Annotated in this window: 38 protein-coding genes; 11 read left to right on the top strand and 27 right to left on the bottom strand. The window is 67.7% G+C overall.

The features are described from left to right. A partial coding sequence (locus AB839_RS05200; RefSeq protein ID WP_275045198.1) for a TrmH family RNA methyltransferase occupies positions 1-226 on the top strand: 226 nt, incomplete at its 5' end. An 82-nt stretch (positions 227-308) separates the two neighbouring features. Here the strand turns inward: AB839_RS05200 and AB839_RS05195 are convergent. Genes AB839_RS05195 through AB839_RS05185 form a run of 3 tightly spaced genes read right to left on the bottom strand, consistent with a single transcriptional unit; the run spans position 309 to position 4941 of the window. After that, positions 309-1748, bottom strand: coding sequence for a TolC family protein (locus AB839_RS05195; protein ID WP_061478545.1), 1440 nt, complete (start codon positions 1746-1748; stop codon positions 309-311). Next, complete coding sequence (locus AB839_RS05190) at positions 1745-3703, bottom strand: MacB family efflux pump subunit (protein ID WP_061478544.1); 1959 nt, start codon at positions 3701-3703, stop codon at positions 1745-1747. Before AB839_RS05190 ends, AB839_RS05195 begins: the two co-directional genes overlap by 4 nt. Further along, positions 3700-4941, bottom strand: a complete 1242-nt coding sequence (locus AB839_RS05185; protein ID WP_061478543.1) for an efflux RND transporter periplasmic adaptor subunit — start codon at positions 4939-4941, stop codon at positions 3700-3702. Before AB839_RS05185 ends, AB839_RS05190 begins: the two co-directional genes overlap by 4 nt. Positions 4942-5145: 204 nt before the next feature. On the opposite strand from AB839_RS05185, the gene AB839_RS05180 reads away from it, so the two are divergent. From AB839_RS05180 to AB839_RS05170, 3 genes are all read left to right on the top strand, one after another. Beyond that, positions 5146-5874 (top strand): response regulator, encoded by a 729-nt coding sequence (locus tag AB839_RS05180; protein ID WP_005415886.1) that lies wholly within the window; start codon positions 5146-5148, stop codon positions 5872-5874. Between the two features lie 6 nt (positions 5875-5880). After that, positions 5881-7290 (top strand): ATP-binding protein, encoded by a 1410-nt coding sequence (locus AB839_RS05175; protein ID WP_053499929.1) that lies wholly within the window; start codon positions 5881-5883, stop codon positions 7288-7290. A 176-nt stretch (positions 7291-7466) separates the two neighbouring features. Further along, positions 7467-10493 (top strand): ligand-binding sensor domain-containing diguanylate cyclase, encoded by a 3027-nt coding sequence (locus AB839_RS05170; protein WP_061478542.1) that lies wholly within the window; start codon positions 7467-7469, stop codon positions 10491-10493. Positions 10494-10723: 230 nt separating this feature from the next. Here AB839_RS05170 and rnt read toward each other — a convergent pair whose 3' ends face one another. The 15 genes from rnt to AB839_RS05095 all read right to left on the bottom strand — a co-directional run bounded on the left by rnt (position 10724) and on the right by AB839_RS05095 (position 23815). Continuing rightward, a complete protein-coding gene (rnt, locus tag AB839_RS05165; protein WP_005408782.1) occupies positions 10724-11308 on the bottom strand; it encodes a ribonuclease T in 585 nt (194 codons plus the stop codon). 230 nt (positions 11309-11538) lie between these two features. Next, on the bottom strand, positions 11539-12060 hold the full coding sequence (locus AB839_RS05160; protein WP_061478541.1) for a DoxX family protein: 522 nt from the start codon (positions 12058-12060) through the stop codon (positions 11539-11541). Positions 12061-12085: 25 nt separating this feature from the next. Then, positions 12086-12841 (bottom strand): putative DNA-binding domain-containing protein, encoded by a 756-nt coding sequence (locus tag AB839_RS05155; RefSeq protein WP_061478540.1) that lies wholly within the window; start codon positions 12839-12841, stop codon positions 12086-12088. Continuing rightward, the gene (locus AB839_RS05150; protein WP_061478539.1) at positions 12834-13709 is read right to left on the bottom strand and encodes a DUF692 domain-containing protein; all 876 of its coding nucleotides are present in this window, start codon (positions 13707-13709) and stop codon (positions 12834-12836) included. The genes AB839_RS05155 and AB839_RS05150 overlap by 8 nt, the downstream gene beginning before the upstream one ends. Beyond that, on the bottom strand, positions 13696-14055 hold the full coding sequence (locus tag AB839_RS05145) for a hypothetical protein (protein WP_057498351.1): 360 nt from the start codon (positions 14053-14055) through the stop codon (positions 13696-13698). Before AB839_RS05145 ends, AB839_RS05150 begins: the two co-directional genes overlap by 14 nt. A gap of 237 nt (positions 14056-14292) precedes the next feature. Continuing rightward, positions 14293-15000 (bottom strand): phosphate signaling complex protein PhoU, encoded by a 708-nt coding sequence (gene phoU / locus AB839_RS05140; RefSeq protein WP_005415893.1) that lies wholly within the window; start codon positions 14998-15000, stop codon positions 14293-14295. 76 nt (positions 15001-15076) lie between these two features. Then, entirely contained in the window at positions 15077-15907 is an 831-nt protein-coding gene (gene pstB, locus AB839_RS05135; protein WP_049411272.1) for a phosphate ABC transporter ATP-binding protein PstB, read from the bottom strand. Between the two features lie 19 nt (positions 15908-15926). Then, on the bottom strand, positions 15927-16790 hold the full coding sequence (gene pstA, locus AB839_RS05130) for a phosphate ABC transporter permease PstA (RefSeq protein WP_005415894.1): 864 nt from the start codon (positions 16788-16790) through the stop codon (positions 15927-15929). Further along, positions 16790-17758, bottom strand: coding sequence for a phosphate ABC transporter permease subunit PstC (gene pstC / locus AB839_RS05125; RefSeq protein ID WP_061478538.1), 969 nt, complete (start codon positions 17756-17758; stop codon positions 16790-16792). Before pstC ends, pstA begins: the two co-directional genes overlap by 1 nt. Before the next feature lie 82 nt (positions 17759-17840). Then, a complete protein-coding gene (gene pstS / locus AB839_RS05120; protein ID WP_061478537.1) occupies positions 17841-18929 on the bottom strand; it encodes a phosphate ABC transporter substrate-binding protein PstS in 1089 nt (362 codons plus the stop codon). A gap of 408 nt (positions 18930-19337) precedes the next feature. After that, a complete protein-coding gene (gene pstS / locus AB839_RS05115) occupies positions 19338-20354 on the bottom strand; it encodes a phosphate ABC transporter substrate-binding protein PstS (RefSeq protein WP_005415897.1) in 1017 nt (338 codons plus the stop codon). A 223-nt stretch (positions 20355-20577) separates the two neighbouring features. Then, on the bottom strand, positions 20578-21789 hold the full coding sequence (locus tag AB839_RS05110; protein ID WP_061478536.1) for an OprO/OprP family phosphate-selective porin: 1212 nt from the start codon (positions 21787-21789) through the stop codon (positions 20578-20580). A gap of 196 nt (positions 21790-21985) precedes the next feature. Further along, positions 21986-22675 (bottom strand): endonuclease III, encoded by a 690-nt coding sequence (gene nth, locus AB839_RS05105; RefSeq protein WP_053501078.1) that lies wholly within the window; start codon positions 22673-22675, stop codon positions 21986-21988. Continuing rightward, the gene (locus AB839_RS05100) at positions 22675-23028 is read right to left on the bottom strand and encodes a hypothetical protein (RefSeq protein ID WP_061478535.1); all 354 of its coding nucleotides are present in this window, start codon (positions 23026-23028) and stop codon (positions 22675-22677) included. Before AB839_RS05100 ends, nth begins: the two co-directional genes overlap by 1 nt. A 4-nt stretch (positions 23029-23032) precedes the next feature. Then, positions 23033-23815, bottom strand: coding sequence for an enoyl-CoA hydratase-related protein (locus AB839_RS05095; protein WP_061478534.1), 783 nt, complete (start codon positions 23813-23815; stop codon positions 23033-23035). 167 nt (positions 23816-23982) lie between these two features. On the opposite strand from AB839_RS05095, the gene AB839_RS05090 reads away from it, so the two are divergent. The 3 genes from AB839_RS05090 to AB839_RS05080 all read left to right on the top strand — a co-directional run bounded on the left by AB839_RS05090 (position 23983) and on the right by AB839_RS05080 (position 26531). Then, positions 23983-24684 (top strand): FKBP-type peptidyl-prolyl cis-trans isomerase N-terminal domain-containing protein, encoded by a 702-nt coding sequence (locus AB839_RS05090; RefSeq protein ID WP_005408797.1) that lies wholly within the window; start codon positions 23983-23985, stop codon positions 24682-24684. A 144-nt stretch (positions 24685-24828) separates the two neighbouring features. Then, positions 24829-25632, top strand: coding sequence for a CoA pyrophosphatase (locus AB839_RS05085; protein WP_061478533.1), 804 nt, complete (start codon positions 24829-24831; stop codon positions 25630-25632). Then, a complete protein-coding gene (locus tag AB839_RS05080) occupies positions 25629-26531 on the top strand; it encodes a sulfurtransferase (protein ID WP_061478532.1) in 903 nt (300 codons plus the stop codon). Before AB839_RS05085 ends, AB839_RS05080 begins: the two co-directional genes overlap by 4 nt. Before the next feature lie 232 nt (positions 26532-26763). On the opposite strand, the gene AB839_RS05075 is transcribed toward AB839_RS05080, so the two are convergent. Continuing rightward, the gene (locus tag AB839_RS05075; protein ID WP_061478531.1) at positions 26764-27330 is read right to left on the bottom strand and encodes an N-acetylmuramoyl-L-alanine amidase; all 567 of its coding nucleotides are present in this window, start codon (positions 27328-27330) and stop codon (positions 26764-26766) included. A 72-nt stretch (positions 27331-27402) separates the two neighbouring features. Between AB839_RS05075 and AB839_RS05070 the strand changes: the two genes are divergently transcribed. Then, on the top strand, positions 27403-27930 hold the full coding sequence (locus AB839_RS05070; RefSeq protein WP_024958728.1) for an alpha/beta hydrolase: 528 nt from the start codon (positions 27403-27405) through the stop codon (positions 27928-27930). A 145-nt stretch (positions 27931-28075) separates the two neighbouring features. Next, a complete protein-coding gene (rlmKL, locus tag AB839_RS05065) occupies positions 28076-30214 on the top strand; it encodes a bifunctional 23S rRNA (guanine(2069)-N(7))-methyltransferase RlmK/23S rRNA (guanine(2445)-N(2))-methyltransferase RlmL (protein ID WP_061478530.1) in 2139 nt (712 codons plus the stop codon). Between the two features lie 71 nt (positions 30215-30285). Here rlmKL and AB839_RS05060 read toward each other — a convergent pair whose 3' ends face one another. From AB839_RS05060 to AB839_RS05030, 7 genes are all read right to left on the bottom strand, one after another. Then, on the bottom strand, positions 30286-30759 hold the full coding sequence (locus AB839_RS05060; protein WP_061478529.1) for a hypothetical protein: 474 nt from the start codon (positions 30757-30759) through the stop codon (positions 30286-30288). Between the two features lie 29 nt (positions 30760-30788). Continuing rightward, positions 30789-31118 (bottom strand): DUF3325 domain-containing protein, encoded by a 330-nt coding sequence (locus AB839_RS05055; protein WP_005415908.1) that lies wholly within the window; start codon positions 31116-31118, stop codon positions 30789-30791. Further along, complete coding sequence (locus tag AB839_RS05050) at positions 31115-32752, bottom strand: PepSY-associated TM helix domain-containing protein (protein ID WP_061478528.1); 1638 nt, start codon at positions 32750-32752, stop codon at positions 31115-31117. Before AB839_RS05050 ends, AB839_RS05055 begins: the two co-directional genes overlap by 4 nt. Then, positions 32749-33063 carry a DUF3649 domain-containing protein gene (locus tag AB839_RS05045; RefSeq protein ID WP_061478527.1) on the bottom strand — a complete coding sequence of 105 codons (315 nt, stop codon included), beginning with the start codon at positions 33061-33063 and terminating at the stop codon, positions 32749-32751. Before AB839_RS05045 ends, AB839_RS05050 begins: the two co-directional genes overlap by 4 nt. 243 nt (positions 33064-33306) lie before the next feature. After that, positions 33307-34593 carry a DUF445 family protein gene (locus tag AB839_RS05040; RefSeq protein ID WP_061478526.1) on the bottom strand — a complete coding sequence of 429 codons (1287 nt, stop codon included), beginning with the start codon at positions 34591-34593 and terminating at the stop codon, positions 33307-33309. 124 nt (positions 34594-34717) lie between these two features. Continuing rightward, positions 34718-35596 carry a hypothetical protein gene (locus tag AB839_RS05035; protein WP_061478525.1) on the bottom strand — a complete coding sequence of 293 codons (879 nt, stop codon included), beginning with the start codon at positions 35594-35596 and terminating at the stop codon, positions 34718-34720. Positions 35597-35659: 63 nt separating this feature from the next. Then, positions 35660-37012 carry an aspartate aminotransferase family protein gene (locus tag AB839_RS05030; RefSeq protein WP_061478524.1) on the bottom strand — a complete coding sequence of 451 codons (1353 nt, stop codon included), beginning with the start codon at positions 37010-37012 and terminating at the stop codon, positions 35660-35662. 104 nt (positions 37013-37116) lie between these two features. Between AB839_RS05030 and AB839_RS05025 the strand changes: the two genes are divergently transcribed. Together AB839_RS05025 and AB839_RS05020 are read left to right on the top strand one after the other, a co-directional pair. After that, positions 37117-38613 (top strand): aldehyde dehydrogenase, encoded by a 1497-nt coding sequence (locus tag AB839_RS05025; protein WP_061478523.1) that lies wholly within the window; start codon positions 37117-37119, stop codon positions 38611-38613. A gap of 236 nt (positions 38614-38849) precedes the next feature. Beyond that, positions 38850-40151 carry an MFS transporter gene (locus AB839_RS05020; RefSeq protein ID WP_061478550.1) on the top strand — a complete coding sequence of 434 codons (1302 nt, stop codon included), beginning with the start codon at positions 38850-38852 and terminating at the stop codon, positions 40149-40151. Here the strand turns inward: AB839_RS05020 and AB839_RS05015 are convergent. Beyond that, complete coding sequence (locus tag AB839_RS05015; protein WP_049416324.1) at positions 40132-40593, bottom strand: bacteriohemerythrin; 462 nt, start codon at positions 40591-40593, stop codon at positions 40132-40134. The genes AB839_RS05020 and AB839_RS05015 overlap by 20 nt on opposite strands. Positions 40594-40624: the final 31 nt, after the last annotated feature.

Below are 40624 nucleotides of genomic sequence, written 5' to 3'. Positions count from 1 at the left end.
GTGGATTTATGGCTTGGCCGGCGAAGCCACCGCGTCGCTGTACCAGCTGGACCTGAAGGGCAACATCGCGCTGGTGCTGGGCGGCGAAGCCGACGGCCTGCGCCGCCTGACCCGCGAGAACTGCGATGGCCTGGTCAAGATCCCGATGCCGGGCGAGATCGAGAGCCTGAATGTCTCCGTCGCCGCCGGCGTCAGCCTGTTCGAGGCCGTGCGCCAGCGCGGTTGATCTGTAGAGCCGAGCCCACGCTCGGCTATCGCATACCCGATCAGGAAAGCAGCCGAGCATGGGCTCGGCTCTACAGAAGCCGCTACCCCGCGCTGCCACCCAGTGCCTTGAACAGGGTCACGTCGTTGTTCAGCTGGCCCTGGCGCACGCGCGCCAGCGACAGCTCGGCATCGCGCCGGGTCTGCTGCGCTTCCAGCCAGGTGCGCAGATCGGTAGCACCCACGCGATAACGCACTTCCTGCGCGCGCTCCACTTCCACCGCTTCCTCGTACGAAGCCTGCGAGGCAGCGACCTGGCGCGCCAGCTGCTCGCGCGCGGACAGGGCGTTGTCCACTTCCGAGAGCGCGGTGTACAGCGTCTTGCGGAAATTGGTCGCGGCGATCTGATAGCTGGTGCCGGCGATATCGGTATCCAGCTGCGCGCGCTGCAGGTTGAGGAATGGCAGCGAAAGGCCGGCACCCAGCGTGGCCACCGGATTGCGCAGTACATCGCCCAGCGAGGCCGCACTGGAACCGAGGCTGCCGGTCAGGCTCAGCGCCGGGTAGTACTGGGTGGCGGTGACCCTGATGGTCTTCAGGCTGTTGCGCAGGCGGAGTTCTGCCGCACGCAGGTCGGGGCGGCGGCCGAGCAGGTCGGCCGGCAGCCCCTCGACAATGCGCGGGCTGTGTGCGCCCAGCAGGTCCTGCGGTTCGTCCTGTTGTGGCCAGGGCGTGCCGTCCAGCAGCACGGCCAGTGCGTTGCGCACCTCCACCCGCTGCTGTTCCAGCGCGCTCTGCGAGGCGCGCTGCGATTGCAGGTTCTGCAGCGCCTGGCGCACTTCCAGGCGCGATACCGCACCGGCGTCGAAGCGGGCCTGCACCAGTTCGCGGGTGCGCTCCAGCCGCTCCAGGTTGGCCTGGCCGGTGGCGATCGACTGGTTCAGGTAGGCCAGGTTCCAGTACTGGGTGATGGTGTCGCTGATCACCAGCAGGGCGGTATTCTGCCGGTCTTCCTCGCTGGCTTCGGCTTCCCAGCGGGCGATGTCGCGCTGGGTGCGCAGGCGTCCCCACAGATCCACCTCCCAGCCCAGCGATACGCCGGTGGAGTAGCTGCGGCGCCATTCGTCGGCCTGGTCGGTGGCGCGGCTGGCATTGCCGCTGACGCCCGATGACGAAGGCTGCGGCCACAGCGCGTTGCTGGCCAGGCCGGCCTGCAGGCGCGAACGCTGCACGGCCAGGCCGGCGGCGGCCAGGTCGCTGTTGGCGGCCAGCGCCTGCGCCACCAGGCGGTCCAGGCGCTCGTCGCCGAAGCCGGTCCACCAGGTGTCCTGGCGGATGTCGTGGCCCGGTGTGTCCAGGCTGCTGCGCGGGTCGCCGGCCGGTGCGTTGAGGGTGGCATCGCCACGCCCATACTGGGCCGCCACGTCGGGATCGGCCACCGGATAGCGGCCGACAGAGGCGCAGCCAGACAGGGCGAGCAGAACGGCACCCGCCAGCAGCCGGCGCGAGGGGGCAGGGAAGGGCAGTCGGGTCATCATCTTCATTCGCGTGCCAGGGCCTCTACCGGGTCAAGCTGCGCGGCATTGCGCGCGGGCAGGAAGCCGAACGCCACGCCGATCAGGGTCGAGCAGGCGAAGGCGGCAACAATCGAGGCGGTGGAGAACAGCACCTGGAAGTCGCTGGCGAAGCGGCCGATCATCGAGCCCAGCAGCAGGGCCAGGCCGATGCCGAGCACGCCACCGAGCAGGCACACCAGCACCGCTTCGATCAGGAACTGCTGGCGGATATCACTTTGTCGTGCACCGACGGCCATGCGCACCCCGATCTCTCGGGTGCGCTCGGTCACCGACACCAGCATGATGTTCATCACGCCGATGCCGCCGACCAGCAGCGCGATGGCGGCGATGGCACCGATCAGCAGGGTCATCGTGCGCGTGGTCTGCTCGATGGTGTCGCGGATCTCGGCGCTGTTGCTGAGGAAGAAATCCTCGGTGCCGTGGCGCATCGTCAGCAGGCGGGTGATCGCTTCCTGAGCGGCATCCATCGGTGTGTTGTCGTCCACGCGCACGGTGATGCTGGAGACATGGCTCTGGCCGAGCATGCGCGACATCACCGTGGTGTAGGGCACCCACACGCTGAGGCTGGTGCTGCCACCGAAGCCGAAACTCTGGCGCTTGGCCACGCCGACCACGCGTGCCGGCACGTTGCCGAGCAGGATCACCTGGCCGACCGGGTCGACATCGGGGAAGAACTGGGTCTGGGTGTTTTCGTCGATCACCGCCACCTGGCCCAGGCCCTTGACCGCATCGGCATCGAAGAAGCTGCCACCGAGCAGAGTCACGCCCTTGACCCGGAAGAACTGCTCGCCGACGCCGCTGACCTGCGCAGTGGAAGACTGGTTGCGGTAGCGCGCGGTGACCGAGGTCGACACGCTGGGGGTGGCGCTGTCCACGTAACTCTGCTTCGCCAGTGCGTCGGCATCGCTGGCCTTGAGCGTCTGCACCCGCGCCGAGCGCATGTCGCCGAAACCGCGGCCGGGGTAGACGTCGATGGTATTGGTGCCGAGCGCGCTGATGTTCTGCAGGATCTGCTGCTGCGAGCCGTTGCCCAGGGCCACCACCGAGACCACCGAGGCGATGCCGATGATGATGCCGAGCATGGTCAGGAAGGTGCGCAGGCGATGGGCGTTCATCGCCAGCAGCGCCATGCGGAACGCTTCGGTGAAGCGGTCGCGGGCCGCCCGCCAGCTGTTGCCGTGGGCGACGCCGGTACTGGCTTCGCGCTGGGCGCGGTAACTCGGCGCATCCGGATTGGCGCGGTCGGCGATGATCTCGCCATCGCGGATCTCGATGATGCGCTGTGCGTGCCGGGCCACGCTCATGTCGTGGGTGACGATGATGATGGTGTGGCCTTCGGCATGCAGTTCGCCGAGGATCGCCATCACTTCCTCACCGGATTTCGTATCGAGCGCGCCTGTCGGTTCGTCGGCCAGGATCACCTCGCCGCCGTTCATCAGGGCGCGTGCGATCGACACGCGCTGCTGCTGGCCACCGGAGAGCTGGCCTGGCTTGTGATGCATGCGGTCGCCCAGCCCCAGTCGCCGCAGCAGTTGCTCGGCACGCGCGTTGCGCACCGGCCCGGGACTGCCGGCGTAAACGGCCGGCACTTCCACATTGCCGCGCGCGTCGAGGTCGCCGAGCAGATGGTAGCGCTGGAAGATGAAACCAAAATGCTCGCGGCGCAGTTCGGCCAGTTCGTCCGGCTCCATCTTTCCGGTTTCGCGGCCGGCCACCTGGTAGCTGCCGCGAGTGGGACGGTCAAGGCAGCCGAGGATGTTCATCAGCGTCGACTTGCCCGAGCCGGACTGGCCGACGATGGCGACCATCTCGCCGGCGTGGATGTCGAGGTTCACGTCGCGCAGTACGGCGATCACATCGTCGCCGGCCGGGAATTCACGTCGCAGGTCGCGCAGGCGCAGCAGCGGCGCCGTCGTGCTCATCGGCGCCCCATGCCCGGGCCGCCGACCCGCATCTGCATGCCGCCGCGGTTGCCGCCGCCGGCGCTGGCACCGGCGGCACCGGCTTCGCCGACCACCACGCGCTCGCCTTCCTTCAAGCCGGACAGGATCTCGGCCGAGGCGCCGTTGTTGATGCCCACGGTGACCTTGCGCGGCTGCGGCTGGCCCTTGTCGTCCAGCACCCGCACCATCCGCTCATCGCCACGGCGCTTCGGTCCCAGTGCCACCGCCGGCACCATCAGCACGCCCTTGGCCTGCTTGAGCAGCACCGAGACCTGCGCGGTCATGTCGATGCGCAGCGTGCCGTCCGGGTTTTCCACATCAAACAGCGCGTTGTAGTAGACCGCACTGCTGGAACTGGAACTGGACGAACTGCTGGAGCTGGAGGAGCTTTCGTTGGCGATCGAGGCCGGCGCCGGATTGATCTGGCGCAGCGTGGCGTGATACTTGCGGTCCGGGTCGCCCAGGGTGGTGAAGTACACCGGCATGCCGGGCTTGATCTTGACCACGTCGGCCTCGGAGATCTCGGCATTGACGGTGACCACGTCCAGCCGCGCCAGCATGACGATGGTCGGTGCGGTCTGGTTGGCGTTCACGGTACGGCCTTCCTCGGCCACCACCGCGACCACGGTGCCGTCCATCGGCGCGGTGATGCGGGTGTAGGCCAGGTTGGCGCGGGCGGTGCCCAGCTCGGTTTCGCGGCCCTTGATCTGCGCCTCGTAGGACTGCAGCTGGGCGCGGGCGGTCTTCAGCTGTGCTTCGGCGGCATCGTATTCCTGGCGCGAGGTGGCCTCGGCGGCCAGCATCTGCTGCTGGCGCGCGAACTCCAGTTCGGCCTGGCGCAGGGTGGCCTGCTGCACTGCGCGCTGGGCGGTGACCTGGTCCAGCGAGGCCTGCGCGTTGAGCACCTGGTTCTGCTGGGTGGTGGCATCGATCTCGGCGATCAGGTCGCCTTCCTTCACGGTGTCGCCCAGCTGTACCTTCAGCGATTTGATCTGGCCCGAGGCCTGCGCGCCGACGCTGACCAGCTTGTAGGCGTCGATCACGCCAGTGGCATCCACCGTTTGTTCGATGTCACCGCGGCTGACCGGCGAGGTTGCCACCGCCGGGGCGGCGGGCTTGCGCAGCAGCCACCAGCCGGTCGCGGCGACGATCAGGGCGAGCAGGGCGATCAGCATCAGGCGACTCCGGCGGGTCGCTGGCAGCAGGCGGAACGTCACGTCGTGGCTTCACTCTCGAGGCCGCGAAGGCGGCGTTGGTGGGCATTGTGAAGACCGGGCGATGGACGGCTCAATCCTCGGGGTATGTCTGTATGTAACACTGTCGGTGAACAGGCGTAACCACAGGTATCCCGCCCGCGGGTGGATACACTGGTACGCATTGCCCCGGATGCGGTTCAGCTGCCGACACGGGATGATCGCGACATGGAGACTGAAAACCCGATGCATCGACTGCTGATCGTCGACGACGACAACGACATCCGCACGCTGCTGGCCGAGCAGCTCGGCCGCGCCGGCTACCAGGTGAGTACTGCGGCCGATGGCACCGCCATGCGCCAGCTGCTGGACCGCGAGCACGTGGACCTGATCGTGCTGGACCTCAACCTGCCGCGCGAGGATGGTCTGACCCTGTGCCGTGACCTGCGTGCGCGTTCGAACACGCCGGTGATCATGCTGACCGCGCGCGCCGAGCCGATCGACCGCGTGCTGGGCCTGGAAATGGGCGCCGACGACTACCTGGCCAAGCCGTTCGAGCCGCGCGAACTGCTGGCGCGCATCCGCAACGTGCTGCGCCGGACCGAGGCGCTGCCGGCCAACCTGGAACCGCTGGCGGTACGCCGCGCGCGTTTCTCGCGCTGGGTATTCGACCTGGAGCATCGCCACCTGGTCGATCCGGATGGCCGCGTGGTGGTGCTGTCCGGCGCCGAGTTCCGCCTGCTGCGGGTGTTCATCGCCCACGCCAACAAGGTGCTGTCGCGCGAGCAGCTGGTCGCGCTCAGCAGTGGCCGCAACTACGAAGCTCAGGACCGCGCGATCGACCTGCAGGTCAGCCGCCTGCGCAACAAGCTGGGCGACGATGGTGGCCCGGATGGACTGATCAAGACCGTGCGCAACGAAGGCTACGTGCTGGCCTCGTCGGTCAACCTGGAATAAACCGCGATGAAGCGCCTGCGCCATTTCCTGTCCTCGATGGTCGGGCGGTTGTTCGTGATCCTGCTGCTGGGCATGGCGGTGGCTGCGATCGGCGCGACCATGCTGGCCACCTCCAAGCGCCAGCAGGAGTTCGAGCGGCAGAACCTGAACCGCATCGCCGACCGCCTGCAGGGCTACGTCAACCTGCTGGACGGCAATCCGGAGCTGCGCGAGCGCCTGCTGGCGATCGGCGGGCCGAGCGTGCGCGCGCTGCAGCCGGGCGCACGCCTGGGGCGTGCCGACACGGCGCTGATGGAAGTGCTGGAAGACCGCCCCGGGCCGGTGTCGCGCGCGCACGTGCACTTCGCTTCGTTCCGCTCCTGCATTCCCAAACTGCAGGAGCTGCTGCCGCCGCCGCCGCCGGGCCACCGGCGGCCGCCGCGCGAGCGCGACCCCGCGTTCATCCCGCCGAAATGCCGTGCAGTGGACGTGACCCTCAACGACGGCACGCTGCTGAAGCTGGCGCTGGACTCGCCGGCGGTGGCGCACAACGGCATCCTCGCCGTGGACCCATGGTTCCTGACCCTGCTGGTGCTGGCGATTGCCGTGCTGGCCTATATCGTCGCGCGCATGGCCAGCGCGCCGCTGCAGGAACTGGCCGCAGCCGCAGAAGACCTTGGCGATGACCTGCAGCGCGACCCGTTGCCACTGCGCGGGCCGCGCGAAGTGCAGCGTGCCGCCGAAGCCTTCAACGCCATGCAGCACCGCCTGCAGCGGCACCTGGCCGAACGCACGCAGATGCTGGCGGCGATCACCCACGACCTGCAGACGCCGCTGACGCGGCTGCGCCTGCGCCTGGAGAATGTCAGCGACGAGGCCCTGCGTGAGCGCCTGATCGGCGACCTGGCGGCGATGCAGGCGCTGGTGCGCGAGGGCCTGGAACTGGCGCGCAGCGCCGAGAGTGCCGAGCAGCGCGCCGCACTGGACCTGGATTCGCTGCTGGAGAGCATTGTCGAGGACGCCGCCGAAGGCGGCGGTGATGTGGTCTTCGAAGGGGGCAGTGGTTCGGTGCTGATGTTGCGTCCGTTGGCCATGCACCGGCTGTTCTCCAACCTGGTGGACAACGCGGTGATGTACGCGCAGCGGGCACGGGTGCGGGTTGAACGCAGCGGCGGTGCAATTACCGTGGTGGTGGCCGATGACGGCCCGGGCCTGGCCGAAGAGCAGCTGGAGGCGGTGTTCGATCCGTTCGTGCGGGTGGAGACCTCGCGTTCGCGCGAAACCGGCGGGGCCGGCCTGGGCCTGACCATCGCGCGCGCCCTGGCCGAGAAGGACGGCGCCCGGTTGTGGCTGCGCAACCGGGCCGAAGGTGGCCTGGAGGCGGTGGTGCAGTGGCCTGCCAGTGCCCAGGTGGTGGCACCCGGCCGCGCCGGCTGAGTCGGCGCGCTGCGAACGGTGACGCCGGGGCCGGGGTTTGGCCTATCATCTGCGCATCTCCCCAGTCTCCCCCCGATGAGCCAGCCCGTTCCTGCCGGCATGCCATTGCACGCTGCCCGGCTGTTCCCGCACGCTGCCGCGTCCTGCAGCCGCACCTGGCCGCCGCCGCTGCGGTGATGGACGGGCAGGGGGACAAGAGGCGCTGGGTGGAGCGCCGCGCATCAGGATTCAGGCGGGCACTGCGGCAGGGCCTGTTGTGGCTGCTGCTGGCCCTTGCGCTGCCGTTGGCTGCGCAGGAAGGCGCGCCCCCGCTGCACGACTACGCCATCGATGTATGGACCTCGCGCAACGGCCTGCCGCACAACTCGCTGCGCGACATCGCGCAGACGCCGGAAGGCCATCTCTGGTTCGCCACCTGGGAAGGGCTGGTGCGCTACAACGGCCTGGATTTCACCGTGTTCGACCGCAGCACGCGCCCGGGCCTGCGCGACAACGGCATCGGCGCCCTGTTCGTCGACCGCCAGGGCGGACTGTGGATCAGTGATTCGCGCGGCAACGTCAGCCACCGTGGCGGTGATGGCCAATGGCGGGTGTGGGAGCACCAGGCCGATACGCCGCAGGTGCTGATCCAGTCCATGCAGATGGACAGCCAGGGCCGGCTGTGGCTGCTGTACGAAGGCAAGGGCATCGGCTACCTGACGCCGGACAGCGGCATTGTCTACCAGGCGCCGGCGGCGGACCTGCCGATGGCGATGAGCTTCACCAGGCTGGTGGTCGACGCGCAGGACCGGGTCTGGGTCGGTACGCTGGACGGGCTGGTGCTGCGCGACAACGATGGCGTGCTCAAGCGCGCCCCCGCCGCATGGGGGCTGGGTGCCGGCAGTGGCCTGTCGTGGCCCTACCGTGCGCCGGATGGCGCGTTGTGGATCGTCGCCGGTGAGCGCCTGTACCGGGTGGAGGATGACCAGCTGGTGCTGGTGCACCGCCTGCCGGGCCAGCTGCACATGACCTCGATGCTGCAGGACCGGCACGGTGACCTGTGGCTGGGCACCGAGAACCAGGGCCTGCTGCGCATCTCCGCACATGGCCTGGAGCGACTGCCGGCCGGCCTGAACCTGCCGGGCGGACGCGTGGTCAGCCTGCGCGAGGATGCCGAAGGCAGCATATGGGTGGGCGCCAACGGCGGGCTCTATCGCCTGCGCGAAACACTGTTCAGCAGCTACACCGAGCGCGATGGGCTCAGTGGCGACTACGTGCGCACGGTATTCGAGGATCGAGATCGCCAGCTGTGGGTCGGCAGCGCCAGTGGCTTGGACCTGCAGACGCCGGATGGCCGGTTCCGTGCCGTGCCGCTGCACAACCGCGGTGGCAAGGCACCGTCCGTCCTGAGCCTGGCGCAGGGGCCGGACGGTGACCTGTGGGTGGGCACCTTCGGCGACGGGGTCTACCGGCTCGGCCGCGACGGCCACCTGCGCCACAACTACGCGGCAGCCGACGGCATGCCGGGTGGCAACATCCGTGCGATCAGCGTTGATTCGCAGGGCGTGGTCTGGGCCGGCACGCAGAAGGGCGTGGTGCGCATCGACGGCGACCAAGTGCAGGTCTCGAACGTGCCGGGCATGCCCGGCGGCCTGATCACCGCGCTTGAGCATGACCATCAGGGCAACCTGTGGATCGGCACCATCGAAGGCATCCGCGTGCTGCGCGGCGACCACGTGCAGTCGATCGACCTGGCGCCGCTGGGCGGTGGCCGCAGCGTGTTCGGCTTCCACCAGCTGGGCGACGCGATGTGGATCAGCAGTGATCGCGGGCTGTATCGCTGGCGCAACGGCAGGCTGGCGCGGGTGGGGCTCGAGCAGGGCATGCCGGTGGATGCGGTGTTCCAGCTGGTGCCGGATCGCCTTGGCAATGTGTGGATCAGCAGCAATCGCGGCGTGCTGCGCACCGATATGGCCACCCTCAACGCCGTGGCCGATGGCCGCACGCCGCGGGTGGGGGTGGAGCGTTACAACGAGATCGACGGCATGGCCAATGCACAGGCCAACGGCAGCTCCAGCCCATCGGCGATCCTGCGCCAGGACGGCACGTTCTGGGTGGTCACCGCAGGCGGCCTGAGCACGGTCGACCCGCAGCGCCTGCAGCGTTTCCGCGAGCGGCCATCGCCGCCGGCCGCGATCGAGAGCGTGCAGGTGGATGGCGCGCCGGTGCATTGGGAAGGGCCGGATCGCAACCATATTCCAGGGGGGCGCCGGTTGGCGGTGAGTTATGTCGGCCTGAGCTACCTGATGTCCGACCGGATCCGCTACCGCACGCGGCTGGACGGGCTGGATGCCGGCTGGGTCGAGCGCGGCCCGCAGCGCAGCGTTGAGTTCGTCGGCCTGCCGCCGGGCGACTACACCCTGCATGTGGCGGCCGCCCATCCCGGCGGCAGCTGGGGCCAGCAGGAGGCGGTGTGGAGCTTCACCGTGGAGCCGTTCTGGTGGCAGCGCCGCAGCGTGCAGGTGCTGGCGGGCATGCTGCTGCTGGCTGGACTGGTGGCGCTGTACCGGCTGCTGCTGCAGCAGCTGAAGGCCAGCAACCTGCGCCTGGCACGGCGGGTGGACGAAGCGACCTTCGATCTGCAGGCCAAGACGGTGCACCTGCAGGCGCTGAACCAGGAAAAGACCGAACTGGCCGAGCGCCTGGCGCGCCAGGCCGAAGCCTTCGAGCGACAGGCCCGCGAGGATGCACTGACCGGCCTGGCCAATCGCCGCGCCTTCGACGAAACGCTGGCGCGTGACTTCGCCCGGTCACAGCGCAGTGGTCATCCGCTGTGCCTGGTGGTGCTCGACATCGATCACTTCAAGGAGGTCAACGACCGCCACAGCCACAGCATCGGCGATGCCGTGCTGGTGCAGGTGGCGTCATTGATCGCAGCGGCCTGCCGCGACTCCGACCTGCCGGCGCGCACCGGCGGCGAAGAGTTCGCGCTGCTGCTCAACGACACCCGCCTGGAGGAAGCCGCACAGCTGTGCGCGCGCCTGCGCGGCCTGTTCCATGATCATCCCGATTGGGGCGGCGTGGCGGGCCTGCGTGTCACCTTCAGCGCGGGCCTGGTAGAGCTGGATGCCGACGACCGCACCCCGGCGCTGCTGTACCAGCGCGCCGACCGCGCGCTGTACCGCGCCAAGAGCGACGGCCGCGATCGCACGAGCATCGGTTGATCGCATCCACGCATGGCGTGGATCTACTGGAGTACCGCACCAACCGGCGGTGCCGACCAATGGTCGGCACCCACCAAAGGAGTACCCACCACAGAGGTCGTCGGCAGCCCCAACGAGCGCAGCGATCCGCTGTTGCTCCTGCTTTTCTGATCTTTCCGTGGCACCCAGCAACGTGTCCGGCCCAACTGATGATTCGCTTCACGCCACGAGGGGCTCCGCCGTTGGCCGCTTCAGCGCGGCCAGGCGTTGGCGATGGTGCAGAACAGCCGCGCGGTCTGCTCGGTGTCATACACCGCGCTGTGTGCCTCGTTGGCATCCCAACCCAGCCCGGCGGCGGTGGCCGCACGCGCCAGCACGGTCTGGCCGTAGGCGATACCGGCCAGGGTGACCGTGTCGAACACGCTGAACGGATGGAACGGGTTGCGCTTGTGGCCGGTGCGGGCCACGGCCGCGTTGACGAAGCCGAGGTCGAAATGCGCGTTGTGGCCCACCAGGATCGCGCGCTGGCAGCCGTACTTCTTCATCGCCGCACGCACCGGAGTGAAGATGTGGTCCAACGCCGCTTTTTCTTCCTTGGCCAGCCGGAACGGGTGGTCGAGGATGATGCCGGTCACTTCCAGCGACTTCGGATCGATTTCCAGGCCCTCGGCTGGGACCACGTGGGCACTGGCGGTCTGGCCGGGGTAGAGCAGGCCGTTCTCGTCCATCTCGATCGGCACCGCGGCGATCTCCAGCAGCGCATTGCGCTGGCTGTCGAAGCCACCGGTTTCCACATCCACCACCACCGGCAGGAAGCCGCGGAAGCGTTGTGACATCGCGCGCTGCGCCTGGGGTACTGCGGAATCGGGAGCGGCGGCAGGTGCGGAGGGGGAGTCAGTCATGCGTGAATTCTAGCAGAGCGACCCTGAGCGCCCGGCCAGCCTTCTGCGCATGGGTTCCCTGCGTGGGCGTGTGTCGACCAAGGTCGACACCTACCGGACACCGCACGCTCAGGATTCCGGTGCCAACCTTGGTTGGCACACGGCGCACCGACCATGGCCGGCATCTAGCGCACCGCAGGCCGTGCCGTCGTGACCGATGGCTGCCACCGGGCCAACCAGGCGTCCACGCTCAGCTTGCCGGCGCCAGTGAAGATCAGCGGCAGCAGCATGGCCATGAACAGCACCGGCAGCTTGAAGTTGCCGTAGCCCTGGTCGCTGATGGCATACCCCATCGCGAGGTCACCCAGCGAATTCCATTGCATCGGCCAATGCACCGCATAGGTCGCCACCACGGTCAGCACCAGCAGGCTGGCGGCGGCGAAGCGGGTACCGAAACCAAACAGCAGGCAGGCCGCGCCAACCAGTTCGAACCAGGTGGCCAGCTGCCAGTTCAGGGCAGCAGGCAGTTGGTTGAACGGGAACGGGAAGGCGTCCTGCAGGTCGGCGAACCAGTTCTGGCCGTGCAGCTTCTCACGGCCGGATTCGAAGTATTCCCAGGCCAGCAGCAGGCGCAGGCCCAGCGGCGCCACCCAGGGGGCGAGACGGTCCAGCCGGCCGCGCGCGGCGGCCAGGAGCGGCAGGTTCATCGTTGGATCTCCAGTGGAAGAGGCGTCAGGGCGGGGGGGCGAGCGGGCCGATCACGCCGGCCTGCAGGAACTGCAGCAGCAGTGCAGCACCGGGCTCGGCCAGTGCGTCTTCGGCCAGGCCGTGCGAGGTGGCCAGCTGCTGCAGGTACGTCTGTCCTTCCAGGCCGGGCCGTTCGCCGATGCTGGCCAGCAGGTGTACCGCCAGCGGGCTGAGCGCGGCGAATCGCACTTCACCGTCGGCTTCGCGGCGGACCAGCAGGCCGGTGGGTTCTGGAAGGGGCTGGGTCGGCGCATCCTCTGCACCGAGACGGTGCACCGGCCATTGGTACAGCAGCGGCCATGCCAGCGGCGAACGCCGCAGCGGCACCCGAAGCGGATCAGTATCGCCAGGCGCAGGAAGCGGTTCGGCTTGCAGCTGGTACAGTGCGGTTTCCACCCACTCGTAGTGCGCCAGTTCGGCCAATGCCGGGTGGGGCAGCTGTGGCTGCGCCTGCAGCCACTGCACAAATTCAGCGGCCAATTCGGTGAACAGCGGTGTCTGGCAGCGATGCGTGGCGAAGTAGTGGTGCACCAGGGCGCTCCAGGCCGGTTCGCCAAGCAGGCGCACGCAGACCGGGAAACCGTTGCTCAACAGGCCGAGCAGGTTGTTGAACAGCAGGTGCCGGTATACCGCGACCCGGCGTGGATCCAGGCCGGCCGGCGCAGGTACCGCCTGCGGGTCGCGCAGGTGTGCGGTGAACGCGTGCTGCTGCGCGCGCAGGGTGTTGGCGGAATCAATCATGTGCCATCCCGGCGTGCGTGGCCTGCAGGCGGCGGATGGTCTGCAGTTCGCCCTGCAGTTCCGCATACGGCGGGAAATTGAAATCGCGTTCGAGCAGGGTGGGGCGCGGGCCGATCCGTGCATAGGTACGCGCCAGCAGCGCCCAGACCGGATCGATCACCGCGCTGCCGTGGGTATCGATTTTCAGGTCCGGGGCTTCATCCAGATGACCGGCCACATGCAGGCAGACGATGCGCCGTGCAGGCAGGCCGGCGATGAAGGCATCGGCATCGTAGCCGTGGTTGCAGGCGTTGACGTAGACGTTGTTGACGTCCAGCAGCAGGTCGCAGTCGGCTTCGGCAAGCACCGCATTGGTGAATGCCAGCTCGTCCATCGCCGGTTCCGGTGCCAGGTAGTAGGACACGTTCTCCACCGCGATACGGCGGCCCAGCAGGTCCTGCACGCGGCTGATGCGCTGCGCGGTATGGCGCACGGCTTCGTCGGTGAAGGGAATCGGCAGCAGGTCGTACAGGTGGCCGTCGTCGCTGCAGTAGCTCAGGTGCTCGCTGTACAGCGGCACGCGGTGCTTCTCCAGGAACCGGCCGACCTGTTCCAGCAGCTGGGTATCCAGCGGTGCACTGCCGCCCAGCGACAGCGACAGGCCGTGGCAGCTCAGCGGATGGCGCTGCGCCAGTTCGGCCAGGGCATCACCGGCCGGGCCGCCGACATGGATCCAGTTCTCCGGTGCGCATTCGAGGAAGTCGAAGTCGCCTTCCGGGGCGTCACGCAGGTCCTGCAGCAGCGCCCGGCGCAGGCCCAACCCGGCGGCCGCCGCACGAAGCGGCGACCGCGGGTGGACGAGGCTGGCGCGGGCGTCAGTGCTTGCCACCGCACTTGCCTTCGCCGCACTTGCCTTCAGCCGACTTCTTGTCGCCGGTCTTGGCAGCCGCTGCACCAGCGGCCTTGCCCTTGTCGGCGCCACACTTGCCTTCGCCGCACTTGCCTTCGGCAGCCTTGCCCTTGTCACCGCCGCACTTGCCTTCAGCGGTCTTGCCGTCGGCGCCGCACTTGCCTTCGGCGTGCTTGGCATCGGCAGCCTTTGCCGCCTGGCCCGCCACCAGGTAACCCTGGGCGAGGTCGCTCATGCTCAGGGCCGAGGCGCTGGCGGTCATGCCCAGGCCGGCGGCCAGGGCGGTAGCGGTCAGCAGGGACAGGGTCTTGTTGGAACTGCTCATCGGTCTTACTCCTGGGTGGTGGGCAGGTGCCCGGGGTGAAACGATGGTGCAGCGATCCTACTCAACGAATCCTCGCCAAGAACTCAAATTTTCGTGAGATTTGTTACAGAGGCATCCGGAAGGTCTGCGCCGGGCAAGCACGGCGCCCACAACGCGGGCGGAACACCGCAAAAAAGGAAGGCCGCTGTCACAGGACAGCGGCCACCTTGGAGTCGACTCCGGTGTTGCAGTGCAGCGTCAGGGCTGGCCGGTGCTGGAGGTCTCGTCACGCTTCTCACGCGGTGGCAGCGGCTGCTCGCCGTGCACCAGGAACCACACGTTCTCGGCGATGTTGGTGGCGTGGTCGCCCACGCGCTCCAGGTTCTTGGCCATGAACAGCAGGTGGGTGCACGGGGTGATGTTGCGCGGGTCTTCCATCATGTAGGTGAGCAGCTCGCGGAACAGCGCCGTGTACTGGGCGTCCAGGCGGGCGTCGTCCTCGCGCAGTGCCAGTGCGGCCTCGGCATCGTTGTCGCGGTAGGCGGCGATGGCACGGCGCACCTGCTGCGCGGCCAGGCGGCCCAGCGCGCGCAGGCCCTGGATCTGCGGCAGCGGCGGCACCTTGCCCAGCGCGATCGAGCGCTTGGCCACGTTCGCTGCATAGTCGCCGATGCGCTCGATGTCGGCCGGGATGCGCAGGCCAGCGAGGATCTCGCGCAGGTCGCGCGCCATCGGCCCACGCAGCGCCAGGCGCATCACGTCGTGGCTGATCTGCTGCTCAAGTGCGTCGATCGCTTCGTCGTTGGCGATGATGCGATGGGCGGCGTTCTCGTCGCGTTTCTCGATCACGTCCATCGCCGCTTCGAGCTGGGCGACGGCCATCTCGCCCATGCGCACGATTTCGGCCACCAGGCGCTGCTGCTCCTCGTCGTAGCTCTTGACGATGTGGTCGTTGGGAAGGTTCATGGTTGTTCCGCTCTGTAGAGTCGAGCCATGCTCGACAGACGTTGTCTGGAGAGTCGAGCCACGCTCGACTGAGGTTTCAGCCGAAGCGACCGGTGATGTAGTCCTCGGTCTGCCGCTGCGACGGCTGCGAGAAGATCACTTCGGTGCGGTCGTGCTCGATCAGGTCGCCCAGGTACATGAAGGCGGTGTAGTCGGACACGCGCGCAGCCTGCTGCATGTTGTGGGTGACGATCACGATCGTGTACTCGTGCTTGAGTTCTTCCACCAGCTGCTCGATGCGGCTGGTCGAGATCGGGTCCAGCGCCGAGGTCGGCTCGTCCAGCAGCAGCACCGACGGGCGCAGGGCCACGGCACGGGCGATGCACAGGCGCTGCTGCTGGCCACCGGACAGGCCCAGTGCGCTCTGCCCCAGCTTGTCCTTCACTTCGTCCCACAGCGCGCCCTGGCGCAGCGCCTGCTCGACGCGGTCGGCCATGTCGGCCTTGCTCAGCTTCTCGTGGTGGCGGATGCCGTAGGCCACGTTCTCGAAGATGGTCATCGGGAACGGCACCGGCTTCTGGAACACCATGCCGACCTTGCTGCGCAGGCGATTCATCGGGTACTTCGGCGACAGGATGTTCTCGCCGTCCAGCAGCACCTCACCGCGCGCTTCCAGCTTCGGGTACAGCGCGTAGATGCGGTTGAAGATGCGCAGCAGGGTCGACTTGCCGCAGCCGGAAGGACCGATCAGCGCGGTCACGCGCTTCTCCGGGATTTCCAGGTTGATGCCCTTCAGGGCGTGGAACTTGTCGTAGTAGAAGTCCAGTCCGCGCGCGGCAAGCTTGACCGGAGCCGGGGTGTGCAGGCTCTCGTGCGAGGACGGCACGGCGATGCGCTGCATCGGCACGGCGTTGGAAAGGTCGTTCATGGCGTTATCCACGGAAAGGTCAGTCATGGGAGATACGGTTGCGCAGCAGGATGCCGCGGGCGGCAAGGCTGACCAGCAGCACGAAGACAGTCAGCACCAGGGCACCGGCCCAGGCCAGTACCTGCCAGGATTCATACGGGCTGCCGGCGAACTGGTTCATCACCACCGGCACCGAAGCCATCGGCTGGAAAATGTTGTTGTTCCAGTACTGGTTGCCGAAGGCGGTGAACAGCAGCGGAGCGGTCTCGCCGGAGATGCGGGCCAGCGCCAGCAGGATGCCGGTGATGATGCCGGCCGAGGCACTGCGGTACAGCACCTGCACGATCACCTTCCACTGCGGGATGCCTAGCGACAGGGCCGCTTCGCGCATCTGCGAGGGCACCAGGCGCAGCATCTCGTCGGTGGTGCGTACCACCACCGGCAGCACGATGAAGGCCAGCGACAGGGCGCCGGCGAACGCCGAGAAGTTGCCCCCGGTCTGCATCACGTACAGCGTGTAGACGAACAGGCCCAGCACGATGGACGGGGCCGACAGCAGGATGTCGTTGACGAAGCGGACCACGGTGCCGGCCTTGCGGGCGTTGCCATACTCGGCCAGCCAGGTACCGGCCAGCACGCCCAGCGGGGTGCCGATGCCGATCGCCAGCGCACACATCACCGCGCTGCCGAAGAAGGCGTTGGCGAGGCCGCCGTCCTGCATCGGCGGCGGGGTCATCTTGGTGAACAGATCCCAGTTGATGCCGGCCAGGCCCTTGGCAGCCAGGGTGAACAGGATCCAGCCCAGGAAGAACAGGCCGAACAGGGCGGTGGCGCAGGACGCAGTGATCGCAACGACGTTGCCGATGCGGCGGCGCAGGTACAGCGAATCAGCGGTGGTGGACATCAGTTGCCCTCCTTGCGGGACAGGCGCATCAGCATCAGGCGGGCGATGGCCAGCACCACGAAGGTGACGATGAAGAGGACGAAGCCGAGCAGCAGCAGGGCCGAACGGTAGGTTTCAGTGGCTTCGCCGAAATCATTGGCGATCAGCGCGGCGATGGTGGTGCCCGGTTCCAGCAGCGACGGCGACAGGCGCACGCTGTTGCCGATCACGAAGGCCACCGCCATCGTTTCGCCCAGCGCGCGGCCCAGGCCGAGGAAGATGCCGCCGATGACCGCCGAGCGGGTGTAGGGCAGGACGATGTCCCAGCTCACTTCCCACTTGGTGGAGCCCAACGCATAGGCCGATTCCTTCAGGCGGGTGGGCACGGTCAGGAACACCTCGCGCATCACCGAGGAAATGAACGGAATGACCATGATGGCCAGCACGAAACCGGCGGTGAGCATGCCGATGCCCAGCGGCGGGCCCTGGAACATCGGGCCGATGACCGGCCATTCGCCCAGGGTCTCGTTGAGGAACGGGGTGACGTACTCGGTCATCACCGGCACCAGCACGAACAGGCCCCACATGCCGTAGATGATCGAGGGGATGCCGGCCAGCAGTTCGATGGCGGTACCGACCGGACCACGCAGCCAGCGCGGCGCGACTTCGGTGAGGAAGAAGGCGATGCCGAAGCTGACCGGCACGGCGATGACCATCGCGATGACGGCGGTGACCAGGGTGCCATATATCGGAGCCAGGGCGCCGAACTTGTTTTCGACCGGATTCCAGTCGGCGGAGAAGAAGAAGCTCAGCCCCTGCATCTGCAGGGCATGGCGACCGCCCCACAGCATCGACAGCGCGGCGCAGGCCAGGGCGATCAGTACGAAGATGACGGTGCCGACCAGCACCCATCGGAACAGTTTGTCGTTGCGGGCATCACGCGTATCACGCGTGGACGGGGCGGCTACAGGCTGGGCGATGGCATTCATGGGGACGGCTGGGCCAGGAAGGGGCGGGGCGGCACGGCGTGGAACAAGCGGTGCCCGCGCGGGGCGGGCACCGTCGAGTCCATCACTTCAGGTCGGTCGCCCAGTAGGCCTCGATCTGCTTGACCAGTTCGGCCGGCAGCGGCACGTAGTGAAGCTCGTTGGCCTGGGCCTGGCCGTTCTCGAAGGCCCACTTAAAGAAGGCCAGGGTGTCCTGGTTGCGCTTGGCGTCCTTCGGCTGCTTCTGCATCAGCATGAAGTTGGTGGCGGTGATCGGCCACGCCTGCTCGCCCGGGGCGTTGGTGATGACCAGGTTGAAGTCCTTGGCGCTGGCCCAGTCGGCGCTGGCGGCCGCAGCGGCGAAGGTTTCCGCGCTCGGCTCGACCCAGTTGCCGGCGGCGTTCTGCATGGCGGTGTACGGCATGCCGTTCTGCAGGGCATAGGCCAGTTCGACGTAGCCGATCGAGCCCTTGATCTGCTTCACGTAGGAGGCAACGCCTTCATTGCCCTTGCCACCGACGCCGTCCGGCCACTGCACCGAGGTGCCTTCGCCGACTTTGCTCTTCCACTCCGGGCTGACCTTGGACAGGTAGTTGGAGAAGTTGAAGGTGGTGCCCGAACCGTCCGAACGGTGGACCAGGGTGATCTTGCCGTCCGGCAGCTTCACGCCCGGGTTGGCGGCGACGATCGCCGGGTCGTTCCAGGTCTTGACCTTGCCCAGGAAGATGTCGGCCAGCAGGGCGCCGCTCAGGCGCAGCTTGCCGGCTTCCAGGCCTTCGATGTTGACCACCGGCACCACGCCGCCGATGGCCGACGGGAACTGCGCCAGGCCGGCCTGGGCCAGCTCTTCGCTGCTCAGCGGCTTGTCGGACGAACCGAAGTCGACGGTCCCGGCCTTGATCTGGGCGATGCCGCCGCCGGAGCCGATCGACTGGTAGTTGATCTTGGCGCCGGTGCTGGCGTTGTAGTCAGCCGACCACTTGGAGACCAGCGGGAAGATGAAGGACGCGCCCGCGCCGGACACTTCGGCGGTCACCTTGGCACCGGCGGCGGCCGGAGCGGCGGTACCGTCGGTAGCCGGCTGCTGCGCGGCCTGCTTGTCGCCACCGCAGGCCGACAGGCCCAGGGCGATGGCCAGGGAAAGGGCGGCAAGGCCGGCCGAGTGCAGTTTCATGGTCACTCCATAGCGGGGAAGAGCCGACGCGGTCGGCGGATGCGGCTATGAAATGATGTTTTTGTTACAGCCGTATTACGACCATGACAGAGGTGTACTGGATCACGTTCTGACAAGGGTTTCACAGGGCTGGCGCCGATCCGGCCGGGGCCCGGAAACCCCGGATCTGCGCACCGATATGACGGCGGGTTGGTCCTTGCAGTGTCAATGCGCGACAGCTCCCTGCCCACGGTAGGTGCGGACCGTTGGTCCGCACGCTCCAGAGCGCAGCCGAGCGTCGGCTCGGCTCTACAGAGGCAGGTGTATCCCCGAAAACAAGAAGAGCGCGAGATCTCGAGGATCTCGCGCCCGGGTGGGAGCGGCGGGGGAGAGAGGACCCGCCGCCCCCGTTCCTGCGGGGGAACGCGCTTACTTCAGGTTCTGCGACCAGTAGGTCTCGATCTGGCGGACCAGGCTATCCGGCAGCGGCACGTAGTCCAGCTGGCGGGCCTGGGCGTCGCCGTTCTTGTAGACCCAGCGGAAGAACTCCTGGGTCGCCTTGCCATTGGCAGCATTCTTCGGCGTCTTCTGCACCAGGATGAAGTTGGTGGCGGTGATCGGCCAGGACTCGGCGCCCGGCGCATTGGTCATCACCAGGTAGAAGTCGCGGGCGTTGGCCCAGTCGGCGCTGGCAGCGGCGGCAGCGAACGAGGTGTCGCTCGGCTGCACGAACTTGCCGGCGGCATTCTTCATCGCCGTGTAGGAGAGCTTGTTCTGCAGCGCGTAGGACAGTTCGACGTAGCCGATGCCGCCCTTGATCTGCTTCACATAGGCGGCAACACCTTCGTTGCCCTTGCCGCCGATGCCGGCCGGCCACTGCACCGAGGTGCCTTCACCGACCGAGCTCTTCCACTCCGGGCTGACCTTGGACAGGTAGTTGACGAAGTTGAAGGTGGTGCCCGAGCCGTCCGAACGATGCACGACGGTGACCTTGGCGTTGGGCAGGGTCACGCCCGGGTTCAGTGCGGCGATGGCCGGGTCGTTCCAGGTCTTGATCTTGCCCAGGAAGATGTTGGCCAGCACGGCGCCGTCCAGCTTCAGGGCGCCCGGAGCGATGCCGGCCACGTTGACTACCGGCACCACGCCACCGATCACCGACGGGAACTGCGCCAGGCCTGCAGCAGCCAGGTCTTCCGGCTTCAGCGGCGCGTCGGAAGAGCCGAAATCAACGGTCTTGGCCTTGATCTGGGCAATACCGCCGCCGGAACCGATGGACTGGTAGTTGACCTTGTTGCCGGTTGCGGCGCTGTAGTCGGCCGACCACTTGGACATGACCGGGTAGATGAACGATGCACCCGCGCCGGTGATGTCGGCGGCGTTGGCGGCGAACACGGACGATGCAGCCAGGATGGCGACAGCGGCGCGCGATTTGAAGGCGTGGATCACGGGGAGACTCCTGGGGTGGTGGTCGAAGGGCGGTTGCCCGACGTTTTCGGTGCACATTCCATAACGGTTGCGTGACACGTCCGCGTCTGTCATATGACGCGGGCGTGACACGCGTCATGAGGGATGTCACGTCCGCTGTGCCGGCAGGGCGGCACGCGTACCGCTGCAACGACGAAGGCACGGCCGGGGCCGTGCCTTTGCGGTTCAATGCAGGTGGCTGGACTTACCAGAAGAACTGCGCGCGGGCTTCCAGGATGTTGGGATCGTCGTTGACGAAACCGCGCGCCGTGGAGCTGTACTTCTTGCTGTCGACCATCACGTAGTTGAGCATCAGCTTGAAGTTGGAACGCAGGTACCAGTTGGCGCCCACGGTCCAGATGTCCATCTTGCCACCCAGCACGCCATCGACGATCGGCGGGCGACCGGCGACCGGATTGGCGGCGAGGTTGCCGTCATTGAGGTCCATGTGGTCGTAGCGCACGCCCAGCTGCCACTGGCCGCCGGCCGGGTTGTTCGGCAGGCCGGTGCCCGGAGTGCCGCCCTTGTAGCTCCAGGTCTCGCCGGTGACGTTCCACACGCCGCTGATGTAGTAGCCGTCGCTGGTGTAGTTGTCGTGGTCGTAGCGCTTGGCCTTGCTGGTGTAGTACTCGGCCTGGGCCTTGAACGGGCCCTGGAAGTACATCGCTTCGGCACCGATGGTGCTGACGCGGTCGGTGTCGGTCAGGTTGCCGCTGTCGACCAAGCGGGCAGTGGCGAGGTCGGCATTCGGACGCGCGCGCACGCGCAGGGTGTCGGCGTCGGCGTCGTAGTTGACGTAGCTCAGACCGAAGTGCAGGACCTGGCCCTTTTCATTGATCGGGGCCCAGGTGCCACGCGCGCCGTAGCCGCTGCCGTGGGCCAGGTTGCGGGTCAGCTCGCGGCCGAAGGCGCTGGCGGTCACCGACCAGCTGTCCTGGCCGTAGCTGTACGCGCCGCCCAGGCGGCGGGCGATGGCGTAGGTATTGGTGACCGCTGCCTTGGAAATGAAATCGTTGTTCTTGGTGCTGGACAGTTCTTCCAGGCTGTTGGGCTGCTTGAACTGGCCCAGCTGCAGGAAGTGGTTGGCGTTGCCCAGCAGCTTGTACTTCACGTTGGTGTCGAGGAACTTGTCGGCCTTGGCGTCATAGCCGACCACCCACTCCACGTTGCCCGGGCCCTTGCCCTTCAGCACCAGCTCGGCGCGACGCAGTTCGAATTCGCTGTTCTTGCCGTTGCCGGCGTCGCCACCGTTGAGGTCGACCACATCGTTGTGGAACCAGTTGCCGTCGGCCTGGACCAGGCCTTCGAAGGTGATTTCCGAACCGCCGATCACGTCGATGGCGACTTCGGCGTGTGCAGCCGGCACATACAGCGCAGCAGCCACGGCCACCGTCAGGAGTTGGTGATGCAGTTTCATGGAGAGGAGCCTTGCAGGCAGGTGGGAAGATGCGCGCAGGCTAGAAGGTAAAGATTGCGTAAATGTGACAGTTCACGCGCGGCAGACATCCGCCGCAGGCCCCGTCACGGCAGGGCCTGCCATTGAAACCGCTTGCGTATGACGCCCGGATTGCGACCCGGTTGCAGTAGATCCACGCCCTGCGTGGATGCTGCCGTCACTCGGCCGTGGTCTTTTCCTTGAACCGGCACAGGTCGGCGATCACGCAGCCCGGGCAATCCGGCTTGCGCGCCTTGCACACATAACGTCCGTGCAGGATCAGCCAGTGATGCGCGTCGAGCAGGAACTCGGCCGGAATCACCTTCACCAGCTTGTCTTCCACTTCGCGCACGTTCCGGCCCGGCGCCAGTCCTGTGCGGTTGGCGACGCGGAAGATATGCGTGTCCACCGCCATCACCGGCTCGCCGAACGCGGTGTTGAGCACCACGTTGGCGGTCTTGCGCCCGACACCCGGCAGCGCTTCCAGCGCTTCGCGATCGCGCGGCACTTCACCGCCATGCTTCTCCAGCAGGATCGCGCAGGTGGCGATCACGTTCTTTGCCTTGGCGTTGAACAGCCCGATGGTGGCGATGTACTGCTTCAAGCCATCCTCGCCGAGCGCAAGGATCTTCGCCGGCGTGTTGGCGACCGGGAACAGGCGGCGCGTGGCCTTGTTGACGCCGACGTCGGTGGCCTGCGCCGACAAGGCCACCGCTACCAGCAGCTCGAACGGCGAGCTGTACTCCAGTTCGGTCTTCGGGTGCGGGTTGAGTTCGCGCAGGCGGGTGAACATCTCCACCACGTCGGCGCGTGGCATCGTGCCGCCACGCCGCGCCGGGGCGCGTGCGGTCTTCTTCGTGGTGGCCATTACTGTTCCTTGCCGCGGGCGCGGGCCTTGGCCCGGGCCAGAATCGCGGCTGCCGCAGCGGGCAGGGCGGGCTTCACGTCCGGGGCGGGTGCCGGGGTGCGGCGTGCATCGCGCTCGGCCTCGCGGCGGGCCAGGCGCACCGCACGGGCGCGGTGGCGTTCGCGTGCAGCCCAGGCCGCGCGCAGTTGCTGCTGGGCCTGGCACAGGCGTTGCGGAAGGTCGGGGTGGTCGGGCAGCAACCGGTCGTCGCCGGCACGGACGACGTAGTCCATCAGCCCGGCCTGCAGGGCGCCATCGAGATCGTCTGCCTGGACCCGGGCGAACAACTGCGCGGGGTTGGGTCGGGATGCCATGGCGTCAGCGGTTCTGGAAGGCCGGCGCGCGGCGTTGCAGGAAGGCGCTGGTGCCTTCGCGCATGTCCTCGGTGGCGAACAGCAGGCCGAACTGCGCACTTTCGTACTCCAGCCCGGCTTCCAGGCTGCATTCGCCGCCCACGTGCACCGCGTCGAGCAGGCCACGCAGGGCCAGCGGCGCCGAGCGCGCCAGCTGGCGGGCGACGTCCTGCACGCGGTCGTCCAGCGCGTCGGCCGGCACGACTTCGTTGACGATGCCCAGTTCCAGCGCACGCGCGGCGTTGATCGGCGCTCCCAGCAGGCACAGCTCCAGGGTAGCGGCGCGGCCGCACAGGCGCAGCAGGCGCTGGCTGCCGCCGAAGCCGGGGATCAGGCCGAGGTTGATTTCCGGTTGGCCGACCTTGGCGGTATCTGCGGCGATGCGCAGGTGGCAGGCCATCGCCAGTTCCAGGCCACCGCCCAGTGCGAAACCATTCACGCGTGCGATGACCGGCTTGGGCATGCGCTCGATCTGGCGCATCAGCGCCTGGCCCAGCAGCGAGAAATCACGTCCCTGAACGGCGCTGAGAGTGTTCATTTCCGCGATGTCGGCACCGGCCACGAACGCCTTGGGGCCCGCCCCGGTCAATACCACGACGCGCACTTCGGGATCGGCGGCGGCGTCCCTGAAGGCATCGGCCAGGGCCTGCAGGGTCGCGGCGTTGAGGGCATTGAGCTTGTCCGGGCGCTGGACGGTCACGGTGCGGATGGCGCCGTCGTCAGCGACAGCGATCAGGGCGTCGGCCACGGGGAAACTCCTGGAACGTTAAAAAAAAGTGATATTGAACTCTGCAAACGCAGACGGGTCATAGCCTGCATCGTGAGTAGCGGTTACACGTTGCGCCCGTTATCCTAACCCGTCGCCTCAGGGCGGCGCAGAACGTCCCTGAGTTACCACCCCTGGAGAACTGTTTGATGAAGTTGCGTTCTATCGCGGTCGCCGTCGCGGCCCTGGCCCTGACGGGCAATGCCTTCGCCCAGGACGTCTCGTCCGAAAAGGGCAAGCTGAGCTACTACTTCGGTTACGACTACGGCAACAACCTGGCGGAGCTGACCGGTCGTGGTGAGCAGCTGGACATCAACTCGGTGGTCAAGGGCCTGCAGGATGCCTACGCCAAGAAGCAGCCGGCGATCACCGCCGAGCAGCTGAAGCCGGCCGTTGAAGCGTTCCAGAAGCGCGAGCAGGGCCGTGCCCAGGCCGCCAAGGCCGAGTACGAAAAGGCGGCTGCCGAAAACAAGACCAAGAGCGACCAGTTCATCGCGGCGAACAAGGCCAAGGCCGGCGTGCAGTCCCTGCCGAGCGGCGTCCAGTACCGCGTGATCGAGGCCGGCAAGGGCGCCAAGCCGACCCAGGCCAGCACCGTGCAGCTGGAAGTGGCCGGTCCGTTCCCGTACGGCCAGCGCCCGACCGAAGCCCGCCCGGCCCAGCAGATCCCGTCGATCAAGGTCAGCGAAGTCGAAATGAAGGCCATGCGCGAGACCCTGCTGCAGATGCCGGCAGGCTCGAAGTGGGAAGTCACCCTGCCGCCGGACCAGGCCTACGGTGCCGATCCGCGCACCCCGTTCCCGCCGAACGTGGCTGTGCAGTTCGAGATCAAGCTGGTCAGCGTCAAGTAAATCGAAGCAGCAAACCAAACGCGCCGGTGACCCCACCGGCGCGTTTTTGTTTGCGCAGTGCGCGACCTGTAGCGCTGCGCCATGGGCGTCGTATCGTCCCGCGCAAATTCAGCCCGATCGCGCTACTGTTGGCGGGTGCAAACAATGGAAGAAACGGCGCGTGTTGTCGCAAGTCCCTGCATCGGAGTGTGCACGCTGGATCCGCACCGGCAATGCACCGGCTGCGGGCGGCATATCGATGAGATCGCGCGGTGGTCGTCGATGAGCAACGAGGAACGCAGCCGCATCCTGCATCGCGTGCAGCCCCTGCGCGAACAACTGCAGCAATCGCTGCGTGGCTCGCTGGCCGACCACGAGCGACTGATGCGCGCGCTGCACCCCTTGGCCCAACCACCTGAGGGCGACGGCTGGAACCGCAGTGAGCTGGTCGACCTGCTGCCGCCCGGGCCTCCGGTGGAGGCTGCGGTGCTGGCCGGCATCGTGCCGCGCGCCAACGGCGCACAGGTGATCCTCACCCGTCGCACCGAAACACTGCGCACCCATGGTGGCCAGGTCGGATTCCCCGGTGGCCGCACCGAACCCGATGACCGCGACGCGCTGGCGGCCGCGCTGCGCGAGAGCCAGGAAGAAATCGCATTGGCGCCCGGCCAGGTGCAGGCGCTGGGCTATCTCGATCCCTTCGTGACGATCACCGGCTACCGGGTCACGCCGGTGGTGGCGGTGGTCGATCCGGAGTTCGTGCCGGTGCCGCAGCCCAGTGAAGTGGCCGAGGTATTCGAGGTGCCACTGGATTACCTGATGGCGCCCGACAGCCTGCGCCAGGTCGAAATCAATCATCGCGGCCGGGTTCGCCACGTCCTTGAGTATGGCTGGCCGGGCCAGCGCATCTGGGGGGCGACCGCCGCCATTCTCTACAACCTGCGTCGCCGCCTGGAGCAAGTGCAATGAAGCCGATCGATCCGCCGTGGACCACCCTGGTCGATGTCGCCACCCTGGCCGCCGCGTTGGGCGAGGGCGTCCGCGTGGTCGACGCGCGCGCCACCGCCAGCACCGCGGTGCGCGTGGTCGATGCGCGTGCTTCGCTGGCCGACCCGCAGGCTGCGGGCGGCCAGTACCTGGCAGGGCATATCCCGACTGCGGTGCATGCCGATCTCAACCGTGATCTTTCCGATCTCAGCCGCGTCGGCCATGGTCGCCATCCATTGCCGGACAGCGATGCCTTTGCTGCGAAGCTGGGGCAGTGGGGCATCGGCCCCGACACCCAGGTCGTGGTCTACGATGGCAGCGACGGAAGCATGGCCGCCTCGCGCCTGTGGTGGCTGCTGCGCCTGATCGGTCACACCCGGGTGGCCGTGCTCGACGGCGGCATCGCCGCGTGGCAGGCCGCCGGCCACGCGTTGGAAAGCGGCCAGGCTGGGGTGAACGCGCTGCCTGATTACCCCGGCCGTTTCGACACCACCCAGATCGCCAACGCCGATGAAATCACCGCGCGGCTGAAGCATGCACCGGGCTGGCTGGTCGACGCGCGCGCGGGTGAACGCTTCCGTGGTGAAGTGGAGCCGCTGGACCCGGTGGCCGGGCATGTGCCGGGCGCGGTCAACCGCCCGTTCGCATTGAACGTACTCGACGGCCGCCTGCGCGACGCACAGGAGCTGCGCGCCGAACTGCAGGGCGTGATCGGCAACCGCGATCCGCAGCAGGTGGTGCTGATGTGCGGTTCCGGCGTGACCGCCTGCCACCTGCTGCTGGCGATGGAAACGGCCGGCCTGAGCGGCGCACGCATCTATGCCGATTCCTGGAGTGGTTGGGTGAGCGACAGCAGCCGCCCGGTGGCGACCGGCGCCTGAGCCGGTTGCGCAGCAACGGGATCCGACCCCGTGTCGATTCGAAGGATCGCGGAGATCTGTCGAAGGCGGGGTGGGTCCGGTTGCGGGGGTGTCCGCGGCATGGATGCCGCGGCCAAGCCGCCATGGATGGCTTTACGGCGTCCCCCGCAATCGGATCCACCCCGCCATCCCTCGGAATGCCAGCTCTTGACGTTGACGTTGCCTCTGCAGGTGCAGGGCGCAGCCCTGCTGCTTACTCCAACCCCTGCAGCGGCACCTTCGCCAGCACCCGCGCCCACGGGAACAAGGGCCCCGGATCGCGCTTGCGTGCCACCCTCAGCGTCGGATCATCGCTGGCCGGCATTTGCTCCAGATCCAGCTGGTCGTGCCCGGCAATCCGCCGCAGCGACGGATAGCGCGCCACCAGCGCCAGCAGCAGCCGCTCCAGCGCTTCCAGCTGTGGCTCGGTGTAGGCCTCGTCCATCGCCTGGTGGCGGCTGTCGAACCAGTCCGGATAGCGCCCGCGGTTGACCAGCTCGATGCCCAGCGTATGCGCGTTCATGCCGCGCACGTGATGGGCCACGCGTTCCGGCGCCACGTACTGCACCACGCTGCCATCGCGGTCGATGTAGAAGTGCCCGCTGTTGCCGGCGCCGCTGTCGTACAGCACGCGCTCGCCGTACTCGCGGGCCATCGCCAGATCGGGCAGCTCGGTGCAGTGGATCACCACCATTTCCAGCGAGGCGGGATCCCGCAGCGGCAGTCGGTCGTGATAGGGCAGGGGCTGCAGCTGCAGGCCGGGCAGGAGCGGGTTGGGCATCCGGCGATGCTAGCATTGCGGCATGAACCTGCCTTCCCTTTCCTCGCCGGCCCGCGCCCACGGAGCACGCGCATGAGCCGCGGCCACTGCATCCTCTCCCATGGCTTCGAAAGCGGCCCGGAGGCGACCAAGGTCACCGCGCTGGCCGAGGTGGCGCAACGCCTGGGCTGGACCCACGAGCGCCCCGACTACACCGACCTGGACGCGATGAGCGAGGTCAGCCGGGTGGGCGACGTGCCGACCCGCCTGCGCCGTCTGGTTGAACGCGCCGCCATCGCGGCCCGTCAGGGGCCGGTGGTGCTGGCCGGCTCCAGCCTGGGCGCGTACATCTCCGCCATCGCCTCGCTGCAGGTGCCGGTAGCCGGCCTGTTCCTGATGGTGCCACCGACCACCATGGGCCCGATGCCGGCGCTGGACGCCGCTGCGGTGCCGACCACGGTGGTGCAGGCCTGGCATGACGATGTGGTACCGGCTGCCGGCGTGATTGCCTGGGCGCAGGCGCGTTCGGCGCAGTTGCTGCTGGTTGACGACGGTCACCGCCTGGAGCGCCACGTGGAGGCCTCCGCGCAGGCCTTCGAGCGCCTGCTGCGGCAACTGTGAAGCCAGGGCGCACGGCGCGCCCGCCCGCATTGACTACAATGGCAGCCCCGCCGCCCCCGGCGCGGGCCTGCCGGCCGTGCCTACGGCCCTCCTTTCCGACCGGCCCGGCCCCTGTGCCGCGCCCGACCACCTGCGAACCGATCCCGTGAAATTCTTCGTCTCCTGCGCCAAGGGCCTGGAATACCTGCTTGCCGATGAACTGTCGGCCCTGGGCCTTGGCAAGGCCACCGCCACCATTGCCGGCGTCAACGCCGACGGCGAACTGGCGCAGGCGCTGCGGATCGTGATGTGGTCGCGCCTGGCCAGCCGGGTGCTGTGGCCGATCGACGAGTTCGACTGCCCGGACGAGCAGGCCCTGTATGACGGCGTGCGTGCACTGCCGTGGCACGAGCACATCTCGCCGGAGATGACCCTGGCGGTGGATGCGCACGTGTCCGGCGACAAGATCACCCATGCACGCTTCGCCGCGCAGCGGATCAAGGATGCGATCGTCGACCGCATGCGCGACGAAGGCCTGGAGCGGCCCTCGGTCAATACCGATCTGCCCGACGTGCGCGTCAACCTCTCGCTGCGCAAGGGCCGCGCCTCGCTGTCGATCGACCTCGGCGGTGGCCCGCTGCATCGCCGCGGCTGGCGCGGTGCCGCCCACGAGGCGCCGCTGAAGGAAAACCTGGCCGCCGCGCTGCTGCTGCGCGCGCAATGGCCGCGCCTGCATGCCGCCGGCGGTGGGCTGCTGGACCCGATGTGTGGCAGCGGCACGCTGCTGATCGAAGGCGCGCTGATGGCCGCCGACGTTGCTCCAGGCCTGATGCGGCATGGCAGCCTGCCGCCGAGCCGTTGGCTGGGCTTCGACAAGGCGGCCTGGAAGTCCATCCAGAGCGAAGCACGTGAGCGCGAAGCGGCCGGCCTGGCCGCGCTGAAGCCGGTCATCCACGGCAGCGACATCGACCCGGCTGCGATCCAGGCGGCCCGCGAGAATGCCGAGGTCGCCGGCGTCGCCCACGCGATCCGTTTCACCCGCGCCGATGTCGCCGACCTGGCCGCGCCGGAACAGGAGATCGGTGCGGTGGTCTGCAACCCGCCGTACGACGAGCGCCTGGCCGCCGATCCGGCGTTGTATCGTGCACTGGGCAATGCCTTGCAGAAGGCGGTGCCGCAGTGGCGCGCCAGCCTGCTGTGTGGCAATGACGAACTGGCCTTTGCCACCGGCCTGCGCGCCAGCAAGAAGTACCAGATGTTCAACGGTGCGCTGGAATGCGCGCTGATCGTCTGCGATCCGATCGCTGTGCCAGGCCGTGATCCGGCACAGCCCCGCGAGCTGAGCGAAGGCGCGCAGATGGTGGCCAACCGCCTGCGCAAGAACCTGAAGAAGTTCAAGAGCTGGCGTGCCCGCGAGGACATCACCTGCTTCCGCGCCTACGACGCCGACCTGCCGGAGTACGCGGCGGCCATCGACGTCTACGAGGAAGAGGGTGGCAGGCGGCGTACCTTCCTGCATGTGCAGGAATATGCGGCACCGGCGGCGATTCCCGAGAACGACGTGCGCCGCCGCCGCAATGAGCTGCTGGCCGCCGCGCGCGAAGTATTCGGCGTGCCGCCGGAGCAGGTGTCGATGAAATCGCGCGAGCGCGGCAAGGGCGGCAGCAAGTACGGCCGCTTCGAGCAGCGCGACGAGTTCATCGTGGTGCGAGAGAACAACGCGCTGCTGCAGGTGAACCTGTTCGACTACCTCGATACCGGCCTGTTCCTTGACCACCGCCCGCTGCGCCGGATGATGGCCGAGCAGGTGCGTGGCAAGCGTTTCCTGAACCTGTTCTGCTACACCGGCGTGGCCAGCGTGCAGGCCGCCGTGGCGGGTGCCGCCAGCACGACCAGCGTCGACCTGTCGGCTACCTACCTGCAATGGTGCTACGACAACCTGGCGTTGAACGGACAGGGGGGCAACCAGCACCTGCTGGTCCAGGCCGACGCGATGGCCTGGCTGGAAGGCGACCGTGGCCAGTACGACGTGATCTTCTGTGACCCGCCGACTTTCTCCAACTCCGCACGCGCCGACGACTTCGACGTGCAGCGCGAACAACTGAAGCTGCTGCGTGCGGCGGTGGCGCGGCTGGCACCGGGTGGCGTGCTGTACTTCTCCAACAACTTCCGCCGCTTCAAGCTGGAAGAGAACGCCATCGCCGAGTTCGCCCAGTGCCGCGAGATCACCGCACGCACGATTGGTCCGGATTTCGAGCGCAACGCGCGCATCCACCGCGCGTGGGAACTGAAGCGGTTGGGGTAAGCCCGGTAGTGCCGGCCGCTGGCCGGCATTACCGCATCTGGTCCGTAGATCCACGCCATGCGTGGATCGGCCTAAAGCACCAACAATCGCCCCGGCGCATGGGCCAGGGGCCAATGGCCCTGTTCGTACAGCGCAAGCACAGGCTCCCAGTGTGCCGGCAGGCCGAGATGCATCTCCAGCAGGCGTTGCCGGAAGGCGAACATCGCCCCATCGCGCGCCACCAGCTGCAGGTCATGTGCACCACAGCGCAGTGCCGGCAGATCCAGTGCCGAAAGCGCGCGCATCAACGTGCGGTTGAGTTCGCGTCGGGCGTCGGCGAGTTCGGCGGGATGGGGCAGGGCGCCGTGAAACGGATCCGAATCGCCCAGTGTCGTGGGCATCCATTCGAAACCATCGGTATCGATGGTCCGCAGTGCTTCGGCCAGCGACCGAACGGCGACGACGCCGGCCGTTATGGGCAGTGTTTCACCCAACCGGGAAAAAAAGCCGATTCCAGACATCCGCTGCAGCATGCTATCCATACGGGCATTGTAGATCCACGCCATGCGAGGATGCCGCTGTCCCCGTCCTGCGGCTACAGCAATTCCAGCACCAACCCCAGCACCGGCAGCGCGATCGCCAGCGGCGCAATCCACGTTGGACGATACGGATACAACCCGAACGACAGCGTCACGCCGGCCAGGGTCATTGCCCCCAGCCACAGCACCGGGCCCATCGCCCAGCCGTGGTCGGCCACGCACAGTGCGAACGCCGCCGCCAGCAGCGCCCAGCCCAGCACCCGCCACTGCATCCGCCGTGCGGGTGCGGCCGCGGCCTTGCCATGCAGGTCGTGCTGGTGCTTTTCCATCGACAGCGACAGCGCGGTGAACGCAGAGAACGACAGCGCCAGTGCCAGCAGCATCATGCGCTGGCCTCCGCTTCGGCCGCTTCTGCAGTGTTCACCGATGCCTTCGGCGCAGCCGCAGCGGCCGCACGTTTCTTCTTCTCGGCCGCACTCAGCGGTGGCGTCCAGCGCTGCATGCGCCAGCCGCACAGCGCCAGCATCGCGCCGAACGCGATCATCGAAAGATCGACGCCGGCCAGTACCCAGTCGCCGCTGCGCAGTGTGATGCCCAGATGCGCGTGCGTGGTCAGCGCATTGACCACCGGCACCAGTGCGAACGCGGCCGCACCCAGGTACAGCTGCCACGCCCACATCATCCGCTTCGGCCAGATGAAGGCGGCCAGCAGCGCGCCGCCCCAGGCGTAGAAGAACACGTTGGCCTCGGCATTGGAGCGCTCGGCGATCTGCAGCGGCAGCAGGCGGTTGCCCCAGAAGTACGCCGCGAAGGCGATCGGCAGGCCGGCCACGGTGCCGATGTTCAGCGCATCGACCAGGCGCAGGCCGAATCCGGTACGCCCGTTCCTGGCATGCCTGGGACGCTCCTTCACCGCCCACAGCACCACGCCGCTGGCGACCATCAGGCAGCCGACCAGGCCGGACAGGAAGAACAGTGCGCGCAGGCCCCAGTCGGCGAAGCGCGCCAGGTGCAGGCCATACAGCACGCCACGGGTGGCGGTGGCGCCGCCGGACGGCGGCGTCTCTTCCAGCAGCGCACCGTTGACCATGTTGTAGCGCAGCGCCGGGGTGTCGGTGGACAAACGCCTGCCGTCGCGTTGGCGGATGTCGATCACCGCATTGGCAGCGCCCGGGTTGGACACGGTGAAGCCGGCCACTTCCACGCCGTGCCAGTGTGCACGCGCGCTGTCCAGCAGCTGTGCGATCGGCAGCGGCGTGGCGCGGCCTTGTGCCGGCGCGGTCACCTCTGGCATGCCGCCGAAGGCTTCGCTGAAGAACTTGTCCTCGTCCTGCGGGTAGGCAACTTTCACCCCCCACGGCAGGTACATGATCATCAGAGTGACGATGCCGGTGTAGGTGATCATCGCGTGGTACGGCAGGGCCATCACCGCGCTGACGTTGTGGAAATCCAGCCAGGACCGCAGGCCCTTGTCCTTGCGGAAGGTGAAGAAGTCCTTGAAGATTTTCTTGTGGGTGATGACGCCGGTGATGATCGCCACCAGCATGAACATCGCGCAGAACCCGACCAGGTAGCGCGCCCAGTACACCGGGATGTAGTGCAGGTCGAAGTGCAGGCGGTAGAAGAAGTCGCCGCCACGGGTCTCGCGCGCCTTCAATGCCTGGCCGGTGTTCGGATCGAGCGTGGCGTCGCCGAAGCCACCGCGACGGCCACGACTGGGGTCAGCCAGTTCCGGTGGCAGCCGCCAGAACAGCTGCATGGCCGGGTTGCGCGGCTGCGGCAGGGTGACGAACCAGTTCTCGGCGTGGCTCGCATTGGCCTGCAGGTAGTCCACCGCGCGCTGCGCGGCCACGTCGATGCTGACGTTGCTGGACGGCAGCTCCGGGCGCATCCAGCGACTGATTTCCTCGCGGTAGTAGCTGGCCGTGCCGGCCATGAAGATCAGCAGCAGCAACCAGCCGACCAGCAGGCCCGTCCAGGTATGCAGCCAGGCCATCGACTGGCGGAATCCGTTCTTCATGCCCAGGCTCCCAACAGGCGTGCGACCGCCGCCATCAGCAGGGCGGGGGCGAGGATGCCGACCCAGGCCCGCAGCGCGCTGCGGGTGGCGAAGGCCCACAGCGCCGCGCAGGCAGCCACCAGAATGGCCAGCAGCATGCCGGTCAGCACGGTCTGGCCGCGCGCGCCGGGCAACGCCACCGCGCAGAACACGCTGGTCATCGAGGCCAGCGCATAGCCGCCGAAAATCGCGGCCAAAGCGCGTGACAGCACGCCCCAGCGCGGGTTGGAGAACAAGGTGCGGGGGCTGGCGGGGGTGGGCGAGCGGTCCACGGCGTTCCTGAGGTAGGAGAAGGGATGGAACGCGTCCGCGGCCCCCTTGCGCCCTGCGCATGTCGCCCAGCGTGTCCCATCGACGAAGCACTGCCCGCGCAGACGGGCAGCCCAGAAGTCGGGGCAGTACACGGGCGATGGGCACGTCTTCGTGCCCGTTTGGCTAAGCGTACAACCGATCAGTAAATGATATGTATTCGCATTTTATGAATCAAGCGTGCTGATCGTAGGCGTTGGCCGGGGCTAGAACCTGAACACCACGGTTGCCGCATGCAGCAGCAGGCCGATCAACCCGCCCACCAGGGTGCCATTGAAGCGGATGAACTGCAGGTCGCGACCCACGCTCAGTTCCAGTTGCTCGACCAGGTGCCGCTCGTCCCAGCCCTTCACGGTCTGCGCGATATGCGTGGTCACGCCCTCGCGCAGGCGCCCGGTCAGGCGCTGCGCACCTTCCAGCAGGTGCTGGTTGAGGGCCTCGCGCAGGGCCGGGTCGGCCTGCAGGCTGCTGCCCAGCGACGCCAGGCTGCGCTGCAGGTGGCCGACCAGTGCCGAGTCCTCGCGTTGCAGGTCGGCGCGCAGGCTGGCATGGATGCGCGCCCACAGCCCCTGCACGTAGTCCTGCAGGGCGGGGTGGTCGATCATGTCCTGCTTGAGCTGTTCGATGCGCTCGGCCAGCGCCGGGTCTTCGCGCAGGCGCTGCACGTAGTTCTGCAGCCAGGTCTCATAGTCCTGGCGCAGCGGATGCTGCGGCTCGGCCAGCACCTGTTGCAGTTCTTCCAGTACCGCCCGCGCCAGGCGCTCGGCCAGGCTGTCGCCGATCTCGTCGATCGGCTTGACCCAGTTCACGGTGCTCGACAGCGTCGGCCATTCGCGCTGGATGTAGCGCACGATCAGCTGCGAGGCGCGTTCCTTCACCTCCGGCTGCTCCAGCCAGCGCCCCAGCCGCTGCAGGCCCTCGTCCAGCACGCGCTGGTGGCGTCCATCGGCGGTCAGCAGGGCCAGCAGTTCACCGGCGGTGGCAGCGGCATTCCACTGCCGCAGCTGCTGCACCACGAAGGCGTGCAGTTGCCGGCGTACCGCGGCTTCGTCGAAGAAATCCAGTGCCTGCAGCGCCCAGCTGCGGGCCATGTCGGCCAGCATCCGCGAGCGTGCCGGGTCGGACAGCCAGCTGCCGAGACGGCTGGCCGGATCGAACACCTGCAGCTTGGCCAGCAGCACACCTGGCTCCAGGAACTGGTCGCGCACGAACAGCGCCAGGCTGTCGCCGATGCGCTCCTTGCTGCGCGGGATGATCGCGGTGTGCGGAATCGGCAGGCCCATTGGCCGCCGGAACAGCGCAACGACTGCGAACCAGTCGGCCAGCGCGCCGACCGCAGCGGCCTCGCAGAAGGCCGAAACCCAGGCCCAGATGCCGCGTTCGCCGTGCCAATGGCTGACCGCGAATCCGGCCAGCATCAACAGCAGCAGGCCCAGTGCGAGGGCTTTCAGGCGCCGCAGCTGGGCGCGGCGCGGATCGTGGGCAGGCGTCATTGCACGAGTCTAACCGCAGCCCGGTGATGCCTGCCTGTAGAGCCGAGCCCATGCTCGGCTGCCTTGCGTGCGGCAAACCGCAGCCGGGCATGGGCCCGGCTCTACATGAGAGGTTCGCGTCTTTTTAAAGCGCTTCCAGTTGCTTGCGCAGCGCGGCCAGCTGGGCGCGCAGGGTGTCGTTCTCGCGGGTCAACGCGACCACGCGGCGGCGCAGGGCCGGGGCATCCTCGCCCAGCTGTTCCAGCGCCAACAGCACTTCGGCGTCGCGGCTGGCGATCTCGTCCTCGCTGGGCTCCTCGAAGTCCATCTCGGCCGCGTCCGGCTTCGGCGCGCGCGGCTTGCGTTTGGATTCGCGCACGCGCTTGGCCGCCTGCTTCAGCTCGTCCTTGCCACCGGCGGCGGCGGCGCGCTGCTCCTCTTCGGGCAGGTCGGCCACGGCTGCAGCGGCGCTGATCGAGATCACGCCGGCCTTCACTGCCTCCACCACTTCGGGGGCAGCCTGGGCGTGGATGCGCTCGATCATGCCGACCTGGCTGGTACTCAGCTTGGCTTCGCGGGCCAGCTCGGCGCGGCTGAGCTTCGGTGCCGGCTCCCACGGCGGGCTGTCTTCGCCCGCCTCATCGGCAATCTCGGCGGTACCGTCGCTCTCGCGCTGCAGCTGCGCCTGCTCGACCTGCTTGCGGGCGGCCAGGATGTCGCGCTTGCGCAGCGCCAGCACACCGCGCTGGAAATCGGACACGCTGCGGCGGCCCAGATGCTGCTCGATCATCCACAGGTGCACGTCTTCCATGCTCTGGAAGCGCGTGTTCTGCACGGTGTTGAAGGGCAGGCCATGCTTCTGGCAGATGCCGAAACGGTTGTGACCATCGACCAGCACATTACCCCACAGCACCAGCGCATCGCGGCAGCCTTCGGCCAGGATGCTGCGCTCCAGCGCGTCATGTTCGTCCGCGGTCAGCGGGTCGATGTAGGCCTTGAGTTCTTCTTTGACGACGATATCCATGGGCACGGCAGCGAGCAGGAGCGGAACCGCCCATTGTACCCGCTCGCCACCACCGGCCCGGGCTCAGGCGGTGGCCCCGATCATCTCGCCCAGGGTGCCGGTGATCTGGTCGATCTGTGCCTTGTCCACGATCAGCGGCGGCGACAGCGCGATGATGTCACCGGTACAGCGCACCAGCAGCCGGCCGTCGTGGAAGCAGCGCCGGAACACCTCGTAGCCGCGGCTGCCAGGTGCATCGCGGCGCGGCGCCAGCTCGACCGCACCGACCAGGCCGAAGTTGCGGATGTCGATCACGTTGGGCAGGCCCTGCAGCGCGTGCAGCCGTTCCTGCCAGTACTCGCCCAGTTCGATGGCGCGCTCGAACAGGCGCTCCTCGGCGTAGACGTCCAGTGTTGCCAGCGCTGCGGCGCAGGCCAGCGGGTGCCCCGAGTAGGTATAGCCGTGGAACAGCTCGATGGCCTGCGGCGGGGCCTGCATCAGCGTGGCATGCACGGCGTCGCTGGCCAGCACGCCGCCCAGCGGCACCGCGCCGTTGCTGACCGCCTTGGCAAAGGTCAGCAGGTCCGGGGTGACCCCGAAGCGCTGTGCGGCGAAGGGCATGCCGACCCGGCCGAAACCGGTGATGACCTCATCGAACACCAGCAGGATGCCGTGGTGGTCGCACAATTCGCGCAGGCGCTGCAGGTATCCGGGCGCGGGCAGGATCACCCCGGCGGAGCCGGCGATGGGCTCGACGAAGACGGCGGCAATCGTCGAGGCGTCATGCAGCGCGATCAGCCGTTCCAGGTCGTCGGCCAGCTCCGCGCCCTGGCGCGGCAGGCCCTTGCTGAACGCGTTGCGCTGCAGGTCCAGGGTGTGGCGCAGATAGTCCACGCCCCCCAGCTGCAGGCCGAACGCCCTGCGGTTGTTGGGCAGACCGCCCAGTGCCATGCCACCGAAACCGACGCCGTGATACGCCTTCTCGCGGCTGATGAAGCGCGTGCGCTGGCCCTCGCCACGCTGGCGGTGGTAAGCCAGCACGATCTTCATCGCGGTATCCACCGCCTCCGAGCCGGAGCTGGTGAAGAACACATGGTTGAGCAGGGCCGGAGCCAGTGCGGCCAGCCGCTGTGCCAGCGCGAAGGCCGGCGGCGAGCCCATCTGGAAAGCGGGCGAGTAGTCGAGCGTGCGTGCCTGCCCGGCGATGGCCTCGACGATGCGCGGTCGCGCGTGGCCGGCGTTGCAGCACCACAGGCCGGCGGTGCCGTCAAGGATCTGTCGGCCATCGATGTCTTCGTAGTGCATGCCTTCGGCGCGGACCAGCATGCGTGGTGCCGCCTTGTACTGGCGGTTGGCGGTGAATGGCATCCAGTAAGCGTCCAGTGACTCGGGGCGCTGTGTGGCCAGGTCGTGCAGGTCGCTCGCGGAACGCTTCATGCCAGCTCCATCGGGTCCGATGCGATGAATGTAGCGCAGCCACGTCACGGCGGAGTCGCGGTGACCCCGGTATAACCAAGGTTCGTTGAATGCTGGAGCTTCCCATGGTCGATTTTCCCGACCGCAGCCATTGGCAGGTGCTGGCCCTCCAGCTGTCGATGCCAGGCCAGGCCTTCATCGATGGCCGCTATGTCGATGCAGCCAGCGGCGCCCGTTTCGACTGCGTCAGCCCGATCGACGGTCGCGTACTGGGGGAGGTCGCCGACTGCGACGCGCAGGACGTGGAGCGCGCGGTAATGGCCGCGCGGCGCAGCTTCGAGGCGGGGCACTGGTCGCAGGCAAGTCCGTCCCATCGCAAACGCGTGCTGCTGGCCTTGGCGGCGTTGGTGGAAAAGCACGCCGACGAGCTGGCCCTGCTGGAAACCCTGGACATGGGCAAGCCGGTGCGTGATGCGCGCCGCATCGACCTGCCAGGCGCGGTGCGCTGCCTGCGCTGGACCGCCGAGGCCGTGGACAAGCTGTACGGCGAGATCGCGCCGACCGGCCCGCACGAACTGGGACTGGTCACGCGCGAGGCCGCCGGGGTCGTGGCCGCGATCGTTCCGTGGAACTTTCCGCTGCTGATGGCTTGCTGGAAGATCGCGCCTGCATTGGCCATGGGCAACTCGGTGGTACTCAAGCCGTCCGAGCGGTCACCGCTGAGTGCGCTGCGGCTGGCCGCACTTGCGGCCGAGGCGGGCCTGCCAGAGGGCGTGCTGAACGTGCTGCCGGGGTACGGTGCGCGCGTCGGTGAGCCGTTGGCCCTGCACATGGATGTGGACGTGCTCGCCTTCACCGGCTCCACCGCCACGGGCGCGAAGCTGCTGCAGTGTTCAGGGCGATCCAACCTCAAGCGGGTCTGGCTGGAGTGTGGCGGCAAGAGCCCGCATGTGGTGTTCGCCGACGCCCCTGATCTGGACGCCGCCGCGAAGGCGGTGGCACAGGGTATCTTCTTCAACCAGGGCGAGGTCTGTACCGCAGGTTCGCGGCTTCTGGTACAGCGTTCGATCCGCGAGGATTTCGTGCATCAGGTGGTTGCCTATGGCCAGCACATGCACCCCCGCCATCCATTGGACCCCGATGCGCCGATGGGCGCGCTGGTGGATGCCGCGCACCTGGACAAGGTGATGGACGATATCGCGCGCGCCGAAGGCGAGGGCGCCCGGTTGCTGCTGGGTGGGCGGCGCGCCGAAGTGGAAGCCGGCGGCAGCTACGTCCAGCCCACCGTGTTCGACCAGGTGCGCCCGGAGCAGGCACTGGCGCGCGAGGAAGTGTTCGGGCCGGTGCTGGCCGTGCTGGGGTTCGAAGACGAGGCCGAAGCGGTGCGCGTGGCCAATGACAGCCGCTACGGCCTGGCCGCCGGCCTGTGGACGCGGGACCTGGGGCGGGCCCACCGCGTCGCGCGCCAGCTGCGCGCCGGCAGCATCTGGGTGAACGGCTGGGATGGCGGGGACATGACCGCTCCGTTCGGTGGCTACAAGCAGTCCGGCAACGGGCGCGACAAATCGCTGCATGCGTTCGACAAGTACAGCGAGATCAAGGCCACCTGGATCCAGTTGTAACGACGCGATTGCTGGACGGCTGTTCGCTCTCTGTAGAGTCGAGCGATGCTCGACTGCCGTTCGTTCTTCCGTGGAGCCGAGCCATGCTCGGCTGCATCTCGCGAAGAACCGTCGAGCATGGCTCGACGTTACAGGCGCCTGCCCCCTCGTTGGCATCGGTGTCGGCTGAAACCATCGTGCCGTACCGCCGCCAGCCCGTGGCAGAATCGGGCGATCTGCCATTGCCCATGTTGCCGATGTCCTCGATCACCGCTGCCGCGCCGCCCGTGAATTCCCCCCGTCGTGTGCTGCTGGCCAGCCTGATCGGTACCACGATCGAGTTCTTCGACTTCTACATCTACGCCACGGCCGCGGTGCTGGTGTTCCCGCACCTGTTCTTCCCGGACAGCAGCGAACAGGCAGCCCTGCTGCAGTCGCTGGCAACCTTCGCGGTGGCCTTCATCGCACGCCCGGTTGGCTCGGCAGTGTTCGGCCATTTCGGCGATCGCATCGGCCGCAAGGCCACCCTGGTGGCTGCGCTGCTGACCATGGGGCTGTCCACGGTGCTGATCGGCCTGCTGCCGACGCACGCACAGATCGGTCTGTGGGCGCCGGCGCTTCTGGCGCTGTGCCGTTTCGGCCAGGGCCTGGGTCTGGGCGGGGAGTGGGGCGGGGCAGTGCTGCTGGCCACCGAGAACGCACCGCCGGGCAAGCGTGCCTGGTACGGCATGTTCCCGCAGCTGGGTGCACCGCTCGGCTTCCTGCTGTCGGCCGGCATCTTCCTGGTGCTCGGCCGTTGCCTGAGCCAGGCCGACTTCCTGCAGTGGGGCTGGCGCATTCCGTTCGTGGCCAGCGCGCTGCTGGTCGGCCTCGGCCTGTGGGTGCGGTTGAACATCCACGAGACCCCCGACTTCAAGCAGGCGCTGGAGCGCAAGGCGCCGGTGCGGCTGCCGATGTGGACGGTGCTGCGTGACCACCCGGTGCCGATGCTGCTGGGTACCCTGGGCGCGTTCGCCACCTTCGTGCTGTTCTACCTGATGACAGTGTTCAGTCTGGGCCATGGCACCGCGGTGCTGGGTTACAGCCGCGAGCAGTTCCTGCTGATGCAGATGGCCGGCATGCTGTTCTTCGCGCTGGGCATCCCGCTGTCGGCGCGCTATGGCGACCGCTGGGGGACGCGCCGCACGATGATCGTGGCCAGTGTGCTGATCATCGGTTTCGGCGTGCTGTTCGCGCCGCTGTTCCAGCCGCACAGCCCGTGGATGGTCACCGCCTTCCTGTGCCTGGGCCTGTTCCTGATGGGCCTGACCTATGGCCCCTGCGGTACCTTCCTCGCCGAGGTCTACCCGGTGGAGGTGCGCTACACCGGCGCATCACTGTCATTCAACCTGGCCGGCATTCTGGGTGCGGCACCGGCGCCGTACCTGGCCACCTGGCTGGCCGAACGCTTCGGCCTGGTCGCGGTCGGCTACTACCTGTGCCTGACTGCGGCAGCGACGCTGTGCGCGCTGGTGGCACTGCACCGGCGCGCGCTGCGGTTCAGCCAAAGAAGCGCTTGAGCGTGCGTCCCAGCCAGCCACCGCCCTGGTGCTCGCGGGTGAACTGGTTCAGGTGCGCCTTGACCTGTTCGGCATAGGCCTGATCATCGCCGCGGATGTGGTTGAACAACCAGCGCGAGAGCATGGTGCGCAGTTCGTCGCTGATGTCCTCGCCGGCCTGGAAGCGCAACCGGTACTCGGCCACGCGCTTGATGAAGATCTCATGCACGCGCTTGTGCGCTGCACAGAACGGGTAGCCCGCCTCCTCCATCAGCTCTTCCTCGAACGCGAAGTGCGACATGGTGTAGTCGACGACTTCGTCGATCACTTCACCCACCGCTGCACGCTGCAGGCTGGTCTGCGCCACGTGCAGGTGGTTGAGCATCTCGATGATGCGGCGGTGTTGTTGGTCGATCACATCGATGCCGATGTTCAGATCGTCCTGCCAGACAAGTAGTGCCATCCCCGGCTCCCCTTCATGCGTATGTCGGGGC

The organism is Stenotrophomonas sp. DDT-1, assembly GCF_001580555.1.
GTDB lineage: Bacteria > Pseudomonadota > Gammaproteobacteria > Xanthomonadales > Xanthomonadaceae > Stenotrophomonas > Stenotrophomonas sepilia.
Note: the sequence above shows the minus strand (reverse complement) of the source record. Positions and strands in the feature narration are given on the sequence as shown.

Excerpts from the sequence above, each read along its gene's own strand:
- AB839_RS05195 (WP_061478545.1), bottom strand. The coding sequence starts at position 1,748 with ATGAAGATGATGACCCGACTGCCCTTCCCTGCCCCCTCGCGCCGGCTG.
- AB839_RS05190 (WP_061478544.1), bottom strand. The coding sequence starts at position 3,703 with ATGAGCACGACGGCGCCGCTGCTGCGCCTGCGCGACCTGCGACGTGAA.
- AB839_RS05180 (WP_005415886.1), top strand. The coding sequence starts at position 5,146 with ATGGAGACTGAAAACCCGATGCATCGACTGCTGATCGTCGACGACGAC.
- AB839_RS05175 (WP_053499929.1), top strand. The coding sequence starts at position 5,881 with ATGAAGCGCCTGCGCCATTTCCTGTCCTCGATGGTCGGGCGGTTGTTC.
- AB839_RS05170 (WP_061478542.1), top strand. The coding sequence starts at position 7,467 with ATGGACGGGCAGGGGGACAAGAGGCGCTGGGTGGAGCGCCGCGCATCA.
- rnt (WP_005408782.1), bottom strand. The coding sequence starts at position 11,308 with ATGTCACAACGCTTCCGCGGCTTCCTGCCGGTGGTGGTGGATGTGGAA.
- AB839_RS05160 (WP_061478541.1), bottom strand. The coding sequence starts at position 12,060 with ATGAACCTGCCGCTCCTGGCCGCCGCGCGCGGCCGGCTGGACCGTCTC.
- AB839_RS05155 (WP_061478540.1), bottom strand. The coding sequence starts at position 12,841 with ATGATTGATTCCGCCAACACCCTGCGCGCGCAGCAGCACGCGTTCACC.
- AB839_RS05145 (WP_057498351.1), bottom strand. The coding sequence starts at position 14,055 with ATGAGCAGTTCCAACAAGACCCTGTCCCTGCTGACCGCTACCGCCCTG.
- phoU (WP_005415893.1), bottom strand. The coding sequence starts at position 15,000 with ATGAACCTTCCCAACGACCACATCGTCAAGAGCTACGACGAGGAGCAG.
- pstB (WP_049411272.1), bottom strand. The coding sequence starts at position 15,907 with ATGAACGACCTTTCCAACGCCGTGCCGATGCAGCGCATCGCCGTGCCG.
- pstA (WP_005415894.1), bottom strand. The coding sequence starts at position 16,790 with ATGTCCACCACCGCTGATTCGCTGTACCTGCGCCGCCGCATCGGCAAC.
- pstC (WP_061478538.1), bottom strand. The coding sequence starts at position 17,758 with ATGAATGCCATCGCCCAGCCTGTAGCCGCCCCGTCCACGCGTGATACG.
- pstS (WP_061478537.1), bottom strand. The coding sequence starts at position 18,929 with ATGAAACTGCACTCGGCCGGCCTTGCCGCCCTTTCCCTGGCCATCGCC.
- AB839_RS05110 (WP_061478536.1), bottom strand. The coding sequence starts at position 21,789 with ATGAAACTGCATCACCAACTCCTGACGGTGGCCGTGGCTGCTGCGCTG.
- nth (WP_053501078.1), bottom strand. The coding sequence starts at position 22,675 with ATGGCCACCACGAAGAAGACCGCACGCGCCCCGGCGCGGCGTGGCGGC.
- AB839_RS05100 (WP_061478535.1), bottom strand. The coding sequence starts at position 23,028 with ATGGCATCCCGACCCAACCCCGCGCAGTTGTTCGCCCGGGTCCAGGCA.
- AB839_RS05090 (WP_005408797.1), top strand. The coding sequence starts at position 23,983 with ATGAAGTTGCGTTCTATCGCGGTCGCCGTCGCGGCCCTGGCCCTGACG.
- AB839_RS05085 (WP_061478533.1), top strand. The coding sequence starts at position 24,829 with ATGGAAGAAACGGCGCGTGTTGTCGCAAGTCCCTGCATCGGAGTGTGC.
- AB839_RS05080 (WP_061478532.1), top strand. The coding sequence starts at position 25,629 with ATGAAGCCGATCGATCCGCCGTGGACCACCCTGGTCGATGTCGCCACC.
- AB839_RS05075 (WP_061478531.1), bottom strand. The coding sequence starts at position 27,330 with ATGCCCAACCCGCTCCTGCCCGGCCTGCAGCTGCAGCCCCTGCCCTAT.
- AB839_RS05070 (WP_024958728.1), top strand. The coding sequence starts at position 27,403 with ATGAGCCGCGGCCACTGCATCCTCTCCCATGGCTTCGAAAGCGGCCCG.
- AB839_RS05060 (WP_061478529.1), bottom strand. The coding sequence starts at position 30,759 with ATGGCGTGGATCTACAATGCCCGTATGGATAGCATGCTGCAGCGGATG.
- AB839_RS05055 (WP_005415908.1), bottom strand. The coding sequence starts at position 31,118 with ATGATGCTGCTGGCACTGGCGCTGTCGTTCTCTGCGTTCACCGCGCTG.
- AB839_RS05050 (WP_061478528.1), bottom strand. The coding sequence starts at position 32,752 with ATGAAGAACGGATTCCGCCAGTCGATGGCCTGGCTGCATACCTGGACG.
- AB839_RS05040 (WP_061478526.1), bottom strand. The coding sequence starts at position 34,593 with ATGACGCCTGCCCACGATCCGCGCCGCGCCCAGCTGCGGCGCCTGAAA.
- AB839_RS05035 (WP_061478525.1), bottom strand. The coding sequence starts at position 35,596 with ATGGATATCGTCGTCAAAGAAGAACTCAAGGCCTACATCGACCCGCTG.
- AB839_RS05030 (WP_061478524.1), bottom strand. The coding sequence starts at position 37,012 with ATGAAGCGTTCCGCGAGCGACCTGCACGACCTGGCCACACAGCGCCCC.
- AB839_RS05025 (WP_061478523.1), top strand. The coding sequence starts at position 37,117 with ATGGTCGATTTTCCCGACCGCAGCCATTGGCAGGTGCTGGCCCTCCAG.
- AB839_RS05020 (WP_061478550.1), top strand. The coding sequence starts at position 38,850 with ATGTCCTCGATCACCGCTGCCGCGCCGCCCGTGAATTCCCCCCGTCGT.
- AB839_RS05015 (WP_049416324.1), bottom strand. The coding sequence starts at position 40,593 with ATGGCACTACTTGTCTGGCAGGACGATCTGAACATCGGCATCGATGTG.